Origin of the sequence: Klebsiella sp. CB_Kp196, assembly GCF_040061575.1 — a bacterium.
Taxonomy (GTDB): domain Bacteria; phylum Pseudomonadota; class Gammaproteobacteria; order Enterobacterales; family Enterobacteriaceae; genus Klebsiella; species Klebsiella michiganensis.
Map to the genome: position 1 here is coordinate 1 of NZ_JBEAFH010000046.1, position 53,797 is coordinate 53,797.

62 protein-coding genes (1 of these 62 cut by a window edge) are annotated in these 53,797 nt (G+C 55.4%); 30 read left to right on the forward strand and 32 right to left on the reverse strand.

Translation table 11 applies throughout. The annotated features are described in order from the left end of the window. Positions 1-273: 273 nt before the first annotated feature. The 3 genes from ABLU87_RS14645 to ABLU87_RS14655 are packed head-to-tail and all read right to left on the reverse strand — an operon-like array spanning position 274 to position 4,012. On the reverse strand, positions 274-1,731 hold the full coding sequence (locus ABLU87_RS14645) for a leucyl aminopeptidase family protein (protein ID WP_122117813.1): 1,458 nt from the start codon (positions 1,729-1,731) through the stop codon (positions 274-276). Between the two features lie 3 nt (positions 1,732-1,734). Next, positions 1,735-2,688 carry a N(4)-(beta-N-acetylglucosaminyl)-L-asparaginase gene (locus tag ABLU87_RS14650; protein WP_009652191.1) on the reverse strand — a complete coding sequence of 318 codons (954 nt, stop codon included), beginning with the start codon at positions 2,686-2,688 and terminating at the stop codon, positions 1,735-1,737. 4 nt (positions 2,689-2,692) lie between these two features. After that, positions 2,693-4,012, reverse strand: a complete 1,320-nt coding sequence (locus tag ABLU87_RS14655) for a PTS sugar transporter subunit IIC (RefSeq protein WP_064374656.1) — start codon at positions 4,010-4,012, stop codon at positions 2,693-2,695. Positions 4,013-4,165: 153 nt separating this feature from the next. Here ABLU87_RS14655 and ABLU87_RS14660 point away from each other — a divergent pair, with 153 nt between their 5' ends. Beyond that, positions 4,166-4,987, forward strand: coding sequence for a hypothetical protein (locus ABLU87_RS14660; protein WP_064374657.1), 822 nt, complete (start codon positions 4,166-4,168; stop codon positions 4,985-4,987). Between the two features lie 111 nt (positions 4,988-5,098). Here ABLU87_RS14660 and ABLU87_RS14665 read toward each other — a convergent pair whose 3' ends face one another. Further along, positions 5,099-5,428 carry an NIPSNAP family protein gene (locus tag ABLU87_RS14665; protein WP_025106264.1) on the reverse strand — a complete coding sequence of 110 codons (330 nt, stop codon included), beginning with the start codon at positions 5,426-5,428 and terminating at the stop codon, positions 5,099-5,101. Positions 5,429-5,717: 289 nt separating this feature from the next. Between ABLU87_RS14665 and ABLU87_RS14670 the strand changes: the two genes are divergently transcribed. The 6 genes from ABLU87_RS14670 (at position 5,718) to ompC (ending at position 12,040) form a co-directional block, all read left to right on the forward strand. Then, entirely contained in the window at positions 5,718-6,527 is an 810-nt protein-coding gene (locus ABLU87_RS14670) for an ABC transporter ATP-binding protein (protein ID WP_122117814.1), read from the forward strand. A gap of 23 nt (positions 6,528-6,550) precedes the next feature. Continuing rightward, a complete protein-coding gene (locus tag ABLU87_RS14675) occupies positions 6,551-7,507 on the forward strand; it encodes an ABC transporter substrate-binding protein (RefSeq protein WP_122117815.1) in 957 nt (318 codons plus the stop codon). After that, a complete protein-coding gene (locus ABLU87_RS14680) occupies positions 7,504-8,511 on the forward strand; it encodes an iron ABC transporter permease (protein WP_004851083.1) in 1,008 nt (335 codons plus the stop codon). Before ABLU87_RS14675 ends, ABLU87_RS14680 begins: the two co-directional genes overlap by 4 nt. Before the next feature lie 431 nt (positions 8,512-8,942). Continuing rightward, positions 8,943-9,449, forward strand: coding sequence for a hypothetical protein (locus tag ABLU87_RS14685; protein WP_014229447.1), 507 nt, complete (start codon positions 8,943-8,945; stop codon positions 9,447-9,449). A gap of 330 nt (positions 9,450-9,779) precedes the next feature. Next, a complete protein-coding gene (locus ABLU87_RS14690) occupies positions 9,780-10,256 on the forward strand; it encodes a WbuC family cupin fold metalloprotein (RefSeq protein WP_004851079.1) in 477 nt (158 codons plus the stop codon). Positions 10,257-10,954: 698 nt separating this feature from the next. Beyond that, complete coding sequence (gene ompC, locus ABLU87_RS14695; RefSeq protein WP_025106268.1) at positions 10,955-12,040, forward strand: porin OmpC; 1,086 nt, start codon at positions 10,955-10,957, stop codon at positions 12,038-12,040. A gap of 131 nt (positions 12,041-12,171) precedes the next feature. Here ompC and ABLU87_RS14700 read toward each other — a convergent pair whose 3' ends face one another. The 13 genes from ABLU87_RS14700 to ABLU87_RS14760 all read right to left on the reverse strand — a co-directional run bounded on the left by ABLU87_RS14700 (position 12,172) and on the right by ABLU87_RS14760 (position 26,142). Then, positions 12,172-13,434 carry a PTS transporter subunit IIC gene (locus tag ABLU87_RS14700; protein ID WP_004851075.1) on the reverse strand — a complete coding sequence of 421 codons (1,263 nt, stop codon included), beginning with the start codon at positions 13,432-13,434 and terminating at the stop codon, positions 12,172-12,174. Between the two features lie 89 nt (positions 13,435-13,523). Continuing rightward, positions 13,524-14,519, reverse strand: coding sequence for a 2-hydroxyacid dehydrogenase (locus ABLU87_RS14705; RefSeq protein WP_109240385.1), 996 nt, complete (start codon positions 14,517-14,519; stop codon positions 13,524-13,526). A 16-nt stretch (positions 14,520-14,535) separates the two neighbouring features. Then, complete coding sequence (locus tag ABLU87_RS14710; protein ID WP_025106270.1) at positions 14,536-15,297, reverse strand: SDR family oxidoreductase; 762 nt, start codon at positions 15,295-15,297, stop codon at positions 14,536-14,538. A gap of 11 nt (positions 15,298-15,308) precedes the next feature. Beyond that, a complete protein-coding gene (locus tag ABLU87_RS14715) occupies positions 15,309-16,847 on the reverse strand; it encodes an FGGY-family carbohydrate kinase (RefSeq protein WP_122116778.1) in 1,539 nt (512 codons plus the stop codon). A 20-nt stretch (positions 16,848-16,867) separates the two neighbouring features. Further along, on the reverse strand, positions 16,868-17,419 hold the full coding sequence (locus tag ABLU87_RS14720; RefSeq protein ID WP_004851068.1) for a glycerol-3-phosphate responsive antiterminator: 552 nt from the start codon (positions 17,417-17,419) through the stop codon (positions 16,868-16,870). Positions 17,420-17,433: 14 nt separating this feature from the next. Beyond that, positions 17,434-18,225 (reverse strand): phospho-2-dehydro-3-deoxyheptonate aldolase, encoded by a 792-nt coding sequence (locus ABLU87_RS14725; RefSeq protein ID WP_004851066.1) that lies wholly within the window; start codon positions 18,223-18,225, stop codon positions 17,434-17,436. Between the two features lie 314 nt (positions 18,226-18,539). Continuing rightward, a complete protein-coding gene (locus ABLU87_RS14730) occupies positions 18,540-18,674 on the reverse strand; it encodes a hypothetical protein (protein ID WP_265091133.1) in 135 nt (44 codons plus the stop codon). Positions 18,675-18,913: 239 nt separating this feature from the next. Continuing rightward, positions 18,914-19,834 carry a carbohydrate kinase gene (locus ABLU87_RS14735; protein ID WP_122116779.1) on the reverse strand — a complete coding sequence of 307 codons (921 nt, stop codon included), beginning with the start codon at positions 19,832-19,834 and terminating at the stop codon, positions 18,914-18,916. Next, positions 19,831-21,201, reverse strand: a complete 1,371-nt coding sequence (locus ABLU87_RS14740; protein WP_109240381.1) for a hypothetical protein — start codon at positions 21,199-21,201, stop codon at positions 19,831-19,833. The genes ABLU87_RS14735 and ABLU87_RS14740 overlap by 4 nt, the downstream gene beginning before the upstream one ends. 77 nt (positions 21,202-21,278) lie before the next feature. After that, on the reverse strand, positions 21,279-22,298 hold the full coding sequence (locus ABLU87_RS14745) for a ribose ABC transporter permease (RefSeq protein WP_004851056.1): 1,020 nt from the start codon (positions 22,296-22,298) through the stop codon (positions 21,279-21,281). Then, positions 22,285-23,817: a sugar ABC transporter ATP-binding protein gene (locus ABLU87_RS14750; protein WP_049070539.1), complete on the reverse strand. Its 1,533-nt coding sequence runs from the start codon at positions 23,815-23,817 to the stop codon at positions 22,285-22,287. The genes ABLU87_RS14745 and ABLU87_RS14750 overlap by 14 nt, the downstream gene beginning before the upstream one ends. Positions 23,818-23,882: 65 nt before the next feature. Further along, positions 23,883-24,836: an ABC transporter substrate-binding protein gene (locus ABLU87_RS14755; RefSeq protein WP_014229437.1), complete on the reverse strand. Its 954-nt coding sequence runs from the start codon at positions 24,834-24,836 to the stop codon at positions 23,883-23,885. A 286-nt stretch (positions 24,837-25,122) separates the two neighbouring features. After that, positions 25,123-26,142, reverse strand: a complete 1,020-nt coding sequence (locus ABLU87_RS14760; protein WP_025106276.1) for a LacI family DNA-binding transcriptional regulator — start codon at positions 26,140-26,142, stop codon at positions 25,123-25,125. Between the two features lie 366 nt (positions 26,143-26,508). Here ABLU87_RS14760 and ABLU87_RS14765 point away from each other — a divergent pair, with 366 nt between their 5' ends. Then, positions 26,509-27,135: a DUF1062 domain-containing protein gene (locus tag ABLU87_RS14765; RefSeq protein ID WP_122116780.1), complete on the forward strand. Its 627-nt coding sequence runs from the start codon at positions 26,509-26,511 to the stop codon at positions 27,133-27,135. A gap of 188 nt (positions 27,136-27,323) precedes the next feature. After that, on the forward strand, positions 27,324-27,932 hold the full coding sequence (locus ABLU87_RS14770) for a DJ-1/PfpI family protein (RefSeq protein WP_122116781.1): 609 nt from the start codon (positions 27,324-27,326) through the stop codon (positions 27,930-27,932). Between the two features lie 134 nt (positions 27,933-28,066). Here the strand turns inward: ABLU87_RS14770 and ABLU87_RS14775 are convergent, their stop codons facing one another. The 3 genes from ABLU87_RS14775 to ABLU87_RS14785 all read right to left on the reverse strand — a co-directional run bounded on the left by ABLU87_RS14775 (position 28,067) and on the right by ABLU87_RS14785 (position 29,768). Then, positions 28,067-28,459: a VOC family protein gene (locus ABLU87_RS14775; RefSeq protein WP_014229433.1), complete on the reverse strand. Its 393-nt coding sequence runs from the start codon at positions 28,457-28,459 to the stop codon at positions 28,067-28,069. Between the two features lie 137 nt (positions 28,460-28,596). Continuing rightward, positions 28,597-29,169 (reverse strand): DUF1349 domain-containing protein, encoded by a 573-nt coding sequence (locus tag ABLU87_RS14780; RefSeq protein ID WP_004851043.1) that lies wholly within the window; start codon positions 29,167-29,169, stop codon positions 28,597-28,599. Continuing rightward, positions 29,169-29,768 carry a dienelactone hydrolase family protein gene (locus ABLU87_RS14785; RefSeq protein WP_088168224.1) on the reverse strand — a complete coding sequence of 200 codons (600 nt, stop codon included), beginning with the start codon at positions 29,766-29,768 and terminating at the stop codon, positions 29,169-29,171. The genes ABLU87_RS14780 and ABLU87_RS14785 overlap by 1 nt, the downstream gene beginning before the upstream one ends. A 209-nt stretch (positions 29,769-29,977) precedes the next feature. Here ABLU87_RS14785 and ABLU87_RS14790 point away from each other — a divergent pair, with 209 nt between their 5' ends. The 5 genes from ABLU87_RS14790 to ABLU87_RS14810 all read left to right on the forward strand — a co-directional run bounded on the left by ABLU87_RS14790 (position 29,978) and on the right by ABLU87_RS14810 (position 33,907). Then, complete coding sequence (locus ABLU87_RS14790) at positions 29,978-30,886, forward strand: LysR family transcriptional regulator (protein WP_122116782.1); 909 nt, start codon at positions 29,978-29,980, stop codon at positions 30,884-30,886. Between the two features lie 98 nt (positions 30,887-30,984). Further along, a complete protein-coding gene (locus ABLU87_RS14795) occupies positions 30,985-31,581 on the forward strand; it encodes an NAD(P)H-dependent oxidoreductase (protein ID WP_014229429.1) in 597 nt (198 codons plus the stop codon). A 21-nt stretch (positions 31,582-31,602) separates the two neighbouring features. Further along, a complete protein-coding gene (locus tag ABLU87_RS14800) occupies positions 31,603-32,403 on the forward strand; it encodes a carboxymuconolactone decarboxylase family protein (RefSeq protein WP_122116783.1) in 801 nt (266 codons plus the stop codon). A gap of 4 nt (positions 32,404-32,407) precedes the next feature. Then, positions 32,408-32,836: a cyclophilin-like fold protein gene (locus ABLU87_RS14805; RefSeq protein ID WP_042945212.1), complete on the forward strand. Its 429-nt coding sequence runs from the start codon at positions 32,408-32,410 to the stop codon at positions 32,834-32,836. 234 nt (positions 32,837-33,070) lie between these two features. Continuing rightward, on the forward strand, positions 33,071-33,907 hold the full coding sequence (locus ABLU87_RS14810) for an alpha/beta hydrolase (RefSeq protein ID WP_032694956.1): 837 nt from the start codon (positions 33,071-33,073) through the stop codon (positions 33,905-33,907). Positions 33,908-33,948: 41 nt separating this feature from the next. Here ABLU87_RS14810 and ABLU87_RS14815 read toward each other — a convergent pair whose 3' ends face one another. Continuing rightward, the gene (locus ABLU87_RS14815; protein WP_004102179.1) at positions 33,949-34,167 is read right to left on the reverse strand and encodes a YdcH family protein; all 219 of its coding nucleotides are present in this window, start codon (positions 34,165-34,167) and stop codon (positions 33,949-33,951) included. Positions 34,168-34,313: 146 nt separating this feature from the next. Between ABLU87_RS14815 and ABLU87_RS14820 the strand changes: the two genes are divergently transcribed. Beyond that, on the forward strand, positions 34,314-35,207 hold the full coding sequence (locus ABLU87_RS14820) for an oxidoreductase (RefSeq protein ID WP_122116784.1): 894 nt from the start codon (positions 34,314-34,316) through the stop codon (positions 35,205-35,207). A 36-nt stretch (positions 35,208-35,243) separates the two neighbouring features. On the opposite strand, the gene ABLU87_RS14825 is transcribed toward ABLU87_RS14820, so the two are convergent. From ABLU87_RS14825 to ABLU87_RS14845, 5 genes are all read right to left on the reverse strand, one after another. Further along, positions 35,244-35,492, reverse strand: a complete 249-nt coding sequence (locus ABLU87_RS14825; protein WP_014838528.1) for a hypothetical protein — start codon at positions 35,490-35,492, stop codon at positions 35,244-35,246. A gap of 66 nt (positions 35,493-35,558) precedes the next feature. Next, positions 35,559-35,795, reverse strand: a complete 237-nt coding sequence (locus tag ABLU87_RS14830; protein WP_122116785.1) for a hypothetical protein — start codon at positions 35,793-35,795, stop codon at positions 35,559-35,561. A 74-nt stretch (positions 35,796-35,869) separates the two neighbouring features. Further along, complete coding sequence (gene tssD, locus ABLU87_RS14835) at positions 35,870-36,349, reverse strand: type VI secretion system tube protein TssD (protein ID WP_014229423.1); 480 nt, start codon at positions 36,347-36,349, stop codon at positions 35,870-35,872. Between the two features lie 60 nt (positions 36,350-36,409). Next, positions 36,410-36,580 (reverse strand): hypothetical protein, encoded by a 171-nt coding sequence (locus ABLU87_RS14840; RefSeq protein ID WP_310886770.1) that lies wholly within the window; start codon positions 36,578-36,580, stop codon positions 36,410-36,412. A 2-nt stretch (positions 36,581-36,582) separates the two neighbouring features. Continuing rightward, positions 36,583-37,275 carry a hypothetical protein gene (locus ABLU87_RS14845; RefSeq protein WP_122116786.1) on the reverse strand — a complete coding sequence of 231 codons (693 nt, stop codon included), beginning with the start codon at positions 37,273-37,275 and terminating at the stop codon, positions 36,583-36,585. 441 nt (positions 37,276-37,716) lie between these two features. Between ABLU87_RS14845 and ABLU87_RS14850 the strand changes: the two genes are divergently transcribed. The 7 genes from ABLU87_RS14850 (at position 37,717) to ABLU87_RS14880 (ending at position 43,020) form a co-directional block, all read left to right on the forward strand. Then, positions 37,717-38,562, forward strand: coding sequence for a phosphotriesterase (locus ABLU87_RS14850; protein WP_227633865.1), 846 nt, complete (start codon positions 37,717-37,719; stop codon positions 38,560-38,562). Between the two features lie 134 nt (positions 38,563-38,696). Continuing rightward, positions 38,697-39,437 carry a creatininase family protein gene (locus ABLU87_RS14855; protein ID WP_122116787.1) on the forward strand — a complete coding sequence of 247 codons (741 nt, stop codon included), beginning with the start codon at positions 38,697-38,699 and terminating at the stop codon, positions 39,435-39,437. Then, on the forward strand, positions 39,430-39,873 hold the full coding sequence (locus tag ABLU87_RS14860; RefSeq protein ID WP_014229418.1) for a PTS sugar transporter subunit IIA: 444 nt from the start codon (positions 39,430-39,432) through the stop codon (positions 39,871-39,873). The genes ABLU87_RS14855 and ABLU87_RS14860 overlap by 8 nt, the downstream gene beginning before the upstream one ends. Before the next feature lie 25 nt (positions 39,874-39,898). Beyond that, a complete protein-coding gene (locus ABLU87_RS14865; protein ID WP_004851015.1) occupies positions 39,899-40,186 on the forward strand; it encodes a PTS sugar transporter subunit IIB in 288 nt (95 codons plus the stop codon). Beyond that, positions 40,183-41,493, forward strand: coding sequence for a PTS ascorbate transporter subunit IIC (locus ABLU87_RS14870; protein ID WP_004851013.1), 1,311 nt, complete (start codon positions 40,183-40,185; stop codon positions 41,491-41,493). The genes ABLU87_RS14865 and ABLU87_RS14870 overlap by 4 nt, the downstream gene beginning before the upstream one ends. Positions 41,494-41,509: 16 nt before the next feature. Beyond that, positions 41,510-42,250: an SIS domain-containing protein gene (locus tag ABLU87_RS14875; protein WP_025106291.1), complete on the forward strand. Its 741-nt coding sequence runs from the start codon at positions 41,510-41,512 to the stop codon at positions 42,248-42,250. Positions 42,251-42,264: 14 nt separating this feature from the next. Next, a complete protein-coding gene (locus ABLU87_RS14880) occupies positions 42,265-43,020 on the forward strand; it encodes a GntR family transcriptional regulator (protein WP_122116788.1) in 756 nt (251 codons plus the stop codon). Here the strand turns inward: ABLU87_RS14880 and ABLU87_RS14885 are convergent. Both ABLU87_RS14885 and ABLU87_RS14890 read right to left on the reverse strand, forming a co-directional pair. Beyond that, entirely contained in the window at positions 43,017-43,178 is a 162-nt protein-coding gene (locus ABLU87_RS14885) for a helix-turn-helix transcriptional regulator (RefSeq protein ID WP_046877968.1), read from the reverse strand. The genes ABLU87_RS14880 and ABLU87_RS14885 overlap by 4 nt on opposite strands. Continuing rightward, the gene (locus tag ABLU87_RS14890; RefSeq protein ID WP_182012391.1) at positions 43,175-43,324 is read right to left on the reverse strand and encodes a hypothetical protein; all 150 of its coding nucleotides are present in this window, start codon (positions 43,322-43,324) and stop codon (positions 43,175-43,177) included. Before ABLU87_RS14890 ends, ABLU87_RS14885 begins: the two co-directional genes overlap by 4 nt. Positions 43,325-43,416: 92 nt before the next feature. On the opposite strand from ABLU87_RS14890, the gene ABLU87_RS14895 reads away from it, so the two are divergent. Then, on the forward strand, positions 43,417-43,758 hold the full coding sequence (locus tag ABLU87_RS14895; protein WP_122116789.1) for a hypothetical protein: 342 nt from the start codon (positions 43,417-43,419) through the stop codon (positions 43,756-43,758). 223 nt (positions 43,759-43,981) lie between these two features. Here the strand turns inward: ABLU87_RS14895 and ABLU87_RS14900 are convergent, their stop codons facing one another. After that, complete coding sequence (locus ABLU87_RS14900) at positions 43,982-45,037, reverse strand: SDR family oxidoreductase (RefSeq protein WP_196942026.1); 1,056 nt, start codon at positions 45,035-45,037, stop codon at positions 43,982-43,984. 97 nt (positions 45,038-45,134) lie between these two features. On the opposite strand from ABLU87_RS14900, the gene ABLU87_RS14905 reads away from it, so the two are divergent. Further along, the gene (locus ABLU87_RS14905) at positions 45,135-46,022 is read left to right on the forward strand and encodes a LysR family transcriptional regulator (RefSeq protein WP_122116790.1); all 888 of its coding nucleotides are present in this window, start codon (positions 45,135-45,137) and stop codon (positions 46,020-46,022) included. Between the two features lie 71 nt (positions 46,023-46,093). After that, on the forward strand, positions 46,094-46,762 hold the full coding sequence (locus tag ABLU87_RS14910) for a class I SAM-dependent methyltransferase (RefSeq protein ID WP_122116791.1): 669 nt from the start codon (positions 46,094-46,096) through the stop codon (positions 46,760-46,762). A 53-nt stretch (positions 46,763-46,815) separates the two neighbouring features. Here ABLU87_RS14910 and ABLU87_RS14915 read toward each other — a convergent pair whose 3' ends face one another. Further along, a complete protein-coding gene (locus tag ABLU87_RS14915; protein WP_122116792.1) occupies positions 46,816-48,123 on the reverse strand; it encodes a serine hydrolase in 1,308 nt (435 codons plus the stop codon). Positions 48,124-48,231: 108 nt separating this feature from the next. On the opposite strand from ABLU87_RS14915, the gene ABLU87_RS14920 reads away from it, so the two are divergent. Continuing rightward, the gene (locus ABLU87_RS14920) at positions 48,232-49,110 is read left to right on the forward strand and encodes a LysR family transcriptional regulator (protein WP_122116793.1); all 879 of its coding nucleotides are present in this window, start codon (positions 48,232-48,234) and stop codon (positions 49,108-49,110) included. Positions 49,111-49,182: 72 nt separating this feature from the next. On the opposite strand, the gene ABLU87_RS14925 is transcribed toward ABLU87_RS14920, so the two are convergent. Continuing rightward, positions 49,183-49,413, reverse strand: coding sequence for a tautomerase family protein (locus ABLU87_RS14925; RefSeq protein ID WP_014229413.1), 231 nt, complete (start codon positions 49,411-49,413; stop codon positions 49,183-49,185). A gap of 61 nt (positions 49,414-49,474) precedes the next feature. Between ABLU87_RS14925 and ABLU87_RS14930 the strand changes: the two genes are divergently transcribed. From ABLU87_RS14930 to map, 3 genes are all read left to right on the forward strand, one after another. Further along, the gene (locus tag ABLU87_RS14930) at positions 49,475-49,942 is read left to right on the forward strand and encodes a helix-turn-helix domain-containing protein (RefSeq protein WP_014229412.1); all 468 of its coding nucleotides are present in this window, start codon (positions 49,475-49,477) and stop codon (positions 49,940-49,942) included. A 113-nt stretch (positions 49,943-50,055) separates the two neighbouring features. Beyond that, complete coding sequence (locus ABLU87_RS14935; protein WP_014838522.1) at positions 50,056-50,274, forward strand: ParD-like family protein; 219 nt, start codon at positions 50,056-50,058, stop codon at positions 50,272-50,274. Then, a complete protein-coding gene (gene map, locus ABLU87_RS14940; RefSeq protein ID WP_122116794.1) occupies positions 50,255-51,034 on the forward strand; it encodes a type I methionyl aminopeptidase in 780 nt (259 codons plus the stop codon). Before ABLU87_RS14935 ends, map begins: the two co-directional genes overlap by 20 nt. Positions 51,035-51,083: 49 nt before the next feature. On the opposite strand, the gene ABLU87_RS14945 is transcribed toward map, so the two are convergent. Then, on the reverse strand, positions 51,084-52,406 hold the full coding sequence (locus ABLU87_RS14945) for an FAD-binding oxidoreductase (protein ID WP_049079766.1): 1,323 nt from the start codon (positions 52,404-52,406) through the stop codon (positions 51,084-51,086). 892 nt (positions 52,407-53,298) lie between these two features. Between ABLU87_RS14945 and ABLU87_RS14950 the strand changes: the two genes are divergently transcribed. Next, positions 53,299-53,797, forward strand: partial view of a fimbrial protein gene (locus ABLU87_RS14950; RefSeq protein ID WP_025106302.1) — the 5' portion only. The gene runs 47 nt beyond the window's last position; 499 of the gene's 546 nt are visible here — the first part of the coding sequence; its start codon is at positions 53,299-53,301; the stop codon falls past the right edge of the window.

A 53,797-nucleotide genomic window follows, 5' to 3' on the forward strand; every position in this document is an offset into this window, starting at 1 on the left:
GTAAGGCGTTTACGCCGCAACCCGGGGAATATGCCGTGACGTGGTATTGCTGCGGCTTTTTCCCGGCTCGCGCTGCGCTTAGCCGGGCTACAAGGCCGCAGATTGCTGGTAACCCGTAGCCCGGACAGATGCGTAGCATCGCCTCCGGGAAATACTGCCACTTTGCGCTTTTCTCCCGGGGGCGGCGCAGGGCGCCTGCCCGGGCTACAGGGCCGCAGATTGCTGGTAACCCGTAGCCCGGACAGATGCGCAGCATCGCCTCCGGGGAGGGGGTTAATTCTCGTCGATATCGTCGAGCAGATGCTGAATCAGTAGCGGAATCGGCCGGCCGGAAGCGACGCTTTTACCGCCTTCGCGCCACAGCGCCGTGCCGCTGACGTCGAGATGGGCCCAGGGGATCTCCGGCGGGCAAAAATGGTGCAAAAGCCAGGCGGCGGAGGCGCTGATGGCCGCATTATTGCCGGGCGTATTGCACAGGTCGGCGATTGCGCTTTCGGTCTGCTTCTTCAGCCTGCTATCCAGCGGCAGCGACCAGACCTCATCCCCGCTTTTTATTCCTGCCCGGGTTAACCCCGCCCGCAGCGCGTCGCTTTGCGTCATCAAGCCGCTCAAATCGTAACCCAGCGCCTTAACCACCGCGCCGGTAAGGGTCGCAATATCAATAATATAGTGCGCCTGCGGATGCCGCTGGCTCGCCCAGGCAATGGCATCGGAAAGCACCAGGCGGCCTTCAGCGTCGGTATTATTGATCTCTACCGTCAGGCCATTACAGGCCCGGGCGACGCTGCCCGGCTGCATAGCGGCGGGGCCAATCGCGTTTTCCGCCAGCGCCAGTACGCCCATTACCCGCACCGGTAGCGCCAGCTCGGCGATGCTCAGCATCAGGCCAAGGACGTTGGCCGCGCCGCACATATCGTACTTCATGGTGTACATCCCGGCGCCTTCCTTGAGCCACAGTCCGCCGGTATCAAAGGTGACGCCTTTACCGACGTAGCAGCGAACCGGGCCCTCGCTGACGCCATCATAATGAATCGCCAGCAGGCGCGGCGGGCGTTCAGCGCCTTTACCCACCGCATGCAGCAGGCCGAGCCCTTGTTCGACGATCGCTTTTTCATCCAGAACTTCGCAGCGCAGCGTGGGGATATCCGCGCACAGACGCCGGGCTTCTTCCACCACGTACTGCGGGGTACACTGCTCCGCAGGCAGATCCGCCAGCCGCCGCGCGGCGAGCATGCCGTGCGCCGTGGCCCGTTGACGATGGGTGAGGGTATCCAGCGCCGACCGCTGTTCGGGTAAGGCGTAGAGGGCGAGCTGGCGCAGACGAGGCCTGACGGTTTTCACCTGATGCAGGCCCAAATCATCAAGCTGCCAGTCGAGGTTAAACAGTTCGCGCAGCGCTTTGGTTAACGCGCCGCTGCTCTCTTCCAGCGAAGCGTCGAGGATAAGCGTTTCGCTCACCGGTTTTTTGCATAACGGCCGCAGCGCCTCGGCCAGGCCATCGTTCAGCGTATCCCTCCACAGCGGTCGCGGAATGAGGGTGATGCGGGCGAAGGGGGCACAGCCGAAGCGGGTATCCGCCACCTCGCCGCGGGCGGCCTGTTCCACCATTTCCGCGAGCAGGGGAACGGCATTGAGCGGGGCCTGGGCCAGCAGCGTACTGCCGGGCCAGGTCACCAGATGCGCGCCGGTGCAGACGCTATCCAGTTGATTAATCAGACGATAATCCAGCATGGCTTACTCCTCGATGGGGGCGCGAATGCGTGCGGCATAGGCCTGCATCCATTCGTCGTCCACCGGCCGGTAATGGGTTTTCTCCCGAACGCGCTCGGCGCAGAACACGGTCAGCGGCTGCGTCGCGCTGGCGACGACAAAGGAGAAGGTTTTGATATTGGTGGCGGCGCCGAATTCGCCGCGCCGGTTCATGCACACCACCGAAAGGTCGCCCGCGCGGCCAAAGCGCGACATCAGTTTGTCTTCCAGCTCGCAGACCACCGAGTCCGCCGCCTGCTGCGGCGTCATTCCCTGGGCCATTCGCCGGACGATTTCGTAGCTGGTGCAGCCTTTCATCAAATCTTCACCGACGCCGGTCGCCGTGGCGGCGCCGGTCTCGCTATCGCAGTAGAAACCGGAGCCGATAATCGGCGAATCGCCCAGCCGTCCGCGCTTTTTCATAAACAGGCCGCTGGTGGATGTGGCAACGCTCATGGAACCCTGTTTATCAAGGCCAATAATGCCCACGGTATCGTGGCCGTCGTAAGGACTGAGGCCTTTATCCAGCGTTTCGCGACAGCGCTTCCGGTAATGCTGCATCGCGCGTTCGGTCAGCATCGCTTTGGCGGCGAATCCCTGGCTTATGGCCCACTCTCTGGCGCCCTGGCCGACCAGCAGACTGTTGTAGCGCTGGCGGCTCAGGGCGTGGGCGACTTTCACCGGGTTGGCAATATCCACCAGATTACCCACCGCGCCGAAGGCCAGGGTATCGCCATGCATAAAGGCGGCATCCAGTTCGACCTCGCCGTTTTCCGTCGGCAGGCCGCCGTAGCCCACCGATTTGTACAGCGGAAAATCTTCTACCGCCGCCACCGCATTGACCACGGCGCTGGCGGTATCAGCGCCGGATGCCAGCGCCGCCGCGGCTTCGGTTACGCCTTCCAGCGCCATTCGCCAGGTGGCAATCATTCCCCACATTGGTTTACTCCTGTTTTGCAAGCGTGTTGTCCGTTTCAGCACGGGCGGTGACTTCCGCCGCGCGATACTGCTTATCGACGATGCGCATGAAGGGCAGGTACAGCATGGCGCCAATCAGCAAATTGAGGATCTGCATCACGCTGCCGCTAAGATGCCCGGTGACGATAAAACCGCTGATCACCGGCGGCAGCGTCCAGGGGATAAAGACGCCGGTGGTGACGGCCACCGCGCCGATCTTCATCGCCGCGTACTGCACCGTGACCAGCACCAGCGGCACGAGGTTAAACGGAATCAGCATGATCGGGTTCATGATCACCGGCAGGCCAAAGAGGATAGGCTCATTGATATTAAAAATGGAGGCACCGGCGCCGAGGCGGGCAACTTCGCGCATATTTTTGCTGCGGGCGAAAATCAGCATCGCTATCACCAGCGACAGCGTTGCGCCCGCGCCGCCCATCCAGATCATATCGAAGAACTGCTCGGTGATAATGTGCGGCGGGGTGACGCCGGCCTGGATAGCGGCGATGTTGTCGGTCTGATTTTCCATCCACAGCGGACGAATGATGCCGTTGATCATCGAACCGGAGTTAATGCCGACCGACCACAGAATGGTAATGCTGAAAACGGTCATCAGCGCGCCGAAGTAGGAGGTACCGTAATGGCGTACCGGCGAGGCGACGACCTCATAAATAAACTGGTGGATGGTGGCGTAGTGCGTGTGCGCAAACCCGATGCGAACCGCCAGGATCAGAATCATCACCAGCAGCGCCGGGATCAGCGCGGCGAAAGACTCCTGCACGGCGGGCGGAACGCCGTCCGGCATCTTAATCACCAGCTTTTTGCGTTTTAGCCAGCAGAAGAGTTCGGTCCACAGCAGCGAACCGATCATCGCGACGAATAAACCTTTGGTGCCGATCCACTCCACGGGGATCACCGTGATGCCGCCGTTTTCAGCGACCTTAATGAACGGCGTGAGGATCAGAAAACCCACCAGCGAGAGGATGCCGCAGGAGATGCGGTCATCGCCGTAGTGCTCCGCCAGACGGTAGGCCACCAGGAAGCTGATAAACAGCGACATTGTGGAAAATACCGCGTTGAACGGGATTTCGATAATTGCGCTCCAGCTCGCGCCGAAGGTGCTGGCCATAAAGTGCTGGTAGCTCTGATTGGGGAACGACGAGATCACCAGCAGAATGGAACCGACAATAATAAAAGGCATGAATGAAACGTAGGCGCCGCGAATAGCGCCGAGGTGACGCTGCTGAGCGGTTTTCGCCGCCAGAGGCATCAGTTTGGCTTCAAGAAATCCCAGAACATTGTTCATTGTGAACTCCGTACAAGATCGACAGGGCTGTGTGTGTTATCTATGGCGGATTATGAGAGAAAGCGGTGGGCTGAAAGGTGAAGCGGTTCACATTGTATTCTCTGCAATAATATACATCTCATATGATTAGTTATATTTCCTGTAGAGGATCGTATGGAAATTAAGCTGCACGCTAATGCCACCACCACCCCCAGAACGCGTAAATATCTTCAGGAATCGACGAAAAGCGACCGGGAACTGGCGCAGGAACTGGGGATTTCCATTACTACGGTTCGCCGCTGGCGCAACCGCAGCCAGATTTCCGATAACCACACCACGCCGCATTTGATACACAAAGTACTGAGACAAGAGCAGGGGATCCTCATTAACGCCCTCCGCGATGCGCTGCGCGCCCCGCTGGACGAACTGCTGTTTATGGTGAATGAGGGGCTGGGCATCGCTATTTCCCGCGCCACGCTAAACCGCTATCTGCGTCCGGCACATGAAGGACGGAAAAATGCCGCGCCGCAGGGGAAAAAAGCGTTAAAGGCGGGAATGCGCGCGGATACCCTGACGCTGCACTATCGCCAGCTGGCGCTGTCGATGGACGATGGCGGTGAGCATCATCTGCTCTGGGCGCAGGAGCCGATCAGCGGCTGGTGCTTTGGCCGCATCTATAGCGGGATCTCTCCCGCGCTGGTCGATAGCTGGCTGACCGAGGCGCTGAACGCCTGTCCGGCGCGTATACAATGTCTTGAGATTTATACTCATAAAGGTTTTCAGCCCGCGCGCGCGGATCTCTCTTGCCGGACGGTGGCGATGGCGGAGCGCGGAGCGGTACAGCTCAGCGAACGATTAGTCGACGTTATTCCGGCGCTGGATGAGCCGGACGCGACGCTGCAGCGGCTGTGCGCGCTGTGGAACCGGGGGCGGGCGCAAAAAAAGCTGGGCGACACGACGCCCCAGGGCTTTCTTGAGTCGTTGAATCAGAACTAACGGTGGCGTCGGAGGCAGGCACGGCAGCCGCGTTTTGCCCGGGCCCCAGAATCTCTGCGACAGCAAAAGAGAGCGCGTTTTTTGTTGGGCCACGCCAGCGGCCCTGGAGGGTCAACCGTTTCGCAGGCCATCAATCGCGCTGTCGCTCAGCAGCATAACCGTTTTTACGCTGACGCTGATCCTGTCGATAATGGCCTGTCGCGGGCCTTCGCGCCAGGCGGGGCTGCTGTAGAAGCGCGCCTGGGATGCGTTTAAATGCGTCAGGTCCTCATAGGCCCGGATCAGGTAATAAGCGTCGTTGTCATCAACTGAATTGCCGAAGGAGACGATATCCATTCCGGCGGCGCGATGACAGGGGGCGCTTTGTTCCTTCATTATCCGGTGAAACTCGTTCCCGGTCCCCGGTTTAAGGGTGTAAAGCAAAAACTCTACCGTTTTCATCCTGACGTTTCCTGTTCACATTCACTGAGTTTGCTGCAAGAGAGCACTGTCCGGCTATTAGAACAACTCCCCGTGGTTTTGTCGCTTCTCTTTGCCATGACGGCAGCGCGGGTTGCATTTCTTATCTCTTTTTTGATATGTTATATCATAACATTTATGGCATTATAAAATATGTGACTATTTACCTTTCTTTTTAAATGATAATGATTATCATCACTACCTGCCGATCAAAATTCAAAAGAGCGCGTGTTTCGCTCATCCACGCTGAAGAGAGAGGGAGAGGCGGCTAATGGAGGAGAGTTTGACAAAGAGTGGAAAAGCCGATGATCCCGTGCTTAGCGTCAATATCGCATCATTACCGCGGCCCGGCGGCGGGGAAATGCTCTCCGGCATTCATTTCAGCGCCGGTAAAGGAGAGTGTCTGGCCGTCATTGGACCCAACGGCAGCGGGAAAACCACTTTATTACGCGCGATAGATTGCCAACTGCCGTCGCGGGAAGGCGACGTACGGTTATATGGCCGATCCATTACCGCATTAACCCGGCAGCAGCGAGCCCGGCAGATCGCGGTGCTTGCGCAGAATGATACCCCCGACCTGCGTCTGGCGCTTGAGGATTATGTCGCCCTCGGGCGGATTCCCCACGCCCGGGACATGTCGCGTCGCGAACACGACATCATCGTAACCCGCGCGATTAACGATACGGGATTGCAGAGGCTGCGCAAGCGACCGCTCTCCGCGTTATCCGGTGGTGAGAGACAACGGGCGGCGCTGGCGCGGGTACTGGCCCAGGCGCCAAAACTGCTGCTGCTGGATGAGCCCACCAACCACCTTGATCCCCACGGCAGAGTGGAGCTGCTGTCATTAGTGAAAAGCCAGGGAATCGCGGTCGTTACGGTATTGCACGATCTTTCCCTGATTGACGCCTTTGCCGATCGGGTTTTGCTTTTATCGCAAGGGCGCGCCGTGGCCTGGGATGTGCCGGAGCGCGTGCTTGTTTCACAACGGCTTTACCCGGTCTTCGGCTTGACCAGCTTTACCGTACCGCATCCCATGACCGGGAAGGCGCTGCGGATTTTTGAGGTGCCAGGCTATGCCTGATAAATTTCCGGAGGATAACGAGCATGAATAAATGGTTTGCAGGGACGATGGCGTTTCTTTTTATTTCAGCGGCGAACGCGGCGGATTTTCCCGTCACGATTGACAGCTGCGGAACGCCGGTGACCTTCACTCAGGCGCCGAAAAGAGCGGTCATCCACGACCTTAATATGTCTGAAATGGCTTTTGCTCTCAGGTTGCAGGACCGCATCGTTGGCTTAACCGGCATTACCGGATGGTACAAAATGACCCCGGAATTTAAACATCAGATGGGATCAATTCCCGAGCTGGCGCCGAAATATCCCTCTCTGGAGACGCTGCTGGCGGCAAATCCTGATTTCTTTTTCGCCGGCTGGAATTACGGCATGAAGGTCGGCGGGGAGGTCACGCCTTCCGTGCTCGAAACATACGGTATCAAAACCTTTGTGCTGAGCGAGAGCTGCGTCTTTACCGCCTCTCAGAAACAAAAAGCGAGTATGGACCTGCTGTATAACGATGAGCTGACGCTGGGCAAGATTTTTGGCAAGCAGCACGAGGCCCGTACGCTGGTCGACGGCTGGAAAAAAACGCTGAATGCGCTGCCTAAGCCGCCGCAGGGCGTGCAGCCATTAAAGGTGTTTGTCTATGATTCCGGCGAAGATAAGCCCTTTACCAGCGGACGGTACGCCATGCCGACCGCGATTATCGAAGCGGCGGGAGGGAAAAACGTGATGGACGACCTGGAGATGAGCTGGGGGACCACCTCCTGGGAGAGCGTGGCGACGGCGGAACCCGATTTTATTATTCTTCTCGATTATCAGACCGGCAGCGGCGCTGATTCGCTGCGCCGTTTCCTCGAAAATCATCCGTTAATGAAACAGACGCCGGCGGTGAAGCGGCAGCGTTATCTGAAGCTGCAATATGCTGAGTTGACGCCCGGCCCGGCGAATATCAACGCGGCCGAAAAGCTGGCTCATGCGATGTATCCTGCGGCCCACCAATGAGCGGGACTCACTGTCGCTACTACTGGGCCGCGTGGGGGGCGCTGCCGTTATTAGCCGGCTTGATGCTGCTCAGCGTGGCTAAAGGCAGCGTGCCGCTGTCGCTTACCCAGGTTCTCGGCGCCTTGCGGCTGCTGGATGTGCCGGTTTCGGAGATGATCGGACGTATTGTCATTGATTTGCGCGTGCCAAGAACGCTGCTGGCGGTGCTGGCGGGGGCGGTGCTGGCCATCGTGGGCGGTCTACTACAGACCACCACGCGCAACGATCTGGCCGATCCTTTTTTATTCGGGCTTTCCTCCGGCGCATCGGCGGGAGCGGTACTGGTGATCACCCGATTCGGTGAGCGGCTTGGCGCGCTGACGCTGCCGGTGTCGGCATTCGTTGGCGGCATCTGCTCGGCGGTGGCGGTGATGCTGCTGTTTCATTTTAAAAAGCAGCGTGGCGCAGAGCACCTGGTGATCTGCGGGTTGGCGATCTCCTTTTTATTCGGCGCGCTGACCAGCTATCTGATTTTCTCGGGCGACCAGCGGGCCGCCAGCTCGGTGCTGTTCTGGTCGCTGGGTGGGCTCGGTCTGGCGCGCTGGGATAATTTGCCCTACGCCCTGTTCAGTCTGCTGCTTCTCGGCGCATTCATACTCCTGCGCTGGCGCTCCCTGGATGGCCTACTGGCCGGTGAGCAGACCGCGCAGTCGCTGGGCATCAACGTTACCCGCCTGCGAATGGAGGTGTTTTTCTGCTGCGCGTTAGCAACGTCGCTGCTGGTGGCCCTGACCGGGGTGATTGGCTTTATCGGCCTGATGGTGCCGCATATGTGCCGCTATTTTTCTGGCGTAAAACATCTGCTGTTGCTTCCTTTATGCGGCCTGTGGGGCGCGGTGCTACTGTGCGGCGGCGATATCGTCAGCAGGACGCTGCTGGCTCCGCAGGAGCTGCCTATCGGGATCATTACGGCCGGCATCGGCGGACTCTTCATTATTATTCTACTGGCCAGAAACCGTTCATAAACTGAGTCGGCACCGGGTCGCTGCCTGGCGCAGACTTAAACGAAGGGCAAACAAATTCCCGGAAGTCAGCGCGCGCATGCGCTTCGGTTCATGCGCAATACACCCGTGCATGGTTTTATCTTTTGATAAACTGAATTTTTCAATTTTATTCGTTGAATATAATCTTTATCGCAGAGTGATATGCTGCTGATTTCTCTTTAACCGATGTCTCGTAAGAAAAATCCTAAAGTAAGCATGGGGATGAGTGCTGTCTCCGGGCCATTGAAAATCCCATGGTTTACATTTCGCAGGGATTTTTCTGAAATTCACTCGTCTGGACAATAAATATTAAACAAACTTATAATTCACCCACTTCACTCATGGGTATATCCCCATGGCGCCTATTATACGCATTTCTATAAAGGATGATTGCACTTTCATGAGGGAAAGGAATGTTAACTATTTTCAGCCATAATCATTTTTTTAAGAAAGCCATACGTCTGAAAATAAACGACATAAAAGCGGTCAGAAAGGCGAATCTGGTCGATTTGTGCTTAACAAAGTACGCATCCAGCAGCTGCGCGCAGTTCCATTTTTTGATAAACAGCTTTGAAATGAAAAAGAATTTTGTTTGTTTCCGGGTTGAAGGTAATATTATTTGTTTGATAAACAAAAGGCGCACCGCACATATCGCCAGTATTATCGCCAGAGTGACTGATGGCATCCCCGTGGGAGAGGACATCACGTTAACAGAGAGAGAATTTCAGTATATTTTTATTATGAAATTTACCGTACTGGCAAAAGATTACCCGGAGCTGCTCGGCATTTCGCCCAAGGCCTACAGCAGCTATAAAAGAAGATTAATTGAGAAGTTCGGCTTTAACTCATTTCATGCGCTACTGGCGCTGTCTAATTATTTACACGCTTTTTCGCTGCTCGATAAATTTACGCCGGATTAATTGCTGCACCTGCATGCGTGACTATACCTTTATCTTCGCACTCTCATCTTATTTTTCCGCCTGCCACGACTGTTAAGGAGCGCACTCACAAAGTGTCTCTTTTTCATGTCATCTATCCCATGTCTTGCCTCAAAGGGCGAGCGGGGGACAACGGAACCCCACCACGATCTGTTCTCGTCATTTCTGGCGCTTTGGGACCGCGGCATCAGCGTCTATAATCCGCACAGCGATGTGTTCCGCGAGCGGCGAAGCTAATCGTCTGTTGAAAATAGCATTAAGCCTTACGACAACCTGATTGCCGTAAGCTGCCCAACTACAATAAAGGCTTATATGAAACAAATGACGTTGAGTGACCTTCGGCAACAAAGCGAACAGGCTGCAGCTTCGCCTCGCTTGCGTGCCCATCGTAATTTCCACCCTGACTTAAGCGATCCGGTGCAACGCCTGGCCGTCGCTATGGAGCCGGGTACCTATGTTCGGCCTCACCGCCACCCGCACACTTTTGAACTGCTGACATCCCTTAGCGGACGTTTTGTGGTGTTGACCTTTGATGATGCTGGCAACGTGACCGAGCGCGTGGTGTTAGGCGAAGAGTGTAAGGTGCTGGAGATGGCGGCGGGTACCTGGCATGCCGTGCTGTCGATGGATAAAGGCGGCGTAATTTTTGAGGTTAAATACGGTGGTTACCAGCCGGTTTCTGAGCAAGACGCGGCCCCGTGGGCGCCAGCTGAAAACGCGCCGGGAACCGCCGAGCTAATGAAGTGGTACGCCCGGGCGCAAGTGGGTGATGGCGGTTTTACCCTGTAATCCAGGCATTGCGCGGGGAGCAGCCCCGCGCCAGCTTCCTTTACCCCCGATACAGATAAGCCGTTCCCGGCGCGTCAGCGGCTTATCAAACTGGTGACAAGCTCCTGGCTCTATTTATTCATAGTATTTATTCATAGTTAAACTTATCCCATGAAATAGGGCTGACGATATCCCTTTCACGAAAGTGTTAAACACATCTTAAACCACTATGCTATAATTTTTACGGTTTTTGTAAAGAATCTTCAATAAAGAAATGTGGTCATTTCGGTACTATAATTTATCTGCGGGGAAGGATCGGAATATACTTGTTAATAGCCGGTCAGGGGAATCAGTGGCTTTATGAATAAACATTAATGATTGGTTGTGTAAATTATAAACGATTGATTTTTATTGTTTTTAACAAATTGCAATCTTTAATTTATCTAATCATTAGAATTTCCTTATGATAATTTATCTATTTTAGTCAAACCTTCTGCATCTCTGGGTTGCGTAAGGCGTGATTCGGAATATTTGCCAACGCAAGCAGTGAATGATTGATGTACATCAATTAACAACCGCTGCTGTCGTCACAGTTATGGTATTTGGTCTAAAAAACTGGAACTTTTAATTTCAAGTCTCTTTGCGAATTATCGCATAATAGCCTCGCTCAGAAGGCATCTGAGATTTGATATTTTATTAATAGTTAGGGACGAAATAATATGAAATTAAAATTACTAACAGTGGCCGTCTCTACACTTCTTGCTGCAGGAACCGTGCAGGCAGCTGAGGTGTATAACAAGGACGGAAACAAACTCGACCTCTACGGGAAAGTGACCGGCCTGCATTATTTCTCCAGCGATAAGTCAGAAGATGGCGATCAGACCTATGCCCGTTTGGGCTTCAAGGGTGAAACCCAGATCAACGACCAGCTGATCGGCTACGGCCAGTGGGAATATAACTTCAGCGCCAATAACGTTGAAGGCGACAACTCCGGCGACAAAACGCGTCTCGCGTTTGCCGGCCTCAAGTTTGGCGAATTTGGCTCTCTGGACTACGGCCGTAACTACGGCGTCGCCTATGATATCGGCGCCTGGACCGATATGCTGCCGGAGTTCGGCGGCGATACCTGGACCCAGACCGATGTCTTCGCCACCGCGCGTACCACCGGCGTTGCCACCTACCGTAACAGCGGTTTCTTCGGCTTGGTTGACGGCCTGAACGTCGCCGTACAGTACCAGGGCAAAGAAGAGGGCAACGGTCGCGATCTGGCGAAACAGCATGGCGACGGCTGGGGTCTGGCCTCGACCTATGAGTACGAAGGATTTGGCGTAGGCGCGGCCTACGCGGCATCCGATCGCACCGATGCGCAGGTCAGGGAAGGTCGCGTGAATCCTGACTTCTACGCCCGTGGCGAAAAAGCGGAAGTGTGGGCGGCCGGTCTGAAGTACGATGCTAATAACATCTACCTGGCAACCACCTATGCGGAAACCCGCAACATGACGAAGTTTGGTAAAGGCTATATCGCCAATACCGCGCAGAACTTTGAAGTGGTTGCTCAGTATCAGTTCGATTTCGGCCTGCGTCCGTCCATCGCCTACCTGAAATCAAAAGGCAAAGATCTGGGCCGCTACGGCGACCAGGATCTGGTTGAATACGTAGATGTCGGCGCGACTTACTACTTCAATAAAAACATGTCTACCTATGTGGACTACAAAATCAACCTGCTGGATGACACCAGGTTCACCAAAGATGCCAGCATCAGCACCGATAACATCGTTGCCGTGGGCATAACCTACCAGTTCTAAGACAACGCCTTTTATTGAACCATGCCTGCCAGCTTACCCTCCTGGCAGGCATTTTTTATACGTGAACGCAGGGCGAGACGAAAAAGCCCGACGCCGTTTCCCGCGCCGGGCTGAGTGAGAAAAGAGGGAGTTTACGGCGCGGTACTGAAAAACTCGCCGAATTTCACCGCCAGCCAGCCCACCGGGGTGGTGGCTCCGCCCACGATATTAGTGATTTCCGCCATCCCTTCCGGCACCGGAATGTTAGAGTTGACCGCCGCCTGGGTGTATTCCCGCGAAATATCCGTCCCGACGTACAAAATACAGGTGACCACCAGCGTGCCGGTGATAAACATGCGGAACATATTGCGTTTGCAGAACGGCGTCACCATCGCCAGCAGGAACATCAGCGAGGCCAGATCGACAAACGGCAGCACGCGGTTGCCCGGCAAAATAATCGCCAGCACCACCGCCATGGGGATCAGCAGCAGCCCGGTCGCCAGCACCGAGGGTTCGCCAATAAGCAGCGCGGTATCCATGCCGATATAGAAGTCGCGGTTGGGAAATTTCGCTTTCAGCTTCGCTTCCGCGGCATCGCGCACGATAAGCAGACCCTGCACTAAAATTTCGATCATTTTCGGCAGCAGCAGCATGGCGGCGGAAACTTTAATCGCCAGCGACACCGCGGCTGCAACATCGTATCCGGCAAGGAAGGCCAGCAGCAGCCCCAGCACGAAGCCCAGGGTCAGCGGTTCACCGAAGACGCCGAATTTTTTATTAATACTTTCCGGGTCGAAATTAATTTTATTAATCAGCGGGATCTTATCAATAATATAGTTACAGGCAATACCAAACGGCACGTAGGTTATACAGGTAAGATGGGGGAATGATATCCCTTTAAGATTATAGTTTTTTTGCAAATACGGTGCGGTTAAATCCGCCGCCAGCAGGGTTAAGATAAATATGCCGAAAGTAATGCCAACGGAGAGCCAGTAGTTACCGGTGCCGGCATACACGACCGACCCCATAATCAGGAAAATCCAGTAGTTGAATATATCGATATTTACCGTTTTGGTTAATTTAAGCAGCAGCATGGCGATATTGATAACAATAAATCCCACGACCACTGGCAGCATCAGCGGCGAGCCCCAGCCGATAGTGGAGGCGGTCGGCCAGCCGGTATCGACCACCGTCAGGTGCAGACCGATGCGTTCAACCATGGCCTGCGACGCCGGGCCGAGGTTGGTCAACAGCAGGCCGATCACCAGACCCACCCCTTCAAAACCGATACCGACCAGCATCCCGGCTTTAAATGCGGTGCCAATTTTAACGCCGAAGCACAGGGCGATAATAAAGAATATTACTGGCATCATCACTGATGCCCCCAGACTAATAATGCTGTTGATAATATCCATAATATTTCCTTAAAAGGCGGCCGAATTGGGCGCGAGCGAACCCGTGCCCAATGGGCCGTAGCAAAAACCTTACGCGGCTCTTTTAATATTTAACCGAGTTGCTTCAGCAAGATCTTAGAAAAAATCTTCGGCGAATTGCTGAAGGCATCAATAGTACTGCCGGCAATATGCGGCGTTATCGTGACGTTATTCAGCGAATAAAACGCGCTATCCTCCGGCAGCGGCTCATCATCAAAAGTGTCGAGGGCGGCGCCCATGATTTTACCGTCCTGCAGCGCGGCGATCAGATCGCCTTCATTAATTAAGCCGGAGCGTGCGGTATTGACGATAATGGCGCTCTCCTTCATTAATTCAAAATGATGCGCGTTAATCAGGTTTTCCGTTTCCGGGGTCATGCGGGCATGCAGCGAAATCACATCCGCACGGCGAACCAGCTCATCGAGAGAATCCACCTTTTCATAGCTGTCATGGCCGGGGACGTACTTATCGTAAAAGATAATCTCGCTGCCGAAACCGCGCAGGAAGCCGGCCACCAGCTGAGCGATATGCCCCAGCCCGACCAGACCCACCACTTTGCCGCCCAGTTCAGGAATGGCCCGGTGGTTAGGACTCTCTTTGCGCCAGAACTTATCGCGCAGCGCATCGTGCGAGCGGGCGATGTTGCGCATTTCCGCCAGAATCATGCCGACGGTAAACTCCGCCACGCTGCGGGCATTACGTCCTGGCGTGTTCATTACCTCAACTCCGCGCGCTTTGGCCTCCGCCTGATTAACGTTTTCAATGCCGCCGCGCAGCACGCCAACGTATTTAAGCTTTGGCAGCTTGTCGAATACCGCCGCGTTGACCGGGGCGAACTGGACGATCAGGATCTCAACCTCTTCAGCGCCCTGAAGCAGGGCGGCAGGCAGCGCCACCGCTTCGGAGCCTTGCTGTTCAACCAGTAAATTATCCTCCTGCAGTTTTTCAATCGACTCGTGCGACCATTCGCGCACTTCCACTGTAATACCTTTATCTTTCAGCGCTTTCAGACCCGCGTCCATCATCGCTGCATTGATAAACAGATCGGCAATTGCCAGACATTTCATAATGATTCTCCATAAATTAACGCATCAACATACCGCCGGTGACATCCAGAGTCGCTCCCGTCATATAGCTGGTTTTCGGAGAGACCATGAAGACGCCGATGTCGGCAATTTCGTGCGGCTGGGCTACCCGGCCCACCGGAATACGGCTGACGTAATAGTCAGGATTCTGCTCAATGTTTTTACGGATCATCGCGGTATCCATAATGCCGACGGCGATGTTGTTGACATTGATTTTCTGTTTCGCCACCTCGCGCGCCAGCGAGATAGAAAATGCCACCAGGCCCGCTTTACTGGCCGCGTAATGTGCATGACCGGTGGTCGAACCGTGGAAGGCCGCCTGAGAAGTGATATTCAGAATGCTGCCGGCCCGATCTTTCGCCAGGCAGTGGTTGACAAACATCTGGCTCAGGTGGAAAACCGCCTTCAGGTTGACGTTCATCACGCTGTCCCACTCCTGCTGGGTGATTTCAGTGACGTAGCCGCTTAGCCAGATCCCGGCATTGTTGACCAGAATATCGGCGTTCCCCAGCCGCTCAATGCAGGTCGCGAACAGATTCTCCCGGCTTTGCTCATCGGAAAGATCGGTTTTCACCGCAATAATCTCGACGCTGGCGCTATTTTTTACCGTATCGATCAACTGCTCCGGGCGCTCCTCATCACGCATATAGGTGAAGCAGATGTTGACCCCTTCTCTGGCGAGGGAAAGGACAAACTCTTTGCCCAGTCCCGTTGCGCCGCCGGTGACGATAGCCGTGCGGTGGTGTAAATTCAGATCCATACTTTCCTCGCTTAATGCGTAATGTAGTTACTGCAGCTTTTCCACGGAGACTGCATTTCCGATAGCAGATTTTTGTAGAGCTGATACTTATCCTGATAGACCTTGTTATTGTCCGGGTTCGGCGTGACCGTTCGCGAAACGTGAACCATCTCATTTGAGGCGGCAAAGACATCATCAAACCAGCCAACCATGACCGCGGCGGTCATCGCGGTGCCCAGGGTGCCGTGCTCTTTCACGTCGACAATCTCCAGAGTGGACTGGAAAATATCGGCGAATATCTGCAGCCAGACCGCAGAGTTAGTGACGCCGCCCGCAATTCGAATGGTGCGGCTTAGATCAGGGTTGATGTTGCGCAGACGTTCGGTGTGATAAAGGTGGCTGAAGGCGACCCCCTCGTAGATAGCGCGCAGAAAATGCGCTTTTTTATGGAAGCTATTCAGGCCGATAAACCCCGCGGAGGCGTCCGGGATGGTGTTGGAGCCGAAGACAAACGGGAAGAACAGCAGGTGGCTCTCGGCGGGCGTTGTCGTGGAGACCAGCTCATTGCACAGATCGTAGACTGACGATCCCTGCGCCGCCGCGGCGGTGCGATCGCCTTCCATAAAGTTATTGATAAACCACTCCAGATTACTGGCGGATGTGGGGCTGGCCTCGGTAATTAGCCATTTGCCCTCAATCGGATAAATCGAGGTCATAAAGAGATCCCGGTCGATAACCGGATGGTCGGTCACGTATTCATTGATGCTCCAGGTGCCGGTAATAATCGCCAGCTTATCCAGCGTATTGATGCCGGAAGCGACGGATGACGCCGAGATATCAAACACGCCGCCCGAGACCGGCGTGCCGGCACACAAACCGGTTAGCTGCGCGACGTCGTCGGTAATGTAGCCGCAGCAATCGGTGGAGCGTTTAATGGGCGGAAGCTTGTCGCGCAGATCGCCGAGCCCCCACCAGGCCAGCAGCGAGGCATCATAGTCACGGTCGCGAACGTTGATCAGGTTAGTCCCTGAGATATCGGTAAGTTCGAGAAAGGCTTCGCCGGTCAGATAAAAACGAATCAGATCTTTGACCATGAATATGTAGCGCGCGTTGTTCAGCGCTTCAGGCTCGTTCTCTTTCAGCCAGGCGAGGAGGGCGACGGGCTGGCCTGCCCAGATGGACTGCATGGTTTTGGGCAAAATGTCGCTGACAAACGTCGGGTCGCGGTACCACTTTTCAACCCAGCCCTTAGCCCGGCTATCGGTGGAAATGATCCCGTTGCGCACCGGGGCGCCCGTTTCATCCACTATATACAGCCCGTTGCCGTGGCCGGTGACCGCCACGCCTTTGATCTGGCTGGCGTCGATCCCCGACTGCGCGAGGGCCGTTGTAATGACTTCAACGTTGGCCGCCCAGAGTTCGTTGATATCTCGCTCGGTGTGAAATTCCTTCGGGGTCAGCATTTGCGTAGACTTCGACGCGCTGGCCACCACGTTGCCGGCGCGATCGTAAATCGCCGCTTTTGTGACGGTGCCGCCGTTATCAATGCCCATGACGTAGTGTTGTTTCATTGGCGTGGACTCCTTATGCGTTACCATAAACCGGGTTCGCTGGTGGTAATGCCTTTAAATCCGGCATGGAAAATTTTATCTACAAGGTATTTCCGCTTTACAAAGCCTCCGGCGATGAATATCACGTCAAAGCCTTTTAAATTCCGGCTAATCAATTCCAGACACTGGCAGGCATATTCAGCAGGTAAGATTTCAATAGCATCTGGCGGGTTATGCTTAACAATATCGATGGAGTGATCCAGCGAACGCGAGTCGATGAGCAATACCCGGAAGATAGTTAACAACCCCTCTTTTTTGGCATAGCGTAGGGCCGAGAGATTGGACGAAATAACACCATCAACCTTGTAGTAATTTTTGAGCAGACTGATCCCCGCCTGGTCGGGTTTAAAACCGCCCAGTAGCTCCAGGTGAATAAGCACTTTTTTGCCGCGCTGATGGCATTTGCCAATCAGCGATTGCAGGTTGCCGATATTTGCTTCGGACAGCAGTACGTATTCTGATGCGCAGGCCAGCGCCTGTTCAAAATGTTTATATTTTCTGACGGAAGGAATGATGGTGTTATTTAAGAACATATTAATATCCGATGTTATTTAGCCATGTAGAGGCTGTAGGCATCTTCCGCTGTGGCATTTTCATGGATGATGGCGTTCAGACCTGCTACTACTTTTGCCGGCTGTGGGTCCTGAGTAATATTGCGGCCCACCGCCACGCCTTTTGCACCCACCTGCATACAGTGCTGCACAAATTTAAAATAACCGTCGATGCCGGTTTTCGGGCCGCCCAGCGCGAGTACCGGCACGCCGGCCGCTTCGACGATAAGCCGATCATCTTCGGTACCGGTAAAGCGGGTTTTGATCACGTCAGCCCCCAGCTCAACGGCGATGCGGGCCGAGGCGGCGATAACGGCCGGGTTGTTGGAGTCGTCGCTGGTCACGGGATAGCCGTACGGCAGGGATTCCACGATCAGCGGCACGTTCCAGCGATCGGCGGCCTGCGCCAGCTGCATCGCCATGATGTGCGTTTTCTCTTCATTGAACGCGCCGGGGAAGGTCATACACACTACGCCTTCCGCAGCCACTTTCAGCGCATCCTCAATGGAAAAGACGGGAGTCGTATCGGGAACGGTATTATCAAAAATATTCACTGTGCTATCGACGCGTAATACAACGGGAACGCAATTGAAAACTTCGCGGAAATTTTTCAACATGCCATAAGTGACCAGCGCGCAGTCCAGGCCGCTTTCAACAAGGGCCGGAAGCTGATTTATCGTATTATCAATACCATTTGTTTTGCTTGAAAAATAGTAGCCATCCAGCGCCAGCGTGACGGATTTACCATCTTTTGCGAAAATGCGAGAGAGACGACGTTCTTTAGACATTTTTTGACTCCTGAGATAGAAAAAAACAAAAAAGGCCCTCAGAGACTTTCGTCTCTGAGGGCCTTCGATTCACTTACCCTTTTGATAATCGTTCAGTAATCCAAACCATTATCAATTAATTTTTCAGCCTGACGGGTAGGGTTTAAATGGTGTTTAATTTAAATCCGTTCCCTTGCTTGAATTAATTACTAGCATGCCTGCGTTCTTTCTGTCTAGCCGTTGTTGATAAACTGAGATGCTTATCACGAATTAAACTTGAGTTTAATCTTATCGGCGCTTGCGAATTTGAACACCAACAGCCGATTTTATTGTGCTTATGCTAAGAGTAAAAACTCTATCGTCAACTGCGCCAGCAGCAGGGCAATCAGCGCCAGCCATTTCGCCGGACGCAGCTTATGCTGCGGAATAGAGGTATTACGCAAACGCACGAACCATGGATTGTTTTTCATTATTGACGTCCTGTCCCTGATGTCTGTTAACGGGATCGACAGAAACTGAATGACGATCTAATTAGCTGATATTAATGGATTAGTCGGCAATAACCCATGAATAAATGAAGCTGGTTTAGCTTTCATTCAATAATTGGGACTCAAATCATATACAAAATAAATCAGGATAAGGGTCCGTCAATAAATGCTGTTTCAGACCCTCATCTGGCTGTCGCTTGCTGACAGGGCGTCCGCTGTCTTCAGAGTTCATGATCCCAGGGCGGGTTAGCGCCCGGCCTGGAAACCGTCACCGCTGCGGCGCGCATCCCCAGATCCACCGCCTGGCGAACCTGCTCGCGTGACAGTGTCACTAGTTTCTCTTTCTCCAGGAGCCCGGCCTGCGAGAGGCTGGCGAGAATACCGGCATTCACCGTATCGCCCGCGCCGACGGTATCGACCACCGCTACGCGAATAGCGGGCACATGCAGATGAAAATCAGCGGTCCAGGCATCAGCGCCGTCAGCGCCGCGGGTGACCACGATGAGCTTCGGCCCCCGCGCCAGCCAGCGGCCTATCACCTGATGCTCTTCGCCGGGTTCGGCAAACCAAGCGAGGTCCTCATCGGAAAGCTTGACGATATCCGCCAGCGCAATCATGCGCCTCATGCGCGCCAGGTGTTTCTGCCGGTCCGGGATGAAAATTTCACGAATATTAGGGTCGAGGAACATCACCCGACGCGGCGCTTCCCTTATCATCAGCGCTTCATAAACGCTGCCGCACGGTTCGGCGATCAGGCTGATGCAGCCGAACAGAACGGCGGAGACGTCATCCCCGAGCGTCGGCAGGTCGTTTTCAGTCAGCATTCGACCGGCGCTATTCTCATCGTAAAAGGTATAGCGGGCCTGACCGCCTACCAGCCTGACGAAGGCGAGGGTGGTGGGCAGCGGCGCGCGGGTTGAGGGCGAATAATCCACGCCGGAGGCGTCAAGCGTGTGGCGCAGCATGTCACCCATAAAATCGTCCGATAAACCGGAAAACAGCGCGACCGCCATCCCCTGGCGACCCAGGGCGACGGCGGTATTGAACGCCGCTCCGCCAACGCAGGGAGTAAAGGCGGGGGCATTCTCGCGGCTCTGACAGGGCAGCATGTCGATAAGTGCTTCTCCGCAGCAGAGGATCATGGCTTTTCTCCCTGGCTCACCGCGACCACCGGCGGAGTTTCCAGCCGATCGGCTACCTGCATCCAGTTTTCGGCAAAACGTCCGCAGGCGGTCTTGATATCGACGCCGACGGGGAGCTCCGGACACTCGTTTTCGCCGTTGCTGCCCCAGTTAACCCATCCGGACTGGCGGCGCTGGACTATCTGAAACGCGCCGGAGGGGCGGGAGGTCCACCAGATCATCGCCCGGCCGCTCGCTGAATCATACTCGACGGTTTTACTGGCTGGCCCGGGAAAGATGGTTTCATCCGCGACGGCGGAAACGTCAACGGGCGAATCGGTCAGCAGCCATTCCCGCTCGGTGAGATCGGCTCTGCGATGCGCCCGGGCGCGAACCTGGCTCAGCCGTTCGCGAATCTCCGCCTCATCGAGCACGTTCTCCCAGCGGCAGAACATCCGCCAGTAGAGATCCCAGTGGGCGGAGGCCATATCGGCGAGCTGTTCGCGGAATTCGGTAAATTTCGGGCTCTGGTTTTCCGAGGTGGTGACGGTATTGGCCACCATGGCGACCAGCTCTTCGGCATAGGGGTCGCCCGCGCGATAGCGGGTGCCGCCGTACGCCGCGAAGCGATCGAACAGCAGTTTTCCCGGGCCGCTCTCAAATTCGTCGCCGACGGTGATCTTGTTGGTCACCGAACGGCCGTTAATCACCGTTGAAAAATCATCTACGCAGTAGCGCCGCTGAAACCAGGGCGTGTTCCAGCTAAATTTCCAGTCGATGGAGAAACGTTTACCGCGCAGCTCCGGTAATAATCCGTCGGGGATCGCGCCGCGCATGCGGTAGTGATGATAGACCGGGCCTTCCTCGAGGATCTCAATATCAACGAGGGTATGCTCCGGCGGGTTTATCAGCCCATTTTCCGGGGTGAAAAACGGGCCGTAAAACCCGCCAATGGCGTTATTTCCGGAAGGAAGCAGCTCGACGTTGTCCTGCAGCGCGCGAAAATGGCGCAGCCCCCACTTGGATGCACCGACGCCCTGGGCGGTTCCCCGACACATTTCCAGATCGAAACAGCCGGTATTGAGACGGACAAAACAGTCCTTTTCCCGGCCAGGCAGCCGGTGGATACCGGCGATTTCACCGACTTCAGCCGCCGTGAGCGGGCGGTCAAGCCGCATCTTGAGGGTCCCGCTGAAGCTGACCGTCGCGATAAAAGCGGTACGGCTTGCCGACGACTCCTGCTCAAGGCGCTGGCACAGGATCCGCGCATCCTCGTCGGTAATCGCCCACCACAGGGGCTCCTGCAGTTTCTCCGGAAGAGTAAACGTAATCGGTTCGCGATCCCGGGTACCGTTCATCGGGTCCGTCAGCGTAATGTGATATGTCATGAGGGTATACTCCATTAAAATTTAAGCGTGCGAAGACCCGCCGCCAGCGCGGCGGATAAACAAAGCGTCAGGGAAAGCTAGCGGGTACGGGCGATCTCTTTTTTCCGCCAGAAGGTAAACAGCTCCGGATGCTGCTTCAGCCCGTCAATCGCCACGGCAAGAATGATGACGATGCCTTTAATCAATAGCTGGGTGAAAAAGGGCACGCTCAGCAGAATCAGGCCGGTGCTGAGTACGCCAAGAATAATCGACCCAATCAGGGTGCCGATAATCCGCCCGCGTCCACCGGCGAGGCTGGTGCCTCCCAGCACCACCGCCGCAATGGCGTCCAGCTCATATCCCGTACCCGCCGTGGGCTGGGCGGAAATCACCCTGGCGGCGAAGATAATTCCCGCCAGACCCGCGCAGACGCCGGCAATCATGTAGACCGCCGCCAGCACGCGTTTGACCCGTACGCCGGCCAGGCGCGCGGCCTGGGCGTTGCCGCCGACGGCATAGATATGACGGCCGAACCGCGTGCGCTCAAGAATGAACCACGCCAGCAGATAAACAATCAGCATAATAATGACCGGCACGGGGATACCGGCAAGATAGCCATTTCCCAGCTCGCGGAAGCTCAGGCTGCTCGACACAATAGGCTGCCCTTCGGTAATGGTGTAGGCCATACCGCGCAGGAAGGTCATCGTGCCGAGAGTGACGATAAAGGGCGCGAGAGCGAGATAGGCGGTGAGCACGCCGTTAAGCAGACCGCACAGTGCGCCCACGCCAACGCCGGCCAGAATCGCCAGCGGCGCAGGGAGCCCGGCCATCGCCGCGACCACTGAGACTACGCCGGAAACGGCGACGATTGACCCGACGGATAAATCAATGCCGCTGGTTAAAATGACGAAGGTCATGCCCGCCGCCAGAATAGCGTTGACGGAAATCGAGCGGGCGATATTCAGCAGATTATCGACGCGGTTAAAGTTTGGCGCGAAGGTGGACATCAGGATCAGCAGCACCAGCAGAACGATTAAGATCCCCACCCGATCCCACCATTTCGCAAAATCAAACGGCGCTTTGACCGGCAGTTCCGTCACAGGTTTATTGTTGTCCATGGCATTCTCCGGATTGACTGGTAAAGGTTCCTGTTGCGTGCAGCATCACTTCTTCTTCCGTGGCTGAAAACGAGGGTAACTGATGAACGATTCGCCCGCCGCGCATGACCAGCACGCGGTCGCTAATGCCGATGGCCTCCGGTAAATCGGAGGAGATCACCAGAATGGCTTTCCCGGCGCGGGCGAGCTTGTCGATCAGTTCGTAGATTTCCCTTTTGGCGCCGATATCCACGCCGCGGGTCGGTTCATCGAGAATAAGCAGCCTCGAATCGCGCAGCAGCCAGCGCGCCAGCGCCGCTTTCTGCTGGTTTCCGCCGGACAGGGCGCTGACGGGCAGTTCAACCGCATTTTCCCGCAGCCGCAGCCTGCGCATCTGCTCAAGGACGGCGGCGCGAATCGTCTTGCGTTTCACCACGCCGCCGGCGACAAAGTTATCCAGCGAGCTGATATCAATGTTGTGCTCAACCGAATGCCCGAGAAACAGTCCCTGAGTTTTGCGGTCTTCGGTCACCATCCCGATACCGTCGGCGATAGCGGCGGTGGGGTCTACCGGATTGCTCGTCCGGCCGTCAATGCGCACGCTTCCCCGGGTGCGCGGGTCGGCGCCGAAGAGCAGGCGAGCGACTTCGGTTCGCCCGGAGCCCACCAGACCGGACATGCTGACCACTTCGCCCGCGTTGACCTCAAAGGAGACCGGGCCGGTCGCACTGCCTGCCAGGTCCCTGACTTCCAGCAGTACCTTGCCGGGCGCACGCGGCTCGTGCTGATAGAGATCGACGATTTGCCGGCCGACCATCATGCGGACGATATCGGTGGTTGAGACGTTGCCGAGGATTTCCGTGCCGATCCACGTGCCGTCCCTGAAGACCGTGACCCGGTTTGCCAGCTGCCATACCTCTTCCATGCGGTGCGAGATATAGACCATCCCGACGCCATCCTGACGCATCTGCTCGATCAGCCGGTATAGCTGGAGAGTCTCCGCCCGCGACAGGGCGGCGGTCGGCTCATCAAGCACCAGCACTTTGGCGTTTTCGCTGACGGCGCGGGCGATCTCGACCATTTGCTGACGCCCGATACTCAACGAGCCGAGCGGCGCCTGCGGGTCGATGTCCGCGTTAATCCGGTCCAGCTTCTCCCGGGCCTCCCGGTGCATCCGTTTGCGATCGAGAATACCGGCGAAAGCGGTCGGTTCCTGGCCGAGAAACAGGTTTTCCGCCACCGTCATATCGGGAACCGTATTCAGCTCCTGGTGGATAATGGCGATGCCATATTTGCGGGCATCCCTGGGCGTGCGAATATCAATCTCCTGCCCGTCGATAAAAATAACGCCGCTATCGCGCTGCTCGTTACCGGAGAGGATCTTCATCAGCGTGGATTTGCCCGCGCCGTTTTCCCCCATCAGGGCATGGACCTCTCCGGCGAATAAATCAAAGCGTACGTTGTTCAGCGCCAGGGTCGCGCCGTAGCGTTTTGAAATCCCTTCCAGCCTGAGCAAGGGAGGTGATGTTGTATCGGCCATTGTCTTTGCCCTCCGGGATGAACCTGAGCGTCATCCCGTTTTTGCCTCTTAAAGTGACGAAGTGATTACCAGCCCGGATAGCTGTCGACGTTATCGCGGGTGACCAGTACGCTGGGGATCAGGACGGTATGAGAGGCGATCGGTTTGCCGTCGACCATATCCTGAGCAAGCGTGATGGCCTGGCGCACCATTTCGCCCGGATTTTGCGTTGCGGTACCGATAAACGGCGAGCCGCTGCGCTTAAGTTCTTCAACCGCTTCCGGGCTACCGTCGACGCCGGTAACTTTGATCGCGCCCGCTTTGCCCGCCTGTTCAACGGCCAGTACCGCACCGAGCGCGGAAGGATCGTTCATGCCGAAAATACCGGCGACGTCCGGATTGGCTGTGAGCATGTCGGTGGTCACCATCAGGCCGGAAGCGCGGTCGTTGCGCGATGCCTGCTGGCCGACGATTTTGATATCCGGGTATTTTTGCGCGACGTTTTTACAGCCTTTGATGCGGTCGATAATGGTCTGAATCGGCGTGCCATCCACCAGCAGCACTTTGCCTTTGCCGCCCATCTGGCTGAACAGGTATTCGCAGGAGGTTTCCCCGGCCTGGATGGCGTTGGTCATGATCGCCGCGTCTGCGCCTTTCGCGGGCGTATCGACTGCGATAACGATAATTCCGGCGGCTTTTGCCCGCTGAATGGCCGGCTCGATCCCGGATTCATCGACGGCGGAAATAATGATGAGATCCACTTTCTGCTGAATAAACGCGTCAATCTGCGTGTTCTGGTTTGCCAGATCGACCTGTGCATCCTGTACGTTAAGGGTTGCGCCGATTTGCGCCGCGGCCTGCTTAGCGTTCCTTTCCATTGCCGAGAAGAAGGGGTTGGACATGTCCTGCACCATTAAGCCGATGCGGGAGATTTTTTTGCCATCCTGCGGCGCGGCGCTGGCTGCGGGAATAAACCCTGTCATGGTGGTGATTACCGCGCTAACCGCGACAGCCAGCCATGCTTTGCGAAGTTTGGTCATATTCTGCTCCTTTCATTATCGTGTGGTATAAGGTACGGCCAGGTGTGGGGAAGCCTCAGAAATAATCCCCTGATGTTGTTTTTCGGTAGCGACTGAAATTCAGCCGTTATTTACATCGCTAAAATGATGAGCGCGTATAGCACGCAGTAGCCCGCTTTTTTGTCGGGTGGCGCCTTACCCGGCCGACGAAAACCGCAAGCACCATTTCTGTCGGCCCGTGCAGGGGAAGCGCCGCCGGGCAATGCCGTCCGGGCGATACGTTGTCAGCAATCTTTTTAATAGTTATTCATTTTCTACAGCCGCAGGACTGGCGAATAACCAGTTCGGCGGGAACTTTACGCTGGGTATTAATTTCTCCTTTTCCTTCCGGATTAATTAACTGGATAAGCATTTCAGCCGACTGCCTGCCAATCTCTTCGCTGTTTTCATTGAGCACCGTTAGCGGCGGATTTAATAGCGGCGCCCAGTCGAATTCATCGTAGGCGATAAGCGCCATATCGTTGGGGATGGCTATCTGGCGCTGCTGAAGCTGTTTAAGTGAACCCAGCAGAATAGGGTTGTTACCGGCAATAAGCGCGTCCGGCAGCGATGTCTGGCGGTCCAGGTATCGGCTCAGGGTGTCCGCAGCCGACTGCGCGTCGTTCTCCGTTTCGACAACTTCAAGCGTTGCGCCGCAGCGCTCTGCGGCCTCGCGAATACCGCGCTCGCGTTCAAAACGCGTGGTCCAGCGGTCCGGGTAGATGAGGAGCAGCCAGCTTTTATAGCCGTGCTGCGCCAGATGGTTCCCCACCAGCAGGCTGGCCTGATAATTGTCGGTCGTGACGCTGGGAAAGTTGTGTTCGCCGCGGGGAGGTGAGTCAACGAAGACGACCGGAATATCCCATTTCGCCAGCAGGCTCAGGCTTTCCGGCTGAAGCGTCACCGTCGAAATGATCCCGGCCATTCGCGACTCGATCAGGCGGTTAATCATGCGATCTTCCTGCGCGCGGTCGTAGGTACCGTTGACCGCGATATCGCCAAGCACTACGGTCCACTGCGACGGCTGCAGCATCTGCTGAATACCGGACATCAGGTTGAGGTAGTAAGAGTTCGAGGCATGGGCGGTAATCACCGCCACCGAGTCTCTGCTTGAGCGGCGTAGCGCCTGGGCCGCGCGGTTAGGTACGTAGCCGAGTTCTCGCGCCACTTTTAAAATCAGCTCCCGGCTGTCGTCAGCAACGCCATCGCCACCGTTTAGCGCGCGTGAAACGGTAAACATAGAAAATCCCGTCGCTTCACTTACATCCCGCATCGTTGCTTTACGCATATTTCGCTCTCTGCATTTATGAAATTACCCGCGATACAGACGGCTATTTCCTTGACCTAAACGTTTATGAGACTAAACATAAACGTTTAGGTTTGTTTGATCAGTGAGCCGCTTCTCGTTTTGTGAACAGAAGGTAAACAACGTCGTTTGTGAATGATTTCAATGTATTTATTGATTTAATGCATATTTAGCCCGCTTGCCGCTTTGCTACTCTTGAACGCATTCATTCACGGTCAGACAGGGTCGTCGCGTTGGAAATCTTTTTTTAACCCACTGAAAAGTATTCTCTAAATATTTTTCACATCGCAAAAATCACGGTCCGTTTTCGACGGATCCGCTTTTGTATGGGTTAAAAAAAGGTTCACCATGAAAATTACATGGAACGTCAGGCCAGTTGGCTATCAGCTGATTAGCAAGCGCTGCCCCGCCTGTCATGGGCAGCAGGATTTCACCCCATCCGGCGCCTTCCGGGTCAACTCGCAAAAGAAAGTGCTCGATGTCTGGAGTATCTATAAGTGCGTGCGCTGCGCGTATACCTGGAACATCAGCCTGTTCTCGCGTTTGCCCGTCAGCAAAATCAATCCGCAGCTCTACGCGCGACTTATCGCTAACGACAAATCTGCCGTCGAGGCTTACTCTCACGATCCGGTCGTTCTGCGGCGTAATCGCGCGGCGCTATCGGGTACGCCTGACTTTGTGGTTCAGGAAAGCTGGCGCATCAACCTTGTTCGCGCTTCTCAGGTGAGGGTGGATGTCAGGGTCACGCGCGCCTTTCAGACCAGCCTGCTGTCGGTCCTGAGACGAGCGCTGCGGCTTAGCGGTAGCGCGATCCGTCAACGTCTTCAATCGGGAGATATCGTCGGTATTACGCTAAAAGAACTGCGGGCGCCCAGGCTGCGGCCGGAGGGATATACGCTGTACATCACGAGGGAGGTTCTCCTGGCGCGCAGGCCTATTTCATTAAACGCGGGCTTAGCGCGCGGGAGACGATAGCCATTGCCCCGGATAGTTTTCTATCCGGGGAGCTGACTCGCAAAAATCGATTCGGGTTGCCGCAAGGGGCAAAATAGCCTTGCCTTTTATACTGTGAATTTATACAGTTTTTGGCGGCAGTACGGCGATAGTGTCCATCGGTACCCGGATGCTGCGACGGCAAATTCTGTTAATAAAAGGAGAGTGCGATGTCTATGGATACGCGTAAAGAAGTGCTGTTTGTCCTCATCCAGGAGTACGCCGACTGGGAGTTCGCGCTGCTGGCACCGGGGCTGCGCCGCGGTTTTGGCGTATGGGAACCGCGATACGAAGTCAGGACCGTGGCTGCCGATGAGGGGCCGGTGAGGTCAATTGGCGGGGTGCGCTGCCTGCCGGATTATACCTTCGAGACGATACCCGATGATTACGCCGCGCTGGTGCTGGTGGGCGGAATGAACTGGTGGGGAGAGGAGGCCCGGCGGGTTGTACCTTTGGTAGAACAAGCGCAGGCCCGGCAGATCGTGGTAGGCGCGATATGCGACGCTTCGGCATTCCTTGGCGCACATGGCTTTCTCGATGATGTCGACCACACCTCGAACGGGCTGGCCTACCTGCAGAGCCGGGCGGGGTCAGCCTACAGCGGCGCCGCGCGGTACAGAAACGTGCCTTCGGTTCGCGACGGCAACCTGGTGACCGCCAACGGCGTTGGCTTTGTGGATTTTACCTGCAATATGCTGTCTGCCTTAAAGGCGGCCCGTCAGGAAGAGATCGAAGCCATGAGGGAGACGTTCAGGTCGGGAATGTTTACGGAAGGCTGATGCAGACAAGCATGGCCATTTGCCGAAATCGAATCATCTGGCTGAGAGCATCCGTCGCTATATTGAGAGTTGCCAGGGTTGTTGCGCAGGGTTTCGCCATGCGCTAACCCTGCATTAACTTTCCGGCGTGGGGCTTAGTCTGCGTTTGCGTAATAAACAAACGCCAGCTTATTGCCGTCCGGATCTCTGACGTAGGCGCTGTGGAAACCTTCACCGTACTGCGGGCGGTGTCCTGGGGCGCCTTCATCACTTCCTCCCAGGCGTAGCGCCAGCTGATGCAGCTGCTGAATATGCTCAACCGAACGTGCGTTCAGGGCCACCATAGCGCCGTTGCCCGCTGTTGCCTGCTGCTGGTTGAACGGTTTGCCAACGCACAGCCCGATAGTGCGGTTTCCGCTGAATGTCCCCCACGATGCGCCTTGCTCGCTGCGGCCGCTCCGGGGCTGCCCCAGCATCTCCATCAACGGGTCGTAAAAACGAATCGCGCGCGGCAGATCGTTAGTGCCGAGCATGATGTAGGAAAACATAACTCCTCCTCATTTTTCGCCTGAAGGTTGCTGCTGCCAATCTAGCAGCAAGGCGCGAGCGCGGGCAGCCCGAGGAGCCAGAAATCATACCTCCGTCGCGATTCTTCAGCGATTTTGCCCGCGCGTGAGCCGGCTGCTCAGCTCAGATCGTGCAAATCTTTATCATTCGGCGGCAGCAGTGATATCTGGTCGAAAGTAACCCGCAGGCCGCTGCGCTGCGGCGTGCAGCACATGATGCCGACCTTCGCCGCGCCACCCGGAAAAGGGCACAGCCGCAGCAGCGGCCACAGTTGACCATCCGTTGAATACTGCAGGCGCAGCGCTTCTCCGCGGCGGGTCAGACGCAGCCAGAACTCACCGGGATCGCCCGGGAAAATACCGGTTGCCCAGTCTGATGTTCCCTGCGTCAGTACGCTACCGATAGCGGGCGCGCCGTCGTTGTACTCGATACCGGCCTTAATCCAGCGCCTGGCGTCCTGCATTAACATGATCCCTGCCTGGTCATACAGCGTACTGAAATCTGCTCGCACCCTTACCTGAAAGGTGAAATCCCCCGCGGCTTCCGTGGCGTAGATATGCCCGGAAAAACGCTCAAACCCGTACCAGGTTTCGCGCCAGAAGTCGGTTTGCGCGTCGGTGACGACGCGCAGTTCGCCGTCCTCTTCCGACCATGTCGCGGGTTCGTTAATCCATTGAAATATCTGATGCATCAGGCCTCCTGTCTTTGCTGAATAAGTGTTAAAAACCGCAGCGTGTCTTCGTCCGCCTGCTGCGCAAGGCGCGCATCCCACGCCGGACTGTCGGCATCGCAAAAGCCGTGCTGCGCATTGAACATCCGGCAGGTCACGGAGGGATATTTCTCCAGCTCGTTTTGCAGGGCGCGGGGATCGAACGCCGGCTCATGGCGGGCGAGAATCACCTGCGTTGGGCACGGAGGCGCCGCATCGCAGTACTGGCGGATCCGTGAACCGTAGTGGCAAACCGCACCGTCGCAGAGTCCGCTTCTGGCGGCCAGCCAGGCTAAGGTGGCGCCTACGCTGTAGCCGATAAGGATTAGCGTGCCGTATTTCGCTCTTAGCTCGGCCAGCAGCGACACGATGGCGGCGGTATCAAATCCGACATTATCGGAAAAGTGGCGCCAGGCCTGCTCCTGCTGCTCATAGGCGAACGGCGCAGAGTGAGGGAAAAGCGCTGGCGTGTACGCATCGAAGCCGCGGCTGCGCCAGGTCGCGGCGGATCGCTGAATATGCGCGTTGATGCCGTAGATTTCATGCAGCAGGACGATGGCTTTATCGCAATCAGGTAACATACATGCGCCTCTGGCGGATAAAATGGGTTTATCTCCGGTCGGAAGGTCAGTTTATCAAGGCTGACGCCTGTAGTATAAACATACCGCCCGGAAGATTGCTCGTGCATCCAGGTCTTTGATTTTCCTGGTCGGATCAACGTCACGATACGCCATCACATCAAAGTAACGTTGTTTTTTCAGCTTAAAGTCTATCCAGTTAGCGAGACCGTATGAATGTAACCCGTGCCGACATGGCCGATCTTGTCTATTTTTTCGCCATAGCCCGCCATCAGAGTTTTAGTAAAGCTGCCGTTGAACTTGGGGTGAGCGCATCGACGCTGAGCCACGCGATCAAGGGATTTGAGGCGCGGCTGGGCGTGCGTCTGCTGAACCGCACGACCAAAAGCGTTTCCCTGACGGCGGCAGGCGAGAGTCTGGCCAGCACGGTAAGCGAGCCGCTCGCTTCAATCGATGTCGCGATTGAACAGCTCAACCAGTTTCGCGACTCGCCTGCGGGACATATTCGGCTCAACGTCGCCGTCGAGGCGGCCACGCTGCTGCTGGCCCCGGTCCTGTCTGTTTTTGCTGAACGTTACCCCGATATTGAGCTGGACATCGTGGCCAGCAACCGCATTGTTGATGTAACGGAAGCGCGGTTTGACGCAGGGATCCGCTATGGCGGAACCGTGCCTGAAGATATGGTGGCGCAGCGGCTGTCCGCCGATGTGCGCTGGGTGGTCGCCGCATCCCCGGAATATCTTGCCCGCTTTGGCGAGCCCCGGCATCCTCACGATCTTCAACAGCACCGCTGCGTCAGCAATCGTCTGGGAAACAACCGCATTTATAAATGGGAGTTTGAACGTGGCGAAGAGCAGCTCACCGTCAAAGTACCGCCGCTGTTAACGGTCGATCTGGCCGAGACGGGCGTGGTGGCCATTCTGCAGGGGTTTGGCCTGATGTACCTGCCGGAACCGCTGATAGCAGAGCACGTCAGCGCAGGGCGCCTGCGTCTGGTGCTGACCGACTGGGCCTCATACGGACCGGGATTCTATATCTATTACTCCAGCCGTCATCAGGTTCCCACCGGGCTGCGCCTGTTAATCTCCCTTGTGCGGGAAATGAAGCCGCTCGGTCTGTAGCCCGATTGATGAAAATAACTCACAGCCCCATTCGATAGCGAGGGCTGGCTCCTTCTTATTCCGCGCCTTACCCTGTGGCAAAAGAGAAGGAGAGCTTGATGAACTATTCGCACCGCTGTATTCCCGGTCTGTTCTGGCTTTTGGCCGTCACCGCATTTCTGTTTAGCTTTACCTCTACCAGCCGCGCGGCAGAGGCTAACACGCTGGTTATCGTCTCTCATCCGTATCCCGAGCAATCGGTCATGACCAAAGGTCTTGAGGCCGCAGCGCAAAGCGTACCCGGCGTGACCGTACGCAATCTCGAGGCGCTTTACGGTTTTGACACCCGAAATATCAATGCCGATGAAGAGCGACGGCTCATGCGGGAACACTCGCGCATCGTTTTTATCTTCCCGACCCACTGGTTCAACATCACTCCGATGATGAAGGCCTGGCTGAACGATACCTGGGGCAGCGTAGGGCCGGGAGTATGGCAGGGCAAAGAGATGCTGATTGTCACGACGGCCGCAGGCGGTGACGCGACATACGGCGAGACCGGGCGAACGGGCGTCAGCCTGGCCGACGTCTTTACGCCAATGAAGGCCAGCGCGCTGCATGCGGGAATGACCTGGCTGCCTCCGCTGGTTTTTCAGCGCGCCAGCCGCGATCAACTGCCTGAATACCAGCGTCAACTGGTGGAAAGGCTGAAGAATTAACGTGCCGGGAAGGTGTTCACAATGAAAGCTTTTATTGCCGTAGCTGCAATGTCGTTAATGCTGGGCGCGCCAGCCCTGGCAGAAGAAAAAAGAGGTGAAAAAATGGCTCCACGTAGTCCATCCGTATTGTCCGCTGAGGATATTCAAACCGTCGCGCCGGCGCTTGCCCGTTTCGGCAGCGAGGTGCTGATAGGGGATCTCTGGCAGAGAACAGAACTCTCGCGTCGCGACCGCAGCATCGTGACCGTGGCGATTCTTATCGCCCGTAATCAGCCGGCGGAGCTAAAACATAACGTTGAAGTTGCTCTGGATAACGACGTCACGGCGGCTGAAATCTCAGAGATCGTCACGCATCTGGCTTTTTATTCCGGCTGGCCCAACGCGATGGCCGCCGTTGCGGTGACGAAAGATATTTTTGTCGCGCGCGGCATTGGCCGCGAGCAGCTGGCTGCTGCCTCCCCGGAGCTGCTCCCTCTTAATCAGGCGGCGGAGAACCAGCGTTCAACAACCGTAGAACAGAACTTCGGCGCGATTTCTCCTGGACTGGTGAAGTTTACGACTCAACCGCTGTTTCTTGACCTGTGGCAGCGACCGGGGCTGAAGCCGCGCGACCGCAGCCTGGTCACGGTCAGCGCGTTGATTGCCGCCGGGCAAAGCGCGCAAATTGGCTACCACCTTAACCGGGCGATGGATAACGGCCTCACCGCACAAGAGGCGGGGGAGATCGTTGCGCATGCCGCTTTCTATGCCGGCTGGCCAAATGCCTTTTCGGCGGTAGCGGTGGTGAGTGAAGTCCTGCGCGCTCGTGGCCTGGCAGGGTGAGCGGATGTTCAACTCTCTTAGCGTCACGTTATTGATTTTTATTGCTACGACGGGGGCGGCATTTGCCGCCGGGCGGGAGAACGCGGTGAAGATTCAGTTTGAGTTCAATGGCGCCACGGTTGTCGGCTCGCTGGATGAGAGCGCAGCGGCTAATGAGTTCCTGGCGCAGCTGCCGATGACGGTGAAGCTCGAGGATTATGGTTCCACGGAAAAAATCGCCTGGCTGCCGACGAAACTGCGCCGCGCGGACTCTGGCGCCTCAATGACCCCACGGCGCGGCGACATCGCCTATTACGCGCCGTGGGGCAATCTGGCCATTTTTCGCGAGGATTTTCGCCACTCCCCCGGGCTGATAAGCCTCGGGCGGATAGAGGAGGGCCTCGTCGCGCTCGACCAGGCAGGAGCCGAAACGGTAACCATCCGGCGTTATTAAGTTCGTCCTGCGTTAAATTTTCCTTTCTGCATGCTTAAATGGGCTGTTTACAGCCCATTTATCGGATACAAAGCGAACGCTCAGTATCGACAAAAATCATCTACACTTTTCCAGCCAGGTCATTTTCACACCTAACGAGACGCTATCGTCCGGACATAGCATCCCGCCTTAAGACCCGACCCACTGCAGGCGTCAGGCCCGCAGCCTTGTTTTCTCACGAGAGGAGTTTGTAACATGGCATTTGTGACAACCAAAGACGGCGTCAATATCTTCTTTAAAGACTGGGGCCCGAAGGAGGCGCAGCCGATCGTATTCCATCATGGCTGGCCTTTAAGCGCCGATGATTGGGATAACCAGATGCTGTTTTTCCTGGCAGAAGGGTTCCGGGTGATTGCGATTGACCGACGCGGTCATGGTCGTTCAGATCAGGTGAGTGACGGTCACGATATGGAGCATTATGCCGCCGATGCCTCAGCGGTGGCGGAGCATCTGGATCTGCATAACGCCGTACATATCGGGCATTCCACCGGCGGTGGGCAGGTTGCGCGCTACGTTGCGCAGTATGGTCAGCCGCAGGGGCGCGTGGCCAAAGCGGTGCTGATCAGCGCGGTTCCGCCATTGATGGTAAAAACGGAGAGTAATCCGGGCGGTACGCCAATCGAGGTGTTTGATGGTTTTCGCAAAGCGCTGGCCGCCAACCGCTCGCAGTTTTATCTCGACGTAGCGTCCGGGCCGTTCTACGGCTTTAACCGTGAAGGCGCGGAGGTGTCCCAGGGCACGATTCAGAACTGGTGGCGGCAGGGCATGACCGGTAGCGCAAAAGCGCACTATGAGGGGATTAAGGCGTTTTCTGAAACCGACCAGACCGAAGATTTAAAAGCCATTACGCTGCCGGTGCTGGTGATGCAGGGCGATGACGACCAGGTTGTGCCTTATCAAAACGCCGCGATACTGCAGGATAAGCTGCTGCCGAACAGCCAGCTAAAAATTTATCCCGGCTTTCCGCACGGTATGCATACCTCGCACGCCGATGTGATTAACGCCGATCTGCTGGCGTTTATTCGCTCGTAGCCTGGTGCTATAAGAAGGCCGCCATCCGGCGGCCTTATCGTTTACATCAGGCTTTCATGCTGGAGGATTTTGAGCATTTCGTCCTTCAACATAAGTTTTTCTTTCTTCATCTGTACAAGCTCGAGACTGTATCCTTTGCCATCGACTCCTTCTATGCGCGAAATGTCGTGATCGAGTGCATTATGTTTTTCGAATAGCGACTGAAAGCGCGGATGCGTGGTTTTCAATCGAGAAATCAGCTCTCTGTATTCTGGAAACATGTACCTTCCTTGTTGATGGTGAAAAGTGTGTACGCTGACACACACATTCAGATTACCCATATGAATAAAATGGTAATGCGAACGAAGTCGCGTTTATGTTACGTACCAATGAAATCTCAGGGGCCGGAAGCGGCCTGGAGGCATAGATGACAGTTGAAGAACCCACCGTTGCGCTGATCGGTCCGGGCGCAATTGGTACCACCATCGCCGCGGCGCTGCACGAGGTTGGCCGTACGCCTCTGGTATGCGGCCGCCGCGCGCACCCGCAGCTGTCGCTGCGTTTTGATGGCGGAAATATTGTGGTGCCGGGGCCGGTCTTGACGGAACCGGCCTCGGTCGCCGCGCCGTACGACCTGGTATTTGTGGCGGTAAAAGCGACACAAATTGCGGCTATTGAACCGTGGCTGCAAGCGCTGTGTCACGATCGAACGGCAGTCTGCGTGCTCCAAAACGGCGTTGAACAAAAAACGCTGTTCGCGCCGTACGTGGCGGAAGCGGCTGTGCTGCCATCGGTCGTCTGGTTCCCCGCGCAGCGTGAACCTGAAGCGTCAGTCTGGCTGCGGGCGAAACCGCGCCTGACGCTGCCGGATGTTGAGGGGGCCGAGCGGGTGCGGCACGCGCTACGGGACACGCGCTGTGAAGTGGATATCAGCGCGGATTTTCTCTCCGTTGCGTGGCGCAAACTGCTGCAGAATGCGGTCGCCGGTCTGATGGTGCTGGCGGGGAGGCGGGCAGGGATGTTTGCCCGCGACGATATCACGGCGCTTGCTTTAGCCTATTTGCAGGAGGGGCTGACGGTGGCGCGCGCCGCAGGCGCCAGCCTGGACGACGGCGTGCCGCAGGAAATTCTCACCGGTTTTCACCGTGCGCCTCCGGATTTAAGCACTTCAATACTGACGGATCGCGAGGCCGGGCTGCCGCTGGAGTGGGATATTCGCAACGGGGTCGTTCAGCGATATGGCCGTATTCACCATATCCCCACGCCGTTAAGCGATCTGATTGTGCCGCTGCTGGCCGCCGCCAGCGACGGGCCGGGCTAAAGGCGCGGGACGCCGGCGTGATAACGTTCCCCGGGATCAGATTGATTCCGCCAGCCGGTCGACAACCACTTTGCCGCTATTATCAAACTGGGTGATGCGGTAATTCACGCAATAGGAACGGCGGGTGGTAAATTGATTGAATAACGCCACCCGGCCTTTTTTATCACCATTTTTATTCACAATAATCCATTCGGTGACGTCCGTTGAATTCACTTTACCGCTGCTGGCGTCCTGTTGTTCGACCAGACGATCCTCTTTTTCTACCTTCAAAAAATCACGTAACATTTATTTATCTCCGCTCATCATTGTTTTTAACAATACTCTTTTTATCGATTCATTCAATTAAACATTTTAATCAATGATGTTGATTATTAGTCTGAGATTAAATGTACTGAAGGATTCTATAACGTATTGTTTATAAATAATAAAATCATTCACCTCCTTGGTGATGAAAGCGATTTTTCCATGAGCAGCGGTATTCTCTTTGAAAAATCCCCATGTGACAACGTCACTTTTATGTTGAACATTCTCCCCCAGTTGGAGCGCTAAGGTGGAACATTGCCACGGTGTTGGTGCTAAATTATCCACCAGATTTCCCGCCGGCGGTTGATGTCCTCGTGAGGCTCACAGGAAGCCTTGACCTCCTGTGAAACCCTTTGTCATCACGCACAGCAACGATCGTTCCAGCTATCACGATAGATAATATTTCCTTCCGTATACTTCCAGGTGATCGCCTCATAACGCAATTCGAGCGTTTCAAGATGAGTACTACTTATACCGTTTGGAGAGAGGTACGGTGCAACCGTTGTAAACTTGACGTTTTCCAGAATGATATTGAAATATTCGGCTTCAATACCTGATTCGAGAATACGATACATTTTGATTGTCGCCGTCTTCATGGTTCGGCCTTCGCAGACTGCGCGATACAGAAGCGGTGTTGTCTGATCAAATTCTTTTACTATCGTGATAGGGCGGTGAACGCGGGTACCCGTCAGTTTTCCCCAGCTGGGATCTACCGGGATAGTGATACCGTGGGAGAAGGATTTTAACTCGATAGATCCCATTCGTAGCGGCATTAAACAGCTACCCATAATTGGAGAACCATTTTCATCCTCAAGCCATAAATGTGCGGGTGTAGACATACTATTTCCTTATATATTCAGGAGGGTAATAATTTTCAGGAATTACCATGTTACGTATCGTTAAAAAATAAAAATTACCAATAAGAAAAAAACGGGGATAAGCCAGGCAGGACTCTCCGGAAACCATAGGCCTTGAATTAAAGCAAATACTATTGTTAGCGCGGCGGGGCCATAATACGACACCAGGGATCTAAATATTCGCCTGAGCAATCTTTTAATCAAATTCATCATAATTATTGGATCATCCTCCTGATGATATCTGCAATTTCATCATCCGATACCCATTGTGCTTTAAACGCCTCGGCGCGTTCAAACAAGGGTTCTATCAGAAAATACATCATTTCCAGCTCTTTCGCGTATAGCGCTGAGTAGTAAGCAGGATAAGTCATGTGAAGACGATGTGCACTATTAACCGCTTTCTGGACAACGCCGTATATGGCAATAGCGCCTACAATCCCACCTGCTTTTTGCCCTGCCAGTGCGCTGAACTCAAGACTGAGTCTTGTGCCTGTTGCGACAAATGATGCTGTTGCTAAAGCAAATCCCGCGCTTGTCAGTGAACTGGCGGCAATATGGATATTAACCGCCATAAGCTTTTTTTTAATGTATTCCAATTGATCGTTAGTTTTAAATTTGAATATTTGTTCAAAATATATTTTTAGCAAGTCGTACACGAGATTACCATGTCGCAACAAATAAATAACACCTTGTTTAAATCGAAGGTCTTCGTTTTTTTGTTGCTGGCATACATCCTGATACTCATCAGTAAAGCAGGAGGTATAATACAGCATACGCATCGCGCCTGCGCCTATGCTTTCAATCTGATTTGATACCGCTTTTTCGACGCCCGTTAAGGCACGGTCGAGTTTTAACGCAAGGATTTTATTCGTCTGTAAATAACTGATCACTTCATTCCTGTAGAACATCACTGCTCCTTGATCGTGTTCATTAAATCCCGTTTTTGAATTTTATCCAGCGAAAGCATCCGATGGTTAAAGGGAAAATAATTCAGTCCCATCCTGTTTGTCCGTGAAGTCACTGGCATAACCTTTAGGTACTGCTTTATTACGGGAACGTTCAGGGGTATGAAAGGTATTTTTACCATTCCCTTTATAGCAGCCAGCGTCAGCCGTAATTTTCACTGAAGTATAAAAAGCTTTATACCGTCCCCGTCACGATCCTCTTACAGATATAATTTCTGTTTCCTGGAAGTCAGCCGCGTAGTGCGCCGTTATCGCGTTTTAAATATCTACCCACCTCACAGATAGAAATTTTATATGACTGATGCGAACTTGATCACTTGACTGGTCAAGTGGGGCGCGCCTATGTTGAAAGCACCTTCTTATCCGTTCCGGGGAGCAAGAAACATGGGCATCATTCGAACGTTAAACGGGGATATTTCCGCCAATCAGCTGGGCGTCACCTACAGCCACGACCATATCTACTGTATTCCGCCCTATTGGGCCGAGCGTCAGGATGACGATCTATTACTCGACGATCCGCAGGCTTCAGAGCGTGAATTAAGCGACTTCCGCCGGGCGGGTGGTAACGCCATCTACGACGCCACCGCGCCGGATTATGGCCGTCAGGCCGCAGCCGTCGCCGCCATGGCGCAGCGCCAGCAGCTGCACATTATCGCCACTGCGGGTTTTAACAAGGGTTTTCTATGGAGCAGCAAGCGGCCGGGCTCCGCGCAGACTTTCGCCGAGTGGATTGCACATTCAGACGTTGATGAACTGGTTGAACACGTCTGTCGCGAGGTCACTGAGGGGATAGAGGGCACCGAACATCGGGCCGGCGTGGTGAAGTGCGGTACCGGCTATAACGCCATTTCCCCTCTGGAACAAAAAACCATGGAGGTTATCGTTCGCGCCCAGCAGCGCACCGGGGCGCCGATGCACAGCCATACGGAAATGGGGACGATGGGACTCGAGCAGGCGCAGCTCTTCAAAAAATGGGGGCTGGATCTCTCCCGCTTATGTTTTGCTCATATGGATCGTAACCCCGATCCCTGGCTGCACCGTCAGATCGCCAACACCGGGGCGTTTCTCTCTTTCGACGGTATCAGCCGCATCAAATATCACCCAGAGCACATCCGTACCCAGGCCATCCTGGCGCTCTGCCAGCGCGGTTATCAAAAGCAGATCTTAATCGGCGGCGATTTTGCCCGTAAATCCATGAGCGCGCATTACGGCAAAGGGGGCTGGGGCTGAAATTTATCCTTAGCGACTGGCGGCCAAGATTCATTGACGAGGCCCGGGAAGCCGGGTTTGACGGCGAAGCGCTGCTGCATGATTTCTTTGTCGACAACCCGGCGCGTTACCTCGCTTTTGCCTGAGGAGATGTTATGAAGCTGCATCGTTTAAACGAAAGCGAGGCCCGGCGGGCGTTACAAAAGGCGCGGATCGCCTTATTGCCGCTCGGCGCCGTCGAGCCGCACGGCGACCACCTGCCGCTGGATACCGATAACCTGCTCGCCGAGCGGTTTTGCGCGCTGCTTGACGAGCAGCTGGGCGAGTGCGCCCTGAGCCTGCCGGTTGTTTCCTACAGCCAGGTCTGGTCCCTGCGCGGCCACGCGGGCGCGATTGATATCGGTCATGAACGGCTGACGTCGCTGCTGGTGTCGCTGGCGGAAAACATGGCCAGCTACGGTATCACCACCACGGCGGTGATTAACGCGCATTACGGCAATTTTGATGCGATGAAAGCGGCCTCCCGGCAGCTAAAAGAGCAGGGTATTACCTTGCTTAGCTATAGCTGGGCGGGGATGGATGAGGAGGTAAAACGATGGCAAACCACCGCGGTGGCTTACCCCGGCTATATGCATGCTGATGAGGTCGAAACCTCGCTGATGCTGGCGCTGGCGCCAGAGTTCGTCACCATGACCAACGCCCGCGCGCACTATCCGGCTTTCCCGAACAATTTTCGCTATCAGCCGATACCCTGGACCGAGTTTTCTGACTATGCGGTGCTGGGCGATCCCACTGCCGCCAGCGAAGAGAAAGGGCGCGCGTTCGTCCAGCGGGCGCTGGCGACCACGCTTGCCTCTATCCGTCATCACTTAACCCAAGGAGCCTCCGATGATTGAGCGTCAGGCGATACGCGTTGACTGCCCGGCCGCTACCCCTGAGGAGGCCATTCGCGAGGCGGGGAACGCGCTGTGCCGCGCGGGAGCCTGTAGTCCGCAATACGTCCAGGCAATGGTCGATAGCTACCGCGAGCTGGGCCCCTATTTTGTCATTGCCCCCGGGCTGGCGCTGCCGCATGCCCGCCCGGAGCAGGGGGCGATGAAAGCGCAGATCAGCGCGGTCAGGCTGCGTGAACCGCTGGCGTTTGGTCATGCGGAAAACGACCCGGTGCAGGTGGTGCTGGGGCTTTCGGCAACCAGCAGCGATGCCCATATCCACCTTATCCAGCATATCGTGACCGTACTCAGCGATGAAAATAACCTGCATACCCTGATGCATTCGAACGATCCAGAACAACTTTATCGGCTGTTAGCCAGCGGCTCGCAGCGTTTGTAGCGTGATGAACACGGAGTGAATAGCGATGAAAATTCTGACAGTCTGTGGTTTAGGTATGGGCTCCAGCCTGATTTTAAAAATGAACGTTGAGGCGGTGTTAAAACAGCACGGGATTCAGGCCTCCGTGGAACATATGGATGTCTCTTCCGCCGCTTCGGCCAACGCCGATGTGGTGATAACCAACGCGGAGCTGGTGGACAACCTTAAGCATCTGTCCTGTCCGGTGGTGGTGGTGAACAACTATATCGATAACGCCGAAATCACCGCGGCGCTGACCCAGGCGAAAATTCTGCCCGCAGGAGAGCCGTCATGAGCGAGTTTCTTGGCGTGCTGCGCTGGATCACCATCAATATATTTGGTGAAGCGTCGATCTTAATTGGCCTGATTGTGCTGCTGGGACTGGTGCTGCAAAAGAAATCGCTGGCGGACATTGTGTCCGGCACCCTGAAAGGCATTCTGGGCTTTCTGATCATCGGCGCGGGGGCCGGGATTATCGTCTCAGCGCTGCTGATATTTCAGCCGATCTGGACCGAGGTTTTCGGTCTCAGCTCAATGAACCTGACCAATATTATCGGCCAGGCGCGCTTCAGCGAACGCTACGGAAGCAGCGTGACCATCGCCATTGCCGGCGGATTCGCCATCAATTTGCTGCTGGCCCGGCTGACGCGCTTTAAATACATCTATCTGACAGGACATATGATGTTCTGGACGACGATGATCTTTGCCGGGGTGATGGTGAACACCGAGCCCGCTATTTCAGCGGTGCAGCTGACGCTGATGCTAACGGTGATTATGGGGCTCTACTGGACCCTACAGCCCGCGCTGGTTCAGCCCTGGGTGCGGAAAATCACCGGCAACGACAACGTGGCGCTGGGGCATACTTCCGCCTCCGTCGCGCTGCTGGGGGCGATTTTTGGCCAGATTTTCGCCCGCAACAAAATCAGCTCCGAAGATATCAAAGTCCCTAAAAAGCTGGGTTTCCTGCGCGACTCCAACGTGGTGACGGCGTTGACCATGGCGCTGCTGTTCTTTATTGGCACCTTTATTCTGCAGATTAAAGGTACGCCGAAAGCGGCGGAGATCCTGGCGCAATCCGGCGACCTGAGCTTCTACATCTATGCCCTCAAACAATCGCTGATGTTTACCGGCGGCATTGCCGTCGTGCTGCTCGGCGTACGGATGTTTATTGGCGAAATGGTGCCGGCGTTTAACGGCATCGGCTCGCGGCTGGTGCCCGGCGCAAAACCGGCGCTGGACTGCCCGATACTGTTTAACTTTGCGCCAAACGCGGTGGTGCTGGGGTTCGTCGGCGCTTTCGTCGGCTCGCTGCTGTGGCTGACCCTGATCGGCCGCTATACCGGCTACGTTTTTATTCCCAGCATGATTGTGATTTTCTTTCACGCCGGTACGGCGGGGGTCTTCGGCAATATTACCGGAGGCTATAAAGGCGCTCTGCTGGCGGGGTTTATCACCTCGACCGTGGTCGCGTGGGGGCAGTATTTCTGCGTCACCGGCTTTATCGACAATACGATCCCGGATACCGCGCTATGGGCAGGCGACAGCGATATGTTTGTCCTCGCGCCAGTCATTCATCTTTTGACCCGCCTGCTGGCGTTCTGATATCGGGAGGAAGTCTATGAGTCAGGCCCTGAAACAGTACTACAGTCAGATCCGCCAGAAGCTGGCTTTTCTTGAGCAGCGCCCCGATGAACTCACCCGGGCGGCGGAAATCATGTCCCACAGCATTATGGGGCAGCGCAACATCTTCGTCTTTGGCGCCAGCCACGCCGGGATCCTGGCTGAGGAGATGAGCTATCGCGCGGGCGGCCTGGCCATCATCAATCCGCTTTTTACGCCTGCGCTGATGCTTAACGTCAGGCCGTTAACCCTCACCAGCGCGGTGGAAAATGTGGAGCACCTCGGTCGGGTACTGGTGGAGCAGTCGCCGCTAAGGGCTGAAGATACGCTGCTGATCCATTCGGTGTCGGGACGCAACGCGATTACCATTGATGTCGCGCTAGCGGCGAAAGCGTGCGGCGCAACGGTTATCGCGATTACCAGCCTGGCGACGGCGGCGCGCGTCACGTCGCGCCACTCCAGCGGCAAGCTGCTGGTGGATGTGGCCGATATCACCATTGATAACCACTGCGAGTATGGCGATGCGGCGGTGAGCCTGCCGGGGATGGCGCAGAAAGCCGCGCCGCTCTCCACCATCATGGGCGCGACCATCGCCAACAGCCTGGTATTACGTATTTGCGAAATCATGCTGGAAAATGCGCGCACGCCGCCCATTCTCGCCAGCGCAAACATAGACGGTAATCAGGAGATAAATCAGGATATACTTAGCGCTTACAGGAGCCAGATACACTACCTCTGAGTTGGAGCACAAGTATGTTTGAGTCGGATGGACTCCCTCTCTATTTAAGGATAAAAGACGTTATCCTGCAGCGGATCCTCTCTTTTACCTATGACGATAAACTCCCGGGCGAACTGCTGCTCGCCGGGGAGTTTAAGGTCGCGCGCGGTACCATTAAACAGGCGATAGATTCGCTGGCCAGTATTGGCATGGTGTACCGCGAACAGGGTAAAGGGACGTTTATTAACCGCGATGCGCTGCAGAAATACTACACCGACCTCCCGGACGTACTGACCACCTTTGCTCCGCCGGGGGAGATAGCCGTGGAAGTTCTGTCGCTGATTTCGACCATGGCCGACCGCCAGGTGGCGGAGCAAATGGGGCTGGATTTAGGCTGCCAGCTGATGCGTCTGGAGCGGCTGTTAGTGCAGGGCGACCGGCCGGTTGGCCATGTGCTGACCTGGCTTAATGGCCGTATCTATAACGATCTGAGCCACGTGGACGGCAGCCGATCGCTGTATAAGCAGCTGCGGGAAACGTTCGGCTACTCGCCGGCCAACGCCAGGGAACGCTATACGCCGGTGTGCTGCGATAGCCGCACGGCGGGATTGCTCAATATTGAACCCGGCCAGGCTCTGTTTCGCATTGAGCGCGTCGCCCGCGATCTGGATGATGTGGTGCTTGAATACAGCGTCACGCATACCCTTGACGCCAGCCTGTCGCTGCAAATCGCCACCAGCCAGAGCAGCATGAGCCAGCAGTGGGCCTGCACGATCGAGAAAGGGCGTTAATCCGCCTCCCAGGCGAGAATATCGCCTGGCTGGCACTCCAGCGCCTGGCAGATTTTTGCCAGCGTATCGAAGCGGATGCCTTTCACCTTTCCTGATTTGAGCAAAGACAGGTTTTGCTCGGTAATCCCTACATAGGCCGCCAGCGCTCTGGACGTCATCTCAGCGCCAGGTCGAGGCTCAGAATGGTGCGTTTTCTGACGTATTGAGTGACGCCGATCCCCTGCCAGATCGCCCATGCGAAAAGCCCGGCGGGTAAACCATGAAACTTAACCTGCCGGTGACAGGAGTAACGGCACGTAATCACCTGTTCACCTATTGATTGTTTTTTGCTCTAAAGGGTGAAGGGTCGGGTGAACACTTAAACGCATTTTTTTAATTTTATAAAAGGAATTCATTATGAAGCGTATTAACGAACGTGCCTGGGAAGTGTTTGGTATCTATGGAAAGGTATGTGAAAGCTGCTCTGGGGCGATCGCATTAAGCCTGTTGCAGGCGCTGGCGATGTTAGGTTGCCTTGAAAAAAGAGAGGTTGGAGGGTTAACTCTGTATTGCATTTTGACTCTAATAGCCGTTGTGGCGACTATCGGTTTTTTTGCCTCTCTGATAAGTATAGGAAGAACTATTCATACACAAAGCAAAGGCCATAAGGTAGCTGAATACCTGATTTCCTGCGTTTTTTATCCGGTAGTTATCGGTATCCTGCTTACGGCGGTTGCGACTCTTCAATCTGTACTCTGAAATCATCAGAAGCATAAGGATGCTGCAATTTGGAGTAATATCATCCACTACGTTTTGTATTTATACGCAGAAAATGGTTGGTAAATCATGATGCCGGGAGAACCCGGCTTTTTTACGTCCTGGAATAATCATTACCCCGGATACCAGAGCGCGCGAGGAAGAGGCGAAAAACTGAATCGTGGGTTGCTCGCGCGACGCCGGCTGACGGTTAAAGCCTGCTGTTTCAGGGGATAATCCGCGCGGCTCTCAGCTGAGCGAACAGGCGGAAAAACATGTCGTCGGTGGCCTGCATTTCAGTGAAGCCCGCCCGGCGCAGTTTGCTGCCATCGCCAAACATGTCGTAGTTCCAGCCAAAGACGAAATCAGCAAATTTACCGTCGCTGAGCCGTAAGATGTCCGCTTCCACCAGACTCTGCCCGGCCAGTTCGCGCCAGTGCGCGCGGTAATCCACAAACAGCTGGTGAAATGACAGTCTGACCGGCGGGGCGGATGCCAGTTCAAACCAGCTCGCGATGCGCGGCCACAGCTCGCACCAGCGCCAGATGTCGCCGTTATTGACGTTGAACGCCTGGTTTTGCGCCGTTGGCGAGGTCGCGGCCCACAGCGTGGCATCAGCCAGCAACCCGGCGTCCGTATGATCGACGATGCTGTGCCAGGTTTTTTCCGAACCGGGGAAACGCAGCGGTAGATCCTGCGCTTTACATAGCGAAGCATAGATCGCGATGCTGAGTGCGAGATTCATGGCGTTGCCGGGCACCGTGCTGCCGACCACGCCCGGCCTGATCGCGTTCCAGCGCCACGTTTTTCCGCGCTGGAAATGGCTGAGCCAGGTGAGCTGAGCGGCGTTAAATTCGGCCCCGGGTGCGCCGGGATCGCTTTCACGCGCCGGGGTTTTGAACGGACCAAGATGCGCGCCGTACACTTTGTATCCCTGCATCAGGCTTACCGTCCGTAGCGGTGCGGTTTGCTCGATGTTGCTGACCAGGTTGCGCAGCATGGTGACGTTCGGTTCAACCATTTCCGCCCAGTTCCCGGCGTTGGCCCATGCGCTGTAAAAAATGTGGGTGACGCCGTTGAGCGAATGCAGTTTTTGCGCGCTGTGCTGCGCATCCAGTAAATCGACGTGAATGAAGGGAATGTTTTCCGGGTGGGACGATGCATGGCGGCTGAGGCCGATAACCTCCCAGCGATTGCGTAACAGCGTTTTCACCAGTTCTCTGCCAATAATGCCGCTGGCGCCGGCGACCAGGGCGATTTTGGGTTGCAGTATCTTATTCACGTTGCTTCTCCAGGGTGGGTGACAGAGGCAGTGTGGTATATTATTTTTTTCACGCATATCCCGTAAAACTGATGACACTTATAAGTAGAATCATTAAATGAATAATAAGCTCAACGCCATTGCCACCTTCCTGCGCGTGGTAGAAGCGGGATCCTTTTCAGCGGCAGCCCGCCAGTGCGGGATGAAACAATCCGCCGTCAGTCAGCAGATCGCGGCGCTTGAGGAGGAGCTTGGGGTGGTGTTGCTGCACCGAACCACGCGGGCGATGGCGCTGACCGAGCAGGGGGAAAGTTACCGGCGCGATATGCAGCTTTTGCTGGAAGCGATGCATGAAGCGGAAAGGCGCTTACAGCCAACCGATCGCCAGTGGCAAGGCCGGGTGCACGTGCAGCTGCCGAGCGGCCTGGGGCAGCTCTTTTTGCCGCATCTGCTGGCGCTGCAGAAAATGCACCCCGAACTGCGTCTGACGCTTTCCCTTGATGACCGCATTGCCGATCTGGTTGCTGAAGGAGTGGATGTCGCGCTGCGGTTGAGCAGTGAACCGCCGCCGGGGAGTGCGGCGCGCGTGCTGGCGCGTATTGAAACCGCGCTCTTTGCCGCCCCCGGTTTTAAAACGGTGCATGCCGTCAGCGAGCTGGCCGCCCACCCGCACGTGCGGTTCAGCGGCATCGCGCAGGACGCGCCGCTGCGGCTGGTCTCGGGTGATAAAACGGTTGATATGAAAGTGAATACCGTCTTCCGTGCCAACACCAGCGAAGCGCTGCTGCAGGCGCTAGAGTCCGGCATCGGTATCGGCGGCATGCAGTTACCCCTTGCGGCCCACGCTTTGCAGTCCGGCAGGCTGGTACCGGTATTACCCGCCTGGCGATTACCCGATCGCGTTCTCTATGCGGTCTATCCTGACGCCCGCTTTATCCCACCGCGGGTAAGAAGTATTATCGACGTGATTGAACAATTGCTGCCTGAGATGACGGAGAGTGTCTGACGGTTGGTTTTTCTCCTGCCTCTACCGCGCGTAAAGTGACGAGCGTTGCTGCTGACAAAGGCGTCTTGATTATGAACCGCTATGAAAAAGAGTATCGGCAGTTGCTGGCAAATGGCGCTATCGCCTGGGCTGGCGAAGGTTATTTCCGGGCCAAAGAACAGCAGGAGCGCGTTTTTAGCTGGCTTCATTTACAGCACTATTTCCCCCAACCCGGCGCGCCTGTCCTTGAGCTGGGGTGCGGGAATGGCGCGATGGCCGCGCAGTATTTTGCGGAACGAGGCTATTCGGTGTGGGGGATAGATTGGTCCGAAACCGCGATCCGATGGGCACAAAATCGTTTTCAGCAAGCGGGTCTCCCGGCAAATTTTTTTGTTGGAGATGTCTGCCATATTCATCAGTGTCAGGATGCGACGTTTGAGCTCATTGTTGATGGCAGCTGTATGCATTGCCTGATTGATGATGCCCGCCACCTCTGCTTCGCCGAAGTCAGAAGATTACTGAAACCCGGAGGACGACTGGTGATCGGCTCCATGTGCGGAACCCCGCGTCATCCCGAGGATATTCTCGCGTACGATCCTATCCGCCATCATTTACTTAAAGAGGGCAAACCCTGGCGTACGTTGCGACCGCTCCAGGCCCTGCTGGACGAGATTCGGGCGGAGCAATTTACGGTTCTTGAGGTGAATATTAATGAGAACGCATGGTGGGATCATGCCACCATGGTATGTAGAGTCGATTAACCTTCACGCCTCCCGTCCGCTCGGGCCTGGAGCGGACGGGAGCCAAATCGGCGTTAATGCAGTGCCTTCGCTATCGCGCTAAACATCAGCGAAGCTTCCAGCGGTTGGGCGCTGAAGGCGGGCTCAGCCTGCGGCCAGGTCGACCACTGGACGATGACCAGATTTTCCGCCTGATTAACCATTATCATCTGACCAAAAATGCCCAGCGCCCACAGCGAATGTTGAAGGGATGCCTGCGGCGCAGGTTCAACGTTGGTCGCATTGGCCGGCACTTCATTGTTCCACCACTGGTAGCCGTAAATACCGTGTGGATGCGCCGCGGACAGCGAGTCTGCCGCCCGAGTCCAGCGTGATGACTCGGCAACCCAGTTTTCCGGCAAGATCTGCTCGCCGTTCGGCAGCACGCCGTTATGCAGAATGAACTCACCGAAGCGCCCCCAATCCTCTAACGTGGCGTTAAAGCCGTGTGCGCCCACATCGTGCTCACCTTTTGTGTAGGCATGCCACACGCCGTCGCTCGCCATACCGTAGGGTTGCCAGATACTTTTTTCCAGATATGCCGCCAGCGTCATGCCGGTGGCGCGTTCCAGCACATCCCCCAGCAGCCATGCGCCGCCGGAGGAGTAAGACCAGTTCTCGCCGGCAGGATGCGCGCGGCGCAGGCCGGACACCAACTGACGTACGCAGTCATAGGCGCCGGGTCTGGCTTCACACTCGGTAAGCCGGGCGAAGTCCGATTGCGGATTAGTGTAGTCCTCACTCCACGCCACCCCGGAGGTGTGGCTAATCAGCTGCTTCAGGGTCACACCGTCCCAGGCGGTGCCTTTCAGGTCGGGTTCATACTCGGTGATGAGATCGTCGAGCGAGTGAATTTTGCCCTGTTTAATCGCCACGCCCACCAGGGTGGCAACCACGGATTTGCCCACCGAGCGCGATGTCCAGAGAGTGGTGTCGGTATTGCCTTCTGCCAGATATTTCCAGGCCACTTTGCCATTTTTCAGCACCAGCATGCCGCTGACGTTCTGGCGCCGCAGGTAATCCTGCAGATTCCAGGTTTGGCCGTTCACCCGATAGCTTGCGTCGGTTAAGCGTTTCGCCGCGGCCTGCAACGGCACGGCATTACCGTGATGAAACACATCGCCCGCGTAATTGCGGTAGTCGTTACGAAAGCCGATTACCCGGTCGGTCTGGCTCCAGGTGAGCATGTTGTGGGGATCCGGAAGCGGCGCATCAAAGGGGGCGGGACAGACGCTGAGTTCGGTGCCGGTACAGGCGGCATGCGCGGCGGGCGCCAGCAGGACGCTGCAGAGACTGATAACAACGCCAGACAGCAGGCCAGGGTTAAACACTTTGCTTTTCATATTTTTACTCGTTCAGCTCAGGAAGGTGTTCAGCTTAAAAAAACGCGGCCTATAATAAAAAACGCATCATGGGGGAAAATCCCCCACAACAACTGAATGGAGGGCCGTATGCCGAGCCTGATATATTCTTTTGCCCAGCTGGAGGCCTTCACCGCCGTGGTTGAGTGCAAAAGCCTGGCGAAAGCGGCGCGCCAGCTGGGCAAGGACCGGACGACGCTGCGCGATTTAATTGAGTTCCTCGAAGATGGCCTGGGGTATACGCTGTTCCTGCGCGAAGGGCGAAGCCTGCGCCTGACGCCGGAAGGTGAGCAGCTGCAGCGGCAGGCGCACCTGCTGATGCGCCAGGTGAAAGCGTTTGAAGCGTTTGCCAGGGCGGTGCCGAACAGCGCCACGCAGGACATGACCCTGGTCTACGATCCCTTTACTCCCAGAACGCTGCTGCAGGGGTTGATTAGCGCTATGGCCCAGCGCAACGTTCGTCTGAGTCTGATAAACGCGTCGCGCGACGAGGCGGAAAAGCTGCTGGCGAGCGGGCAGGCCGACCTGGGGATCTGCCAGGCGCGCCATCGTAGCGTGGGAGACGCTATGGAGTGGCGCGCCTTAGGGGCAATCGAGATGGATTTTTACGCCGCCGAAGCGCTTTTTCCCGGCGCTAAACAACCGCTATCCCTGCTGGAACTTTCGCTGGCGCCGCAGGTGATTATGCACCCGGATACTGACGAGCCCGTGGCCCGCCGTCTGCAAATTTCAGGACATACCATCTTCACCAACGACCTGGAGATGCTGCGTGGCCTGCTTGAACAGGGCTGCGGCTGGGGATTCTTGCCGACGCACATGAATGCGGCGCGCTGGAAAAACGTCACAACCTTGCGCACCGAAGTCGGCAATCAGGGGATCGGCCAAACGATGGTCACTATCTGGAAGCCAGGCAACGACAGGCGGGCGCTGGTAGCTGACACGCTGGACTTGTTGCCGGCATTGTGGTGAAAGCCGGGCCTCGCTGCTGGCATTTCGGCGACAGGGCGAGGCGTAAATCGATAAATACGCTACCTTGCAGAGCTATTGAGCAGACGAAAATTTTGCCGCGATCGCTTCAGCCGTGGGCTGTATGCCGCCCAGACTCCACTGTTCCGGCTCATGCTCATCAATGCGAACCCAGACTGAACGGCGGAACTCGGGATCGCCTTTCCCTTCAATTTCGACAATCAGATCGGTCATGCGGCGTAAAAGCTCTTTTTTTTGCTCCGGGTTCATTATTCCTTTAATGGTTTGTACATTGACGAAGGGCATTGTATTCTCCTTGATAAGCTAGGTCTAAAATTCATACTCAGATTAAAGAGCGAAAGCGGACATGTCAAAAAATAATTCAGTTGCCTACCTATTACCGGAGCTTTGCGGGCTTTCTGCGGCAGCGGAAATCCTGGGAGATCGGTGGGTTTTGTTGATTTTAAGAGAGGCTTTCTACGGCGTGACGCGCTTTGAAACGATCCGCTCGCATACAAAAATGCCTAAGCAGACGCTGGCAAACCGGTTAAAGAAAATGACGGAACTGGGTTTACTGAGCAAAACGCCTTATCAGGAAGAAGGCGTGCGCGAACGTTATGAGTATATCCTTACGCCAAAAAGCCGCAGCCTGGCGCCGATCCTGTTTTCCCTGATGGCGTGGGGGCATAAAAATATCCTGCATGATGAACCGCATATTGCGCTGGTGGATAAAGAGAGCGGGGACGTCGTCCACAATGCATTTGTGACGACGAAAGGCACCGTTGTTGAACCTCGGAACATCCAGATAGTGGCTCTGAACCTTAACCAGCCGTAGCGCGGGCGACAAAAACCGCAACCCCGTTTTCTGCTTTCTGACGGCAAACGTTGTCTGCTTGAGCGGGGAGGCGTAATATGCGAAACATATATAAATTGTTACGGTACGTATAAATGGGCATTGTAAAAATTTCCGACCTGCTGCACGACGATATTCGTGACGCCAGCAAGGCGATGTCGCGTTCGGTCAACGCGCAGGCGGAGTACTGGATCCGTCTGGGTATGATGAGCGAGCTCTATCCCGAACTTAACCATCAGCAAATTAAGCTGCTGATGCTCAAGTCCGGCTCTGACCGGTTGCTGGAGGTGATCAATGCTATCAATTCCCATTAAGACCGCGGATGAGCTGGCCAGACAGCGCCGCGCAGGTGAGCTGTTGGCCTCGGTTTTCGACATGCTGGATACCTTTATTCAGCCCGGTATCTCCACCATGGCCATCAACAACCGGGTAGAGGATTTTATCGTCAACGATCTGCATTCGCGCCCGGCCAGCAAAGGGCAGTATGATTTCCCCTACGTGCTGAATACGTCGATCAACGAAGTGGTTTGTCACGGTATGCCAAAGGAGAGCGAGCATCTGAAATCCGGCATGATCGTGAATGTGGATATTACGCTGGAAAAAGAGGGGCTGATTGCCGATTCCAGCAAAATGTATCTGATTGGCGAGGTTTCACCGCTGGCCCGTCGGCTGGTGCAGAAAACCTACGAAGCGATGTGGAAAGGGATCAAGGTCGTCAGGCCGGGCGCGACGCTGGGCGATATCGGCCATGCGATCCAGACTTATGTCGAAGGTAATGGCTACAGCGTGGTCAGGGAGTACTGCGGCCACGGCGTCGGCAGAGAGATGCACGAAGATCCCCAGGTGCTGCATTACGGCATACCGGGAACCGGCGCCGTGCTCAAGGAGGGGATGGTGTTTACCATTGAACCAATGGTAAACCAGGGCGATAGCCGGATTAAAACCAAAAAAGATGGCTGGACGGTGGTCACCCGCGATAAAAAACTGTCCGCGCAGTGGGAGCACACCGTCGCTGTCACCGCGGATGGATTCGAGGTCCAGACCCTGCGTAAAGATGAAGCGATCCCGGAGTAGCCCAAACAACAGGTTTCACGCCCGGGCAGTGAAACCTGTCAGACAGCGACTACGCGGGCATCTCTTTGCGCCCCACATAACGCTCTTTCCATAATGCGCCCGCCACCCCGATATCGAGGAACGGCGAAGGCGGCATAACGTTCGCCTGGCCGAGCGACTGCATCGCGGCGATCAGCGGGTTGTCCTGGCCCATCGCCAGATCGGCAAGCAGCGTCCCGGCGATAGTCTGTTTAGATACGCCGGCGCCGTTACAGCCCCCGGCGGTCCAGATCTGCGGCGCAAGACGCCCCCAGACCGGCGCGCCGTTGCGGGTGACGCTGATGGTCCCGGACCAGGTTCGCTCCAGCGGCACATCCTGCAGCTGCGGATAGGCCGTATGGAACAGCGCCAGATGCTGGCGCGCGGCGCTGGCGGTCTGTCCGGCGGTAATCACTCCCCGCAATGCCGGATCGACATGCTGGCGGACCAGAAAACGATGATCGTGGGTATAGCGTAGCGTGGCGCCGGCGATCGCGTTGACCGGCGTTAATCCCCAGCTTTCCATTGCCGGCAGACGCTGGCGCTGTTCAGGGGTGAGCGGGGCGGTAATGCTGGCGTAGGTCGCCATTGACGCCTGGCGGCTCACGGTGGGCGAGAGTTCGCGGGAGAGCGCGTTGGTCGCCAGCATCGCCTGGTCGGCGCGGATCGTGCCCTGCAGCGTCGTCACCCTGACGCCGCCGTTTTCCTGGCGCATAGCCAGCGCCGGGGTTTGATGGTAAACCGTGACGTTTTCCGGCAGATGACGCGCGAGGCCCGCAATCAGTTTCGCCGGGTTCACCAGAATACAGCCGGGGGTGTAAATACCTTTGCTGTAGAGGCGGGTTCCCAGCTTCTGGTACAGCGCTTCGCCGTCCAGCAGGCTGTAAGGCTCCTGCATCAGCTGCAGGTTATCCACATACTCCTGCATAATGGCTTCGCTGGACGGATCTATCTGGCAGTGGTATTTCCCGACGTTTTCCCATTCGCAGGCAATCTGGTGCTCGGTCACCGTTTCATCGAGCAGGCGGATCCCCTCCTGGAGCAGGGCGCGGTAATCCTGCGCTTTTTTCAGCTCGGCGGTAGAGCTGCCGATATTGTGCGGCAGGCCGATGATAAAGCCGGAATTTCGCGCCGAGGAGCTGGTCGCGGCGCATTCGGCGTCGATGAGCACGATGTTCAGCTGCGGATTGAGGCTGGCCAGCCTGCGGGCAAAGCTTACGCCGGCATAGCCGGAGCCGATAATCACCCAGTCAGCTTTAATGTCGCCGCTCAGCGAGGGCTGTCGATAAAGATCTTCTTCATTAAGCGGCCATCCCACCTGATTTTGATTGAAAGGCACTGATGCAAATTTCACGGTTAATCTCCCTGTGGAAAAAACACCTGCAGGGCAGGTGTGAATGGGGTTGCCGCTCTCCGCGTTTTTGGTCTGGAGTGTGAGTCGGCAAGCGCCAGGGCAGCGTCTGAAAAATCACCACGCTGAATGATAATCACCTGGACAACAATTCAGCAGAATAACAAGGAACAGGCAAAATAACACCTCTTGCTGTAGGGGTATGCGGTTTTCTCTGGCCTGCGATATCACCCTGACGATTCACTACGGCAGCGAGTCGGCTACCTGGTTATTCCTTTCCTCTAACCCTGCAAGATACCGCATAAGATATTGCTGTGGATCATGATCGCATGACCAACATCTCTATAAGGTTATTTCTTCCGCAGAGGGAATTTTGACCAACTGGTAAAATATAGCCTCTCCGCGCTCCTCTCTATAAAGAAATCCTGCCCTTTCATAGGATTTTTCAGCTTTTAAACTTCGCTTCCTACAATATGTATTAGGAATTTTCTTACGGATGAGTCCTAATATTCCACAAGCGCATCGATCTTTTGCAATTGTATGAAATACATGGTTTTTTTAATTGCGTGATGCTGTCGATGAAATTTTTTTAAGTTGTGAATATATTTTTTTAAATTATTGGTAATATTTTTACATACATTGTCGTATTAAGCTGCTTTTGCGAGATTTTATCCTGCAAATTATTTTTTAATGAAATTATTAGCTCGTAATTACCCATTTGGTAGATGCATATGTTCAATTGTAAGATTTTTCAAGTTAGTATGATTTCGCTGTCAGGAATACACATAACTCAAGAGGATATAGCGGTATTTTGTCAGCATAAATATGCGTTATTATCTTCTGATGTTATTTCCAGGATGGTTATCCAGTAACTTTTAATATAACGGAATGTATTATGAAAATTAGCAAAATTGCATCTGCTGTTGTTCTCACTATGGGTGTCGCCTCTTTCGCAGCTCAGGCCGATCAGGGAAGCGGCAAGGTGACTTTCTGGGGTTCCATTATTGATGCACCATGCTCAATCAAAAATGGTTACGGCGATCAGCGTATTGAACTGGGTCAGATTTCCAATACTCATTTAGATAACGGCGGTATTTCCACTCCTCGTCCGTTCGACATCGAGCTGGAAAACTGCTCCTTCGAGAAGGATTCAAACGGCGACCCGATGTATAACACCGTTAAAGTGACCTTTGCTGGCGGTAATGTCCCAGGAGATATGACCATGTTGGCTATTTCCGGTCAGGCCGCTGGCGCCGGCGTGCGTATTGAAGATGGTTCTGGTCAACCCGTGACTTTATTGGTACCTACTAGCGGTCGCGGCCTGGGCATTGGCGACAATACCCTAAACTTCAGCGCTTACCTCGAAAAAATCTCTACCGTAACCAACGTCACTC

What these genes read in the sequence shown, in the direction of transcription:
- ABLU87_RS14815 (WP_004102179.1), bottom strand. Translation starts at nt 34,167, where the DNA reads ATGTTTCCAGAATACAGAGAGCTGATTTCTCGATTGAAAACCACGCAT.
- ABLU87_RS14740 (WP_109240381.1), bottom strand. Translation starts at nt 21,201, where the DNA reads ATGACATATCACATTACGCTGACGGACCCGATGAACGGTACCCGGGAT.
- ABLU87_RS14845 (WP_122116786.1), bottom strand. Translation starts at nt 37,275, where the DNA reads ATGTTCTACAGGAATGAAGTGATCAGTTATTTACAGACGAATAAAATC.
- ABLU87_RS14800 (WP_122116783.1), top strand. Translation starts at nt 31,603, where the DNA reads ATGAAAGCTTTTATTGCCGTAGCTGCAATGTCGTTAATGCTGGGCGCG.
- ABLU87_RS14675 (WP_122117815.1), top strand. Translation starts at nt 6,551, where the DNA reads ATGAATAAATGGTTTGCAGGGACGATGGCGTTTCTTTTTATTTCAGCG.
- ABLU87_RS14840 (WP_310886770.1), bottom strand. Translation starts at nt 36,580, where the DNA reads ATGATGAATTTGATTAAAAGATTGCTCAGGCGAATATTTAGATCCCTG.
- ABLU87_RS14650 (WP_009652191.1), bottom strand. Translation starts at nt 2,688, where the DNA reads ATGTGGGGAATGATTGCCACCTGGCGAATGGCGCTGGAAGGCGTAACC.
- ABLU87_RS14765 (WP_122116780.1), top strand. Translation starts at nt 26,509, where the DNA reads ATGAAAATTACATGGAACGTCAGGCCAGTTGGCTATCAGCTGATTAGC.
- ABLU87_RS14670 (WP_122117814.1), top strand. Translation starts at nt 5,718, where the DNA reads ATGGAGGAGAGTTTGACAAAGAGTGGAAAAGCCGATGATCCCGTGCTT.
- ABLU87_RS14820 (WP_122116784.1), top strand. Translation starts at nt 34,314, where the DNA reads ATGACAGTTGAAGAACCCACCGTTGCGCTGATCGGTCCGGGCGCAATT.
- ABLU87_RS14870 (WP_004851013.1), top strand. Translation starts at nt 40,183, where the DNA reads ATGAGCGAGTTTCTTGGCGTGCTGCGCTGGATCACCATCAATATATTT.
- ABLU87_RS14700 (WP_004851075.1), bottom strand. Translation starts at nt 13,434, where the DNA reads ATGGATATTATCAACAGCATTATTAGTCTGGGGGCATCAGTGATGATG.
- ABLU87_RS14905 (WP_122116790.1), top strand. Translation starts at nt 45,135, where the DNA reads ATGAATAATAAGCTCAACGCCATTGCCACCTTCCTGCGCGTGGTAGAA.
- ABLU87_RS14660 (WP_064374657.1), top strand. Translation starts at nt 4,166, where the DNA reads ATGGAAATTAAGCTGCACGCTAATGCCACCACCACCCCCAGAACGCGT.
- ABLU87_RS14855 (WP_122116787.1), top strand. Translation starts at nt 38,697, where the DNA reads ATGAAGCTGCATCGTTTAAACGAAAGCGAGGCCCGGCGGGCGTTACAA.
- ABLU87_RS14810 (WP_032694956.1), top strand. Translation starts at nt 33,071, where the DNA reads ATGGCATTTGTGACAACCAAAGACGGCGTCAATATCTTCTTTAAAGAC.
- ABLU87_RS14705 (WP_109240385.1), bottom strand. Translation starts at nt 14,519, where the DNA reads ATGAAATGTCTGGCAATTGCCGATCTGTTTATCAATGCAGCGATGATG.
- ABLU87_RS14730 (WP_265091133.1), bottom strand. Translation starts at nt 18,674, where the DNA reads ATGAAAAACAATCCATGGTTCGTGCGTTTGCGTAATACCTCTATTCCG.
- ABLU87_RS14725 (WP_004851066.1), bottom strand. Translation starts at nt 18,225, where the DNA reads ATGTCTAAAGAACGTCGTCTCTCTCGCATTTTCGCAAAAGATGGTAAA.
- ABLU87_RS14885 (WP_046877968.1), bottom strand. Translation starts at nt 43,178, where the DNA reads ATGACGTCCAGAGCGCTGGCGGCCTATGTAGGGATTACCGAGCAAAAC.
- ABLU87_RS14860 (WP_014229418.1), top strand. Translation starts at nt 39,430, where the DNA reads ATGATTGAGCGTCAGGCGATACGCGTTGACTGCCCGGCCGCTACCCCT.
- tssD (WP_014229423.1), bottom strand. Translation starts at nt 36,349, where the DNA reads ATGTCTACACCCGCACATTTATGGCTTGAGGATGAAAATGGTTCTCCA.
- map (WP_122116794.1), top strand. Translation starts at nt 50,255, where the DNA reads ATGCTATCAATTCCCATTAAGACCGCGGATGAGCTGGCCAGACAGCGC.
- ABLU87_RS14795 (WP_014229429.1), top strand. Translation starts at nt 30,985, where the DNA reads ATGAACTATTCGCACCGCTGTATTCCCGGTCTGTTCTGGCTTTTGGCC.
- ABLU87_RS14865 (WP_004851015.1), top strand. Translation starts at nt 39,899, where the DNA reads ATGAAAATTCTGACAGTCTGTGGTTTAGGTATGGGCTCCAGCCTGATT.
- ABLU87_RS14875 (WP_025106291.1), top strand. Translation starts at nt 41,510, where the DNA reads ATGAGTCAGGCCCTGAAACAGTACTACAGTCAGATCCGCCAGAAGCTG.
- ABLU87_RS14645 (WP_122117813.1), bottom strand. Translation starts at nt 1,731, where the DNA reads ATGCTGGATTATCGTCTGATTAATCAACTGGATAGCGTCTGCACCGGC.
- ABLU87_RS14735 (WP_122116779.1), bottom strand. Translation starts at nt 19,834, where the DNA reads ATGATCCTCTGCTGCGGAGAAGCACTTATCGACATGCTGCCCTGTCAG.
- ompC (WP_025106268.1), top strand. Translation starts at nt 10,955, where the DNA reads ATGAAATTAAAATTACTAACAGTGGCCGTCTCTACACTTCTTGCTGCA.
- ABLU87_RS14760 (WP_025106276.1), bottom strand. Translation starts at nt 26,142, where the DNA reads ATGCGTAAAGCAACGATGCGGGATGTAAGTGAAGCGACGGGATTTTCT.
- ABLU87_RS14805 (WP_042945212.1), top strand. Translation starts at nt 32,408, where the DNA reads ATGTTCAACTCTCTTAGCGTCACGTTATTGATTTTTATTGCTACGACG.
- ABLU87_RS14665 (WP_025106264.1), bottom strand. Translation starts at nt 5,428, where the DNA reads ATGAAAACGGTAGAGTTTTTGCTTTACACCCTTAAACCGGGGACCGGG.
- ABLU87_RS14785 (WP_088168224.1), bottom strand. Translation starts at nt 29,768, where the DNA reads ATGTTACCTGATTGCGATAAAGCCATCGTCCTGCTGCATGAAATCTAC.
- ABLU87_RS14720 (WP_004851068.1), bottom strand. Translation starts at nt 17,419, where the DNA reads ATGTTCTTAAATAACACCATCATTCCTTCCGTCAGAAAATATAAACAT.
- ABLU87_RS14935 (WP_014838522.1), top strand. Translation starts at nt 50,056, where the DNA reads ATGGGCATTGTAAAAATTTCCGACCTGCTGCACGACGATATTCGTGAC.
- ABLU87_RS14690 (WP_004851079.1), top strand. Translation starts at nt 9,780, where the DNA reads ATGAAACAAATGACGTTGAGTGACCTTCGGCAACAAAGCGAACAGGCT.
- ABLU87_RS14790 (WP_122116782.1), top strand. Translation starts at nt 29,978, where the DNA reads ATGAATGTAACCCGTGCCGACATGGCCGATCTTGTCTATTTTTTCGCC.
- ABLU87_RS14775 (WP_014229433.1), bottom strand. Translation starts at nt 28,459, where the DNA reads ATGTTTTCCTACATCATGCTCGGCACTAACGATCTGCCGCGCGCGATT.
- ABLU87_RS14915 (WP_122116792.1), bottom strand. Translation starts at nt 48,123, where the DNA reads ATGAAAAGCAAAGTGTTTAACCCTGGCCTGCTGTCTGGCGTTGTTATC.
- ABLU87_RS14755 (WP_014229437.1), bottom strand. Translation starts at nt 24,836, where the DNA reads ATGACCAAACTTCGCAAAGCATGGCTGGCTGTCGCGGTTAGCGCGGTA.
- ABLU87_RS14680 (WP_004851083.1), top strand. Translation starts at nt 7,504, where the DNA reads ATGAGCGGGACTCACTGTCGCTACTACTGGGCCGCGTGGGGGGCGCTG.
- ABLU87_RS14710 (WP_025106270.1), bottom strand. Translation starts at nt 15,297, where the DNA reads ATGGATCTGAATTTACACCACCGCACGGCTATCGTCACCGGCGGCGCA.
- ABLU87_RS14745 (WP_004851056.1), bottom strand. Translation starts at nt 22,298, where the DNA reads ATGGACAACAATAAACCTGTGACGGAACTGCCGGTCAAAGCGCCGTTT.
- ABLU87_RS14925 (WP_014229413.1), bottom strand. Translation starts at nt 49,413, where the DNA reads ATGCCCTTCGTCAATGTACAAACCATTAAAGGAATAATGAACCCGGAG.
- ABLU87_RS14780 (WP_004851043.1), bottom strand. Translation starts at nt 29,169, where the DNA reads ATGCATCAGATATTTCAATGGATTAACGAACCCGCGACATGGTCGGAA.
- ABLU87_RS14880 (WP_122116788.1), top strand. Translation starts at nt 42,265, where the DNA reads ATGTTTGAGTCGGATGGACTCCCTCTCTATTTAAGGATAAAAGACGTT.
- ABLU87_RS14930 (WP_014229412.1), top strand. Translation starts at nt 49,475, where the DNA reads ATGTCAAAAAATAATTCAGTTGCCTACCTATTACCGGAGCTTTGCGGG.
- ABLU87_RS14750 (WP_049070539.1), bottom strand. Translation starts at nt 23,817, where the DNA reads ATGGCCGATACAACATCACCTCCCTTGCTCAGGCTGGAAGGGATTTCA.
- ABLU87_RS14920 (WP_122116793.1), top strand. Translation starts at nt 48,232, where the DNA reads ATGCCGAGCCTGATATATTCTTTTGCCCAGCTGGAGGCCTTCACCGCC.
- ABLU87_RS14685 (WP_014229447.1), top strand. Translation starts at nt 8,943, where the DNA reads ATGTTAACTATTTTCAGCCATAATCATTTTTTTAAGAAAGCCATACGT.
- ABLU87_RS14910 (WP_122116791.1), top strand. Translation starts at nt 46,094, where the DNA reads ATGAACCGCTATGAAAAAGAGTATCGGCAGTTGCTGGCAAATGGCGCT.
- ABLU87_RS14770 (WP_122116781.1), top strand. Translation starts at nt 27,324, where the DNA reads ATGTCTATGGATACGCGTAAAGAAGTGCTGTTTGTCCTCATCCAGGAG.
- ABLU87_RS14655 (WP_064374656.1), bottom strand. Translation starts at nt 4,012, where the DNA reads ATGAACAATGTTCTGGGATTTCTTGAAGCCAAACTGATGCCTCTGGCG.
- ABLU87_RS14825 (WP_014838528.1), bottom strand. Translation starts at nt 35,492, where the DNA reads ATGTTACGTGATTTTTTGAAGGTAGAAAAAGAGGATCGTCTGGTCGAA.
- ABLU87_RS14895 (WP_122116789.1), top strand. Translation starts at nt 43,417, where the DNA reads ATGAAGCGTATTAACGAACGTGCCTGGGAAGTGTTTGGTATCTATGGA.
- ABLU87_RS14715 (WP_122116778.1), bottom strand. Translation starts at nt 16,847, where the DNA reads ATGAAACAACACTACGTCATGGGCATTGATAACGGCGGCACCGTCACA.
- ABLU87_RS14850 (WP_227633865.1), top strand. Translation starts at nt 37,717, where the DNA reads ATGGGCATCATTCGAACGTTAAACGGGGATATTTCCGCCAATCAGCTG.